50 protein-coding genes, 1 tRNA gene and 1 CRISPR repeat array (1 of these 52 running past the window's edge) are annotated in these 57,671 nt (G+C 49.0%); of the genes, 24 read left to right on the top strand and 27 right to left on the bottom strand.

Annotated elements, in window-relative coordinates; all coding sequences use genetic code 11:
- The 3 genes from N836_RS50580 to N836_RS50570 form a co-directional block, all read left to right on the top strand.
- On the top strand, window positions 1–98 hold the final stretch of the coding sequence (locus tag N836_RS50580) for a glycosyltransferase family 2 protein (protein WP_023072436.1). 1,948 nt of this gene lie to the left of the window's left edge; 98 of the gene's 2,046 nt are visible here — the last part of the coding sequence; its start codon lies beyond the left edge, outside the window; the stop codon is at window positions 96–98.
- Between the two features lie 84 nt (window positions 99–182).
- Window positions 183–1,028, top strand: coding sequence for a DUF547 domain-containing protein (locus N836_RS50575; protein ID WP_023072435.1), 846 nt, complete (start codon window positions 183–185; stop codon window positions 1,026–1,028).
- A 35-nt stretch (window positions 1,029–1,063) separates the two neighbouring features.
- A complete protein-coding gene (locus tag N836_RS50570) occupies window positions 1,064–1,681 on the top strand; it encodes a TIGR04282 family arsenosugar biosynthesis glycosyltransferase (protein WP_235071082.1) in 618 nt (205 codons plus the stop codon).
- An 83-nt stretch (window positions 1,682–1,764) separates the two neighbouring features.
- Here the strand turns inward: N836_RS50570 and N836_RS50565 are convergent, their stop codons facing one another.
- The 4 genes from N836_RS50565 to N836_RS50550 all read right to left on the bottom strand — a co-directional run bounded on the left by N836_RS50565 (window position 1,765) and on the right by N836_RS50550 (window position 6,254).
- Window positions 1,765–2,925 (bottom strand): glycosyltransferase family 4 protein, encoded by a 1,161-nt coding sequence (locus N836_RS50565; protein WP_023072433.1) that lies wholly within the window; start codon window positions 2,923–2,925, stop codon window positions 1,765–1,767.
- 296 nt (window positions 2,926–3,221) lie between these two features.
- Window positions 3,222–4,664, bottom strand: a complete 1,443-nt coding sequence (locus tag N836_RS50560; RefSeq protein ID WP_023072432.1) for an MFS transporter — start codon at window positions 4,662–4,664, stop codon at window positions 3,222–3,224.
- Window positions 4,654–5,505: a DNA repair protein RecO gene (recO, locus tag N836_RS50555; RefSeq protein ID WP_023072431.1), complete on the bottom strand. Its 852-nt coding sequence runs from the start codon at window positions 5,503–5,505 to the stop codon at window positions 4,654–4,656. The genes N836_RS50560 and recO overlap by 11 nt, the downstream gene beginning before the upstream one ends.
- 14 nt (window positions 5,506–5,519) lie before the next feature.
- Entirely contained in the window at window positions 5,520–6,254 is a 735-nt protein-coding gene (locus N836_RS50550; protein ID WP_023072430.1) for a glycosyltransferase, read from the bottom strand.
- Window positions 6,255–6,496: 242 nt separating this feature from the next.
- Here N836_RS50550 and pgl point away from each other — a divergent pair, with 242 nt between their 5' ends.
- The 5 genes from pgl (at window position 6,497) to N836_RS50525 (ending at window position 11,584) form a co-directional block, all read left to right on the top strand.
- A complete protein-coding gene (pgl, locus tag N836_RS50545) occupies window positions 6,497–7,273 on the top strand; it encodes a 6-phosphogluconolactonase (protein WP_023072429.1) in 777 nt (258 codons plus the stop codon).
- Between the two features lie 189 nt (window positions 7,274–7,462).
- Complete coding sequence (locus tag N836_RS50540) at window positions 7,463–8,284, top strand: FHA domain-containing protein (RefSeq protein WP_023072428.1); 822 nt, start codon at window positions 7,463–7,465, stop codon at window positions 8,282–8,284.
- Window positions 8,285–8,383: 99 nt separating this feature from the next.
- A complete protein-coding gene (locus N836_RS50535; protein WP_023072427.1) occupies window positions 8,384–8,869 on the top strand; it encodes an FHA domain-containing protein in 486 nt (161 codons plus the stop codon).
- A gap of 24 nt (window positions 8,870–8,893) precedes the next feature.
- Window positions 8,894–9,589: a lecithin retinol acyltransferase family protein gene (locus N836_RS50530; RefSeq protein ID WP_023072426.1), complete on the top strand. Its 696-nt coding sequence runs from the start codon at window positions 8,894–8,896 to the stop codon at window positions 9,587–9,589.
- A 186-nt stretch (window positions 9,590–9,775) separates the two neighbouring features.
- Window positions 9,776–11,584 (top strand): ABC transporter ATP-binding protein, encoded by a 1,809-nt coding sequence (locus N836_RS50525; protein WP_023072425.1) that lies wholly within the window; start codon window positions 9,776–9,778, stop codon window positions 11,582–11,584.
- A gap of 246 nt (window positions 11,585–11,830) precedes the next feature.
- Here N836_RS50525 and N836_RS50520 read toward each other — a convergent pair whose 3' ends face one another.
- The 4 genes from N836_RS50520 to N836_RS50505 form a co-directional block, all read right to left on the bottom strand.
- Window positions 11,831–12,070, bottom strand: a complete 240-nt coding sequence (locus N836_RS50520; protein WP_023072424.1) for a hypothetical protein — start codon at window positions 12,068–12,070, stop codon at window positions 11,831–11,833.
- A 553-nt stretch (window positions 12,071–12,623) separates the two neighbouring features.
- A CRISPR array of direct repeats spans window positions 12,624–13,644; the repeat unit is 35 nt; unit sequence CTTTCATACCCAAAACCCCTCACGGGGACGGAAAC.
- Window positions 13,645–13,983: 339 nt separating this feature from the next.
- Entirely contained in the window at window positions 13,984–14,304 is a 321-nt protein-coding gene (locus N836_RS50515; RefSeq protein WP_023072423.1) for a hypothetical protein, read from the bottom strand.
- 148 nt (window positions 14,305–14,452) lie between these two features.
- Window positions 14,453–15,067 carry a Uma2 family endonuclease gene (locus N836_RS50510; RefSeq protein WP_023072422.1) on the bottom strand — a complete coding sequence of 205 codons (615 nt, stop codon included), beginning with the start codon at window positions 15,065–15,067 and terminating at the stop codon, window positions 14,453–14,455.
- A gap of 44 nt (window positions 15,068–15,111) precedes the next feature.
- Complete coding sequence (locus tag N836_RS50505) at window positions 15,112–15,927, bottom strand: TlyA family RNA methyltransferase (RefSeq protein ID WP_023072421.1); 816 nt, start codon at window positions 15,925–15,927, stop codon at window positions 15,112–15,114.
- Between the two features lie 461 nt (window positions 15,928–16,388).
- On the opposite strand from N836_RS50505, the gene N836_RS50500 reads away from it, so the two are divergent.
- The 3 genes from N836_RS50500 (at window position 16,389) to N836_RS75280 (ending at window position 19,166) form a co-directional block, all read left to right on the top strand.
- A complete protein-coding gene (locus N836_RS50500) occupies window positions 16,389–17,888 on the top strand; it encodes a SulP family inorganic anion transporter (protein WP_023072420.1) in 1,500 nt (499 codons plus the stop codon).
- Window positions 17,889–17,999: 111 nt separating this feature from the next.
- On the top strand, window positions 18,000–18,866 hold the full coding sequence (locus tag N836_RS50495; RefSeq protein WP_023072419.1) for a universal stress protein: 867 nt from the start codon (window positions 18,000–18,002) through the stop codon (window positions 18,864–18,866).
- 132 nt (window positions 18,867–18,998) lie between these two features.
- On the top strand, window positions 18,999–19,166 hold the full coding sequence (locus N836_RS75280; protein ID WP_200867409.1) for a hypothetical protein: 168 nt from the start codon (window positions 18,999–19,001) through the stop codon (window positions 19,164–19,166).
- Window positions 19,167–19,795: 629 nt separating this feature from the next.
- Here the strand turns inward: N836_RS75280 and N836_RS50485 are convergent.
- The 3 genes from N836_RS50485 to N836_RS50475 form a co-directional block, all read right to left on the bottom strand.
- Window positions 19,796–20,968 carry a pyridoxal phosphate-dependent aminotransferase gene (locus N836_RS50485; protein ID WP_023072416.1) on the bottom strand — a complete coding sequence of 391 codons (1,173 nt, stop codon included), beginning with the start codon at window positions 20,966–20,968 and terminating at the stop codon, window positions 19,796–19,798.
- 477 nt (window positions 20,969–21,445) lie between these two features.
- Window positions 21,446–22,207 carry a hypothetical protein gene (locus N836_RS50480; protein WP_023072415.1) on the bottom strand — a complete coding sequence of 254 codons (762 nt, stop codon included), beginning with the start codon at window positions 22,205–22,207 and terminating at the stop codon, window positions 21,446–21,448.
- A 2-nt stretch (window positions 22,208–22,209) separates the two neighbouring features.
- On the bottom strand, window positions 22,210–22,647 hold the full coding sequence (locus N836_RS50475) for a nuclear transport factor 2 family protein (RefSeq protein ID WP_023072414.1): 438 nt from the start codon (window positions 22,645–22,647) through the stop codon (window positions 22,210–22,212).
- Between the two features lie 288 nt (window positions 22,648–22,935).
- Between N836_RS50475 and N836_RS50470 the strand changes: the two genes are divergently transcribed.
- Window positions 22,936–23,493 carry a tetratricopeptide repeat protein gene (locus N836_RS50470; RefSeq protein WP_023072412.1) on the top strand — a complete coding sequence of 186 codons (558 nt, stop codon included), beginning with the start codon at window positions 22,936–22,938 and terminating at the stop codon, window positions 23,491–23,493.
- 107 nt (window positions 23,494–23,600) lie between these two features.
- Here the strand turns inward: N836_RS50470 and argJ are convergent, their stop codons facing one another.
- The 3 genes from argJ to accC form a co-directional block, all read right to left on the bottom strand.
- On the bottom strand, window positions 23,601–24,950 hold the full coding sequence (gene argJ / locus N836_RS50465) for a bifunctional ornithine acetyltransferase/N-acetylglutamate synthase (RefSeq protein ID WP_023072411.1): 1,350 nt from the start codon (window positions 24,948–24,950) through the stop codon (window positions 23,601–23,603).
- A gap of 96 nt (window positions 24,951–25,046) precedes the next feature.
- Window positions 25,047–25,583 carry a hypothetical protein gene (locus N836_RS0137855; RefSeq protein WP_023072410.1) on the bottom strand — a complete coding sequence of 179 codons (537 nt, stop codon included), beginning with the start codon at window positions 25,581–25,583 and terminating at the stop codon, window positions 25,047–25,049.
- A 23-nt stretch (window positions 25,584–25,606) separates the two neighbouring features.
- Window positions 25,607–26,950 (bottom strand): acetyl-CoA carboxylase biotin carboxylase subunit, encoded by a 1,344-nt coding sequence (gene accC / locus N836_RS50460; protein WP_023072409.1) that lies wholly within the window; start codon window positions 26,948–26,950, stop codon window positions 25,607–25,609.
- 176 nt (window positions 26,951–27,126) lie between these two features.
- On the opposite strand from accC, the gene N836_RS50455 reads away from it, so the two are divergent.
- Both N836_RS50455 and N836_RS50450 read left to right on the top strand, forming a co-directional pair.
- Window positions 27,127–27,208, top strand: a tRNA-Leu gene (locus tag N836_RS50455).
- 226 nt (window positions 27,209–27,434) lie between these two features.
- On the top strand, window positions 27,435–28,058 hold the full coding sequence (locus tag N836_RS50450; RefSeq protein WP_023072408.1) for a chorismate lyase: 624 nt from the start codon (window positions 27,435–27,437) through the stop codon (window positions 28,056–28,058).
- A 44-nt stretch (window positions 28,059–28,102) separates the two neighbouring features.
- Here N836_RS50450 and N836_RS74565 read toward each other — a convergent pair whose 3' ends face one another.
- On the bottom strand, window positions 28,103–28,270 hold the full coding sequence (locus N836_RS74565; protein WP_071789041.1) for a DUF2256 domain-containing protein: 168 nt from the start codon (window positions 28,268–28,270) through the stop codon (window positions 28,103–28,105).
- A gap of 101 nt (window positions 28,271–28,371) precedes the next feature.
- Here N836_RS74565 and N836_RS50445 point away from each other — a divergent pair, with 101 nt between their 5' ends.
- From N836_RS50445 to N836_RS0137845, 4 genes are all read left to right on the top strand, one after another.
- The gene (locus N836_RS50445; RefSeq protein WP_023072407.1) at window positions 28,372–29,139 is read left to right on the top strand and encodes an RNA methyltransferase; all 768 of its coding nucleotides are present in this window, start codon (window positions 28,372–28,374) and stop codon (window positions 29,137–29,139) included.
- Between the two features lie 56 nt (window positions 29,140–29,195).
- Window positions 29,196–30,524 carry a serine hydrolase gene (locus N836_RS50440; RefSeq protein ID WP_081716846.1) on the top strand — a complete coding sequence of 443 codons (1,329 nt, stop codon included), beginning with the start codon at window positions 29,196–29,198 and terminating at the stop codon, window positions 30,522–30,524.
- A 159-nt stretch (window positions 30,525–30,683) separates the two neighbouring features.
- Window positions 30,684–33,359 (top strand): CapA family protein, encoded by a 2,676-nt coding sequence (locus N836_RS73220; protein ID WP_023072405.1) that lies wholly within the window; start codon window positions 30,684–30,686, stop codon window positions 33,357–33,359.
- Window positions 33,360–33,913: 554 nt separating this feature from the next.
- Window positions 33,914–34,159 carry a helix-turn-helix domain-containing protein gene (locus N836_RS0137845; protein ID WP_031292580.1) on the top strand — a complete coding sequence of 82 codons (246 nt, stop codon included), beginning with the start codon at window positions 33,914–33,916 and terminating at the stop codon, window positions 34,157–34,159.
- Between the two features lie 48 nt (window positions 34,160–34,207).
- On the opposite strand, the gene N836_RS50435 is transcribed toward N836_RS0137845, so the two are convergent.
- The 5 genes from N836_RS50435 to dapF form a co-directional block, all read right to left on the bottom strand.
- Window positions 34,208–35,677 (bottom strand): hypothetical protein, encoded by a 1,470-nt coding sequence (locus N836_RS50435; protein ID WP_023072403.1) that lies wholly within the window; start codon window positions 35,675–35,677, stop codon window positions 34,208–34,210.
- 12 nt (window positions 35,678–35,689) lie between these two features.
- Window positions 35,690–36,487 (bottom strand): TIGR03943 family putative permease subunit, encoded by a 798-nt coding sequence (locus N836_RS50430; RefSeq protein ID WP_023072402.1) that lies wholly within the window; start codon window positions 36,485–36,487, stop codon window positions 35,690–35,692.
- A complete protein-coding gene (locus N836_RS50425) occupies window positions 36,477–37,472 on the bottom strand; it encodes a permease (RefSeq protein WP_023072401.1) in 996 nt (331 codons plus the stop codon). Before N836_RS50425 ends, N836_RS50430 begins: the two co-directional genes overlap by 11 nt.
- A 138-nt stretch (window positions 37,473–37,610) precedes the next feature.
- Window positions 37,611–38,315, bottom strand: coding sequence for a 5'/3'-nucleotidase SurE (surE, locus tag N836_RS50420; protein WP_023072400.1), 705 nt, complete (start codon window positions 38,313–38,315; stop codon window positions 37,611–37,613).
- Between the two features lie 119 nt (window positions 38,316–38,434).
- The gene (dapF, locus tag N836_RS50415) at window positions 38,435–39,169 is read right to left on the bottom strand and encodes a diaminopimelate epimerase (protein ID WP_023072399.1); all 735 of its coding nucleotides are present in this window, start codon (window positions 39,167–39,169) and stop codon (window positions 38,435–38,437) included.
- A gap of 96 nt (window positions 39,170–39,265) precedes the next feature.
- On the opposite strand from dapF, the gene N836_RS50410 reads away from it, so the two are divergent.
- Together N836_RS50410 and N836_RS50405 are read left to right on the top strand one after the other, a co-directional pair.
- On the top strand, window positions 39,266–39,478 hold the full coding sequence (locus N836_RS50410) for an Hfq-related RNA-binding protein (protein ID WP_023072398.1): 213 nt from the start codon (window positions 39,266–39,268) through the stop codon (window positions 39,476–39,478).
- A gap of 733 nt (window positions 39,479–40,211) precedes the next feature.
- Window positions 40,212–40,760 (top strand): late competence development ComFB family protein, encoded by a 549-nt coding sequence (locus tag N836_RS50405; protein WP_023072397.1) that lies wholly within the window; start codon window positions 40,212–40,214, stop codon window positions 40,758–40,760.
- Window positions 40,761–40,916: 156 nt separating this feature from the next.
- Here N836_RS50405 and N836_RS50400 read toward each other — a convergent pair whose 3' ends face one another.
- The 3 genes from N836_RS50400 to rlmD all read right to left on the bottom strand — a co-directional run bounded on the left by N836_RS50400 (window position 40,917) and on the right by rlmD (window position 45,388).
- On the bottom strand, window positions 40,917–42,506 hold the full coding sequence (locus tag N836_RS50400; RefSeq protein WP_023072396.1) for a glycoside hydrolase family 57 protein: 1,590 nt from the start codon (window positions 42,504–42,506) through the stop codon (window positions 40,917–40,919).
- Between the two features lie 351 nt (window positions 42,507–42,857).
- Window positions 42,858–43,937 (bottom strand): UDP-3-O-(3-hydroxymyristoyl)glucosamine N-acyltransferase, encoded by a 1,080-nt coding sequence (gene lpxD / locus N836_RS50395; RefSeq protein WP_023072395.1) that lies wholly within the window; start codon window positions 43,935–43,937, stop codon window positions 42,858–42,860.
- 68 nt (window positions 43,938–44,005) lie between these two features.
- Complete coding sequence (gene rlmD / locus N836_RS50390) at window positions 44,006–45,388, bottom strand: 23S rRNA (uracil(1939)-C(5))-methyltransferase RlmD (RefSeq protein WP_023072394.1); 1,383 nt, start codon at window positions 45,386–45,388, stop codon at window positions 44,006–44,008.
- A gap of 271 nt (window positions 45,389–45,659) precedes the next feature.
- On the opposite strand from rlmD, the gene N836_RS50385 reads away from it, so the two are divergent.
- The 4 genes from N836_RS50385 (at window position 45,660) to purF (ending at window position 51,290) form a co-directional block, all read left to right on the top strand.
- A complete protein-coding gene (locus N836_RS50385; protein ID WP_023072393.1) occupies window positions 45,660–46,148 on the top strand; it encodes an allophycocyanin subunit alpha-B in 489 nt (162 codons plus the stop codon).
- 135 nt (window positions 46,149–46,283) lie between these two features.
- A complete protein-coding gene (locus tag N836_RS50380; RefSeq protein WP_023072392.1) occupies window positions 46,284–46,916 on the top strand; it encodes a hypothetical protein in 633 nt (210 codons plus the stop codon).
- Between the two features lie 363 nt (window positions 46,917–47,279).
- Window positions 47,280–49,616, top strand: a complete 2,337-nt coding sequence (gene purL / locus N836_RS50375) for a phosphoribosylformylglycinamidine synthase subunit PurL (RefSeq protein ID WP_023072391.1) — start codon at window positions 47,280–47,282, stop codon at window positions 49,614–49,616.
- A gap of 183 nt (window positions 49,617–49,799) precedes the next feature.
- Window positions 49,800–51,290, top strand: coding sequence for an amidophosphoribosyltransferase (gene purF, locus N836_RS50370; RefSeq protein ID WP_023072390.1), 1,491 nt, complete (start codon window positions 49,800–49,802; stop codon window positions 51,288–51,290).
- A gap of 389 nt (window positions 51,291–51,679) precedes the next feature.
- Here the strand turns inward: purF and N836_RS50360 are convergent, their stop codons facing one another.
- From N836_RS50360 to psbD, 4 genes are all read right to left on the bottom strand, one after another.
- The gene (locus N836_RS50360) at window positions 51,680–53,092 is read right to left on the bottom strand and encodes an iron uptake porin (protein WP_023072388.1); all 1,413 of its coding nucleotides are present in this window, start codon (window positions 53,090–53,092) and stop codon (window positions 51,680–51,682) included.
- 494 nt (window positions 53,093–53,586) lie between these two features.
- Window positions 53,587–54,969 carry an iron uptake porin gene (locus N836_RS50355; protein WP_023072387.1) on the bottom strand — a complete coding sequence of 461 codons (1,383 nt, stop codon included), beginning with the start codon at window positions 54,967–54,969 and terminating at the stop codon, window positions 53,587–53,589.
- A gap of 939 nt (window positions 54,970–55,908) precedes the next feature.
- Complete coding sequence (locus tag N836_RS50350; RefSeq protein WP_023072385.1) at window positions 55,909–56,190, bottom strand: 4a-hydroxytetrahydrobiopterin dehydratase; 282 nt, start codon at window positions 56,188–56,190, stop codon at window positions 55,909–55,911.
- 410 nt (window positions 56,191–56,600) lie between these two features.
- Window positions 56,601–57,659 carry a photosystem II D2 protein (photosystem q(a) protein) gene (gene psbD, locus N836_RS50345; RefSeq protein WP_031292578.1) on the bottom strand — a complete coding sequence of 353 codons (1,059 nt, stop codon included), beginning with the start codon at window positions 57,657–57,659 and terminating at the stop codon, window positions 56,601–56,603.
- Between the last annotated feature and the right edge of the window lie 12 nt (window positions 57,660–57,671).

Raw genomic sequence — 57,671 nt, 5'->3', positions numbered from 1 at the left:
ATATCTTGTGGTGGCCATTTATCCTAGGGATTGCCTGGAGCAGTGCTCGAGTAACTTGGCCTGGGCTAGCAGTAGCACCAAAATTGACCAGAACTTAATGCACTTCTCAGCCTTTGTTCAGTTGGCAGTGAGAAATTACCAGTGAAGGCTGATTGCACTAACTCTTCACCTAGAAACTAATTATGAAACGTAAGTATTTATCTGCTCTTTTTCTGGCTTGCTCCATTGGTTTGGCCGGTTGTTCTACAGCTGCTGTAACCACATCGTCCAACGGATCTTCTGAGCAGATAGCTATTGCATCGGCTGAGGGTGTGGATTATTCAATTTATGACGATGTATTGAGTACCTACGTCGATGACTCTGGCTGGGTTAACTATGCTGACTTACAAGCATCTCGGCAACAGCTAGACACATTCAACAATGGGCTAGCCAGCGTTGATGATGCCACCTTAGGGGGCTGGAGTGAGGAGGAACAGATTGCATTTTGGATTAATGCTTATAACTCCCTGACCTTAAAGTCAATTATTGACCAAACTCCTATCAAGCCCAGCATCAAGGATATTACAGGTGTATGGCGTCTGCGTAAGCATCCGATCAATGAGACAGAAAAGACCTTAAACAACATCGAACACGATGTGCTGCGGGTTGATTTTGATGAACCTCGCCTGCATGCGGCCATTGTCTGTGCGGCCATTAGCTGCCCCCCATTACGCAATGAAGCCTTTAATGGAGAAAATTTAGATGCTCAGCTGGATGAGCAGGTAGTGCAATGGCTGGCCAGACCGGATGGCTTAAAAATCGATAAGGAAGCCGGTGAAGTTAAGGTATCCAAGATTTTTAGCTGGTTTGGTGGCGACTGGATTCCTAGCTATGGTGTGGAATCCGGTTTTACTGGCAGCAAAGAAGAACAGGCTGTGCTGAACTTTATCAGCGAGTATGTCAGTGAAGAAGATCGGGCGTATTTAGAAGCTGGGGAATACAAGCTTAGTTACTTCAACTACGACTGGTCTCTCAACGATCAGAAATAATCTAAATGAAATATTAAGAAACGAGGGGTCACATCGTGGATAGGAATGCTTGTCTGATGTTGTTCACACGGTACCCCGAAGCTGGTAATACCAAAACTCGACTGATTCCCCATTTGGGGGCAGAGCGGGCGGCTGAACTACAGCGATGGATGACGGCATCCATGGCCAGGGAAATGGCTGAGCTATGTCCGGAGATTGATCGGCAAATCCATTTTTCTGGAGGTGGTTTGTCGCAGATGCAGGCCTGGTTAGGACGACAGTTTAACTATTTGCCACAGTTTGCAGGTGGTTTGGGCCATCGCTTGCACCAGGCCTTTATGGCAAATTTTCGGTCGGGAATGGAGGCTGTGGTGGCGATTGGTGCCGATTGCCCTGAGCTGAGTAGTTGTCATTTAGAGCAGGCATTTAAGCAACTGCAGACTCATGATGTGGTGTTGGGACCGGCAGCGGATGGGGGCTACTACTTAATTGGGTTAAGTCGCCCCCAGGCCCAACTGTTTGAAAACATTCCCTGGGGCACTGGGGAAGTGTTTGAGCGAACGGTTGCGATCGCAACCCAGCTCAACTTATCCATCGCCACCCTGGAGCAGCTGCGAGATGTGGATCGGCCAGAAGACCTGGCATTACTCAAGCAAATGCCGATTTGTATTTAATGCCCCTTGGTGGATGGCGAAAGACAGAAAGTATGAGGACAGAGGCATGAAGCAGATGCCTGAGCGGGTTAACCCGCTCAGGCTTAAATTCGGCTGACCTGTTGCGGTAAAGAATACCGAGCTTTACTAGGGACCATGCGAGCATACAGGTTTTCGAGCTGAGTAATGTTTGTGCTCAGAGTGTAGCGGTCTAGCACCCGCTGTCTTGCCTTACTGCTCAAAATTGAAAGCATTTCAGGATGGTTATGCAGCAGCGGCAAGATTGTCTGTAGCTGTTGAGTTACTCGCTGGGTGCCAATGACAATGCCCGCGCCATCTTCCAAGACCTCTCCATCTGCTCCGGCATCAGTTGCGATACAGGCTGTGCCACAGGCCATTGCTTCCAACAATGATAAAGATAGCCCCTCAATCAAGGACGGCAAAATAAACCCATCCGCTCCCTGCAAAATTTCGATGCGGCGACGCTCATCGGCGATAAAACCCAGCCAGATGACTGAATCATCGGCTCCATAGGCTGTCCTTAAAGCCATTTCTAAAGGTCCACTGCCCACGATCAGCAGTTTGTTCTCAGACCCCATATTCGCAAGCTTCCAACCCTTGAGCAGCGACTCTACATTCTTCTCAATGGCTAGCCGACCTTGATAGACATAAATTTGCTTGGCTCGAAATTCCTGTTTAATCCGAGAGGGGCCAGGAGCATATCGATAGACATCAACGCCATTGGGAATCACAGCGACTCGCTCCGCCGGTACGCCAAGCTTAACCAACAGCTCCTGCTGCATGCGGGAAAATACGATTACCTGGTCGTAGTTGGCTAGCCGTGGGGCATAGAGCTGATAGGTAAAATGCTGAGTACCTGATGTCAGGTTACGACGTTTGCGGTCAAAGGCCGGATGGAATGTGGCCACCAGTGGAATGCCTAACTCGTGGCAAATTTCTGGCAGCTTAAAATCCAGCGGTGATAAGGAAAGTGAGGCATGCACTAGATCCGGTTTAAGTTCCGCCAGCACCTCAGCCAGACGTCGCGCCGAGCTAAAGCTGGGGATAATCAGGATCTGAGATTTGAAGATAAAAGGCAGGGAAACCTCTTCATAGCCACCGTGTTCGCCGCCAGACTCTGCATCAGTAGCAAAGTGGAGAAACGTCACTCGATAGCCGCGCTCTAACAGAGCGTTTGTAATCTCTCGGCCGTAGGTGACATTTCCACAAAATGGAGACTTTTTACCAATCCATGCAATGTGCATCTAAAGGTGTCTATAAATCAGACGTTCATTAAAGGGCGTTTTCAAAAGCAGACATGAACGGCTTCACGAATTCAACCGTTTGGCAAGACGCCCCTTAGGAACCCTTGTTTGCTTAAGTAGCATTAAGTAACTTAACTTAATGCTACTTAAGCAACCGTACGAATGCTTTATATGACTTTATCAGGATTTTAGGATTTACTTGGCGATGAGTGCGGAGGGAGATGGAAATTTGCGGGTTAGCGGGTGATTCACCCCATACTGTGTCATTAACGAGGTCGTTAACGAGTAGCTGCACCTTAGTCTTGGCTTTGGGAGGATGGTGCGGTGGTGACGGTAAAGACAGTTTGGGTGAGCAGACCGCCTAAAATCACGATGACGGCCAGACCCAGCAGTACTAGTCGCAGCCCTAAGAAGGCTTCTGCTACGCCTGCCAGGGCCAGGGGCAGACTTAGGGCAATATTGACGACATTATTTTGTAGCCCAAATACCTTGCCGCGCATGTCCTCAGGGGTTTGCTCCTGCACTGTGGTCTGCATGGGGATGCCCACTGTAGCTGCAAAAATTCCCAGAAGGGCAATTAGAGCCAGACTACCCCACAGGCTATGAATGGTCATGGATAAGGTCCCCAGGCTGGCTCCCATGCCAACTAGGCCCAGCAAGCTGAGCCGACGGCGGGCAAACCGATGGCCAAAATGGCCGATCAGGGTGGCTCCTATGCCCATGCCGACACCGCTGGCGGCTAGTAATATGCCAAATTGAGAAGACTTTAGGGTAGGAATGACTTCCGCCAGACGTACGGAGAGAACGGCCAGAGCGGCAAATACTGAAAATAGCAGTACTAGTTGAATGATGGCGTTACGAATCGGGGGCTGCTGTTTGATGTAGCTGAAGCCGTCTTTGATGTCAGTCCACACATGACTATCACGGGTCAGGTTTTCGGGTGATTCGTGGGTGCGCATGAGCATGAGAATCAACCCGGCTAGACAATAGCTGAGCCCTACCAGGATGTCCTTGCCAATGCCGCTACCGTGGTCAAAAGGGGCGAGCAGCTGGTCTGCGATCGCAAGCAAGGGTTCCCCTACTGCAAACCCAATGATCACCGACGCCATCATGGTGGTGGTATATAGGGAATTGGCCGATAGTAAATGCTGATCGTTAACAATTAAGGGAATTGCAGACTGTTCTGCCGGGGCAAAAAACTGAGTCAGTGTGGATACCAGAAAGGTCACCAGCAGCAGCAGGCAAAAGCTCACGGGCACACCTGCCAAATTCCCCAAGTCGTGGCTGAGCCACAGCCCCAAAGGCAGCAGAATAACTAAGACACCTCGCAATACATTGGTCAGCACCAGCACGGGTTGCTTGAGCCAACGATCGACATAGACCCCGGCCAGTGACCCAAACAGAACGGCTGGAATCGTAAATGCAATCATCACGGCTGATACCCAGCCACTAATGGTTTGGCCTGGCACTTCATACTGGCTGGCAATGATGGCAATCATCAGCACCAGATACACTTTATCGGCCAACTGGGAGAATACCTGGCCACCCCATAGAGTCAGAAAATTGCGGTTTTGTAAGACCGGCCAAAAGCCGGTCACTGGCTCAGAATCGGTCACCTGAGAGGGGGGGGTTGTTGCTATGTCATCAGAGAGTTCAACTGTCCCAACCGTTGCAGCTTCTGGCGAGTTACCAAAAGCCTCAGAAATTTTAGATTCACTTGAGTCGGACTCACGAAGCATAAGTAGGTGACGCAAAGCAGCTGTCGATTAGTGCAGCGGATCGAATCGGTCGATCAAAATGAAACTGAGCATAGTTCCTCAGCAGACGTTCTACACGACGCCATAGGCTGTGAGGAGCTGCACTAGCTCCCTCTATAGATGGTAAAGAACTAGCCTGGGTGAATACAAGCTCTGCTTGACCTAATTGTTGCAAAAGCGCTAATTCTGGGGCTCCAATAGTTGTGGTTAAGGAGCCACGGTATCCGGTGGATGTGCGGTTAACATTATTTTCTAGGTTTTCTAGCTGCTCTAGCGTAATCACACCGCCTGCTGGAATGCTAAACCCGATTTGCCACTGGCTGCCGAGCTGGGGTTGAATTGGGGTGCGACTTAAACAGCAGCGGTTCAGCTCTGGGGCGACCCCCGCCAGGGCCAAAATGTGAAACGTGCCATGGGCTAAACAGGCCAGTACGGCTCCACTGGGGGCAGTTTCCAGCCGTTCTAAGTGGGCGACTAGCAGTGCAAATAGGGCTTCCTGGGGTTGCTCACTGGCTTCACACAGGACTAATTCTGCTAAATATTGCCCGGCGGTTAGTCGAGCTAAATCTCGGCTGAGACCTGGAAAAGAGCGCTGGGTTTGAGCCTGAATCATTTTGTCTAGGGATTTGCCTTTAGACAACATGAGTTCATTCACCACAAATAGACCACTGCGGCCCCCCAAACGAGACTTGTGTTTTCGGGCTCCAGGTGCGATCGCACGCAGCAGACCATGTTCTTTGGTCAAAATAGTCACCAGTCGATCGGTTTCTCCCATCGGCGCGGCTTTCAAATTAATACCAGTGGCTTTGTAGGTGCGGGACATTCAGCGCGCAAAACTTATTTTTGGTCGTAGTTTACGTTGATTTGGCTCTTACCTTCATAGAGCCAGTTCATCTTTTTAGGATCTAACCTAGCGTGATACATCAACTTGAGGAGTTGATTGAGGGCCGCATGCTTATAAATACCGCGTTCTTTAAAGCGACGGGCGGAGGTCACAATGGTCCCCGGTGCCAGGTACGGTGGCCCAAACTGACTCAGGGCATTGCTTAGGGCCGTGTCTTCAAAAATGTCCATATCCGGAACTCCACCAATGTCCATCAGTGCCCCTCGGCGGGCAAAAATGCAGTGGTCAAGATAAAGAATCTGGCTTAGGCGGGGCCGTTGGGTAGTCGAATACCAGGAGGTAAACCGCAGCAGCCAGTGGTCCACATCAAAGCTATGGCGAAACCCTCCCCAGGTGACCGTGTCATTAGCCATGAGCGCCCTAATTTGAGAGAGGGCATCCGGTGGCAGCAGCGTAGCTGGATGGTGCAGCAGCACAACGTCGCCCTGGCTGGTTTCAATGCCAACGGTAAGCCGCTGGGCGCGATTGGTGGCATCTGTATAAACGAGCTTAAAATCTGCCGCAGCTGGATGTTGGATAATCACATCGTGGGTGCCGTCAGTGCTCGGGCTGATGACGATGATGATTTGCTTGGCTCCAGACTGTAGGGCTAGATTGTCCAGAATGCGTGGCAAATAGCCATGTCTGATTTCATTAAGGCAAGGCAAAACAACAGAAATTACACTCACTACCTATTGCTCTCCTGGCATGGCTAACGCAGATGTTACGCCCTTAGCGAGCGGTTTGATACAACCGCTCAAATCCCATTGCTCAAATCCCATTGCTCAGATCCCATTGAGGGGTTGTCAACTTTAGGTGCACATCTTGGTTAACGCTACGACTGCTCAGAATAATACAAAGTCTATTAAGAGTCGTGAGCAGTCTGGATTAGCTGAGGTAGCGTTCAGAGAATACGTTTTGATTGTGACCTATGACTGTCGCCCCACCCTCCTCAGAAAAATCTGTACCGTTAGTGCATGTATATGCCGATAAAGCGGCGCTTGTGGCCGCTGCCACCGACCAGGTGATTGAACTGATCCGTGATGCGATCGCAACCCGTGGCCGTTGCTCCATTGCCCTCTCCGGTGGCAGTACCCCCAAGCCGCTCTATCAAGCCTTAGCCCAAACGGAGTTACCCTGGGACCAGCTCTATGTCTATTGGGGAGACGAACGTTACGTGCCTGCCACCCACCCTGACAGCAATGCCAAAATGACCCGTGACGCCTGGCTCGACCACGTTGCTATCCCGGCAGATAATATCTTTGCTGTTCCCACCGACACGGATTCTCCTGAAATTTCAGCCGAGCGTTATCAGCAGAGCCTGATGGGTAGCTTTAACACCTCCTCCAAAGACGAGCTGCCGCAGTTTGACCTGATGTTGCTAGGCATGGGAGATGACGGCCATACTGCCTCCCTATTTCCCCATACCTTGGCCCTCAAAGAATTTGATCGTTGGGTGACTGTCGGCAATAAAGATGGGCAGCCCAGAATTACATTAACCAGTCGAGTGATTAATCAAGCTCGTCATGTCCTGTTTGTAGTGGCAGGTGCCAACAAACAAACAGCCCTTTCCCAGGTATTTGCCCCCACTGCTGATAGTGCAGCATACCCAGCTCGGCTGATTGCACCCGTCGGTGAACTCCGGTGGCTGCTGGATTTAGACGCCAGCCAGGGACTCCCCGCCGCTATTGAACGCACGGTGCATTAACCCGTTAGATCTTGTCCCTCCTGGAGAAAGGGCCGCCTCCGGGGGGGATGCCCCTCTGTCTCCATGTAGCTTATGTAGGCTATGAATACGGACTAAAGTCAAAGATTGCCTATAGTTCTCCCAAACCATCCGCAGAAAATCGTCGAAACCGTGTAGTTTATACATGGCTAGAGCGCAAACCCGACCGCTATGATTATTTGCCCAAACTGTAATTATCAGAATCCAGATGGTGCTTCCCAATGTGAGGCTTGTTACACTCCATTACCTGCTTTAATCACCTGTTCCAACTGTGGTGCAACAGCTCAGGCAGATGCCAGTTTTTGCGGTCAGTGCGGTCATAGCTTAGCCAATCAACCTGCTGCAGCTCCAGTATCCAACTCTTCACTACCGGAGCCACAAGTGCTGGAACCGGAACCCGTAACGGCAGCAGTGCCGCCAGTTCCTGTCTCAGCTGAGTCCTCATCGGCACCAGCTGAGCCTTCAGCGGCACTCGCTGAACCCTCGTCAGAACCGATAGAACTCGACCCTTTAGTCTCACTGGACCCGCTACTCGTGGTGCCACCACCACCACTGCCAGACGATCCGATTCCTGCAAACATTCCTACGGCTGTCGATATTTATACCGAGCCGCCCATTACCCAGCCAGCGGCTAATGCGATCGCCCCCCAGACCCAAATTCAGAGTCTGACGGCCAAGCTACTCCATGTCCAAACCGATACGCCAGTGGAGTTACCTATTGGACTGGACGTAGTCCATATTGGTAAGCCCAATGATCGCATACCGCCAGATATAGACGTTTCTGGCTTTCCAGAGTCAGAAATTGTATCTCGGGTGCATGCCAATATCCGTATTGAGGGCGATGTCTACTATATTGAGGATGTTGGCAGTTCCAACGGTACGTACATCAATAATCTGCCGCTTGCCGCAGGTAATCGACATCGTTTGCGCCCTGGAGATCGTATTGCCCTTGGAAAAGGTGATAAGGTGAGCTTTATTTTTCAACTTGCCTAAAGGTTAACTTGCCTAAAGGCCATCAAAGGTATGGATCTACTAATCTAGCTATCACCTGGAAACTGTCAGTCTTGTTACATTGCCCTTCGATGTATTAACGTGATTACCCTATCGTTACTCCACCCGCTGAATAAAACTCCCATACAAAACTGGTCCTTTGAGGAACAAGACGTCATTAGGATTGGCCGTTCTACTGACAATGATGTTGTTCTTTACAGCGCAGTTGTTTCTCGACACCATTTGGAGATTCATAAAGATGTAGCTGGTTGGGCGATTCAGAGTATAGGTACTAATGGCACCTATCTAGACGGGAAGCGCATAAAGCAGGTTACGGCTGAGGATGGTCTTGTGGTGCGGCTGGCTCGCTCGGGGCCTAACCTACAAATTAGTATTGATCAGCCGGAGAAATCATCGGCGGCTTCGATTAAGGAACTCCTTGCCCGTCGTAAACAGCAATTTGGCCATGGTTCACCAAGACAGCCGGTCAGAACTGATCTTGACGTAGTCAAGACAGATATTCGGGATAGAACGCCGCCTGATAATAGCAATCCAAAATCTAAGGACGATGCTCAAGGGCTGGCGTAGGTACATTTCCTAGGTGCATTTCCTATGGCCAGAGGCGATCAGGTCTATGTGATGCGGGATGTGATGGGTGTTCCCTACAAGCATCATGGTATCGATTGTGGTGACGGCAGCATTATTCACTATCGTAAGGTGGGTACAGCAACCGTGGCTTGCACCAGTTTTGATGGATTTGCTCGCGGCAATCCGGTATATACGCTAACTCAGCCGGTCTCCTTTATTCCGGATGTGGTGCTCAGCCGGGCTGAAAGCCGTTTGGGAGAGCAGCGCTATAACTTGTTTTTTAATAACTGTGAGCATTTTGCCAATTGGTGTAAAACGGGAAAAAATGTGAGTCCACAGCTGAATGAGTTTGGGCTGCGGGCAGATCAAATCAAGCTGCCTAGAGGGGTAACACGGCAAGCGGCTCAACAACAAAGTCCTCAGGCAATTTTGGATTTATTTACCAGGGCGTTGGAGAATATTGCGATCGCAACCAACACCGTTCTACCAGAATACGAGCAAGCCCAGGCTGATAGTGAGCAGTGGAAAAAGGTGGCCCAAGCCGCCCTCAATCGTGGTCGTGACGATCTTGCTCGGGCAGCATTATACAAACGTCGTGATGCCAAGAAAAAAGCAGAAGCGCTGCAGCAGCAGCTCCAGGACCTGTCGGATCTACAGATCTCCATCCAAACCGATCAAACGCTAGCATTAAAACGCCTGAGTCAAAGCGAGATCATGTAAGTCGTAGGCGACTGCTTAAACCGCTACCAAAGCGCACATGAACTACAGGGGTTTCCCTGGTAAAACCCAATGTAGGTGGTCACCACTGCCTAACCACCTTGTCGATCCATAGTTTGCGAATTACGATATGTAGTCTGTGTGTAATACAAAAAACGTCATGAGTGAAATGACATCAGGAGGTATCCCGTGGCTAAGCTGTTCAAGATTCTCCAATACTATCGGCAATACTGGCTGATTACGCTGCTGAATGCCACTGCTATGGGTCTATTTGAGATTCTGGATCTCTTCGTTCCCTATGCCATCGGTCAAATTCTTAATGTGCTCTCACAACAGCCATTAGATCGGCCATTAGAGAACGTGATTGCGCTTGTAGCCCGAATCTTGCAACAGCCCATCACCTCTACGTTTTCCCTGTTAGTGTTATTAGGATTAGTGGGGATACTCTCCATTGGTCGAGCTCCCCTACAGCCATGGATTGGTCCCTGGTTTAATTGGGATACGGCGTTGCGGGCACGGCGAGATAAATCACGGCGTTCGCTAGAGAAAATTTTGACGCTACCGTTAGAGTTTTATGATGAAAACAATCCTGGGCGTATTGCTGCTAGAGTTGCCAAGGGGCTGGCAAATTACACCTGGACCTATCCAGAAATTGTCGGCCAGTTTATCCCCAAGCTGATCCGCGTATTTGGCATTTTCGTCGTGATTGCCTGCATGGACTGGCCGATTGCTCTGGTGGTGCTGTGTTCATTTTTAGTCATTATTGGCTACAGTTTCACCCGCCTAATGCACTTATCCTTTCAAGAAGAAAAGCTTGATAAGTACATGGAAAACACCGAGAGTCGCACCTCGGAAATTATCACCAATATCAAAACGGTCAAGGCTTTTGCGACAGAAATGCGTGAGCTAAAACGCCAACAACAGCGTTTAGATCGAGAATTTAAGGTGGTTGATTATCGCATTCACCTGGGCTACATCAAACTGAGTACCTGGCAACGTACATTTGTGCAAAGCTGTACCTTTGCGGTGTTGGCCCTAACTCTCTGGGCCACCCTACAAGGCAGTATTTCCCTCGGTCACTTTGTGACTATTCTGACGCTGTCCAGTATGGCCTATGCCGAGGTTGACCCCATCTGTGACCTGGCGGAAATGTTTGTGCGCCGCTATGGGGCGATGGTTCGGTTTCAGGAGTTTGTGTCGTTACCGCCTGGGATGGACGCGGGGCAGCTGAGTGACGATATCCCTGGCTATCGATTTACTGGCAAGGTCCACTTTAACCAGGTAACCTTTGGCTATGTGTCCAACAAACCTGTTCTCAAGGATATTGAGCTGCTGATTCAGCCCCGACAGACGGTGGCGTTAGTGGGGCGTTCGGGGTCGGGTAAATCGACGTTGGTGAAGCTGTTGTTTCGTTATTTTGAGCCCCAATCTGGTGCCATTTTAATGGATGGTCAAGATCTACGGCGTTTAGACATTACTGGCTATCGACGGCGGTTGGCCATTGTTCATCAGGAGGTGGATATTTTTAATGGCACGCTGATGGAAAACCTACTCTACGGTAATCCAGAGGCGACGGTGGAGCAGGTGCAGGCGGCTTGTAAAATCGCCCAGGCCCATGACTTTATTCAGCAAATGCCCCATGGTTATCTGACAACGGTGGGTGAGCGGGGTGTGCGGCTGTCGGGCGGTCAGCGGCAGCGGGTTGGCATTGCTCGGGCCTTGATTATGAATCCAGATGTGCTGGTATTTGACGAGGCAACTTCGAGTTTAGACTATGAATCGGAGCGGGCAATTCAGGTGGCGATGCGATCGCTCTTCGGTACTCGCACCCTGATCATCATTGCCCACCGCCTGAGCACCGTTCGTGAAGCCGATCAGATTGTTGTACTCGACCAGGGCCGCATCAGCGAAGTGGGCAGTCATGGTGAGCTATTGACCCAAGGCGGTCTTTATCAGCGGTTACATCAGCTCCAAGAAACCGGCGAGCTATTGGAGTAGGTTGGGTTAAACCCACTCCTGTATCTTTCGCACCCTGCAACATTCCTCGTAACCCAACAAATCAATATGTTTCACCAATGAGGAGATTCACGCTCCCATAGGGTTATCCATTGAGGGGCGGAGTGTGAGCAATGTTGGGTTTCGGGAAGCAAAAAGGTTGATAGTTTGTAGGGTGAGTAACACCCCTTCCGGCACACCTTTAACAATGCACCAAACCCTTTGTTACCCACCATTCTCAAGCAGCGATTAATCCACCCGCACCCGTTTGATCAAAATCGCCATCACCTCGTTGGGTTGCCCTGTCGGCAACGGACAGCTCCAGTCGTTAGGCTCGGCATAGTGCAGCTTATGCAACAGCTTAATGTTTGCCTGAACAAAGCTGAGACTGCCAAACAGCAGATGCCGTCCGGATTCGTAGGCATACTCTGGCAACGGTGCAGGCTGATTTGTCGACGCGGCTGCGCCGGAAGTTGGGTCTTGAAACATGGGTCTGGTTCTCCATTGAAGTGGAAGGAAAGCCAGAACCTAAACCCTAGCCCCCCACAAAAAGACATGGCAAATCGCAGGGGGTAGGGCATAATAACCCAATCCCATGGATTGCTTGCGAATCCGTGGGTAGCCGTCGGCCAGGTGGTGCGAACACCTGCCGACGGTGCCAAGATATTAGGTTCTAGTCGGTTTGTCTGTAAGGACATGCAATGCCCCTACTGGCATTGGGTAACTGTAGACCGGGTTTTAGGGTTTAGTCAAGCCAAAAAATGCTGACCCTGAGCAATTGTATTAATGAAGGTTAAAATATAGGCTGGCGCGGTAATTTCTGAGGTATTTTTACCTATAGAAGTGGGGTTTCTACGCACTCCCCTTGAACCTTGAAAACCTTATAATTTCGTCGATGTGCGTCGATGCCTTGTTATACCTGGCGTTCAGCTGCTGAACGGAGGGCAAGCAGGGCGATTTTGTAGAATGTTCCGTTGTCAAAATTGACATGCGTCGATTTGTCCGCCAGGATTCCTACCAGGCAAGGGCTCTTCAGGGAAGCCTTTCATACCCAAAACCCCTCACGGGGACGGAAACAAAAGATTTATTTGAGCCTCCAAGGGCAAAAGGTTTTTACTTTCATACCCAAAACCCCTCACGGGGACGGAAACGGTAGTCTTTTTCAACTACCTCATTACGAAGATATCTTTCATACCCAAAACCCCTCACGGAGACGGAAACAGTCGTATGAAACGATATCATCATCTCCCGGCATATCCCCTTTCATACCCAAAACCCCTCACGGGGACGGAAACACTAATAGCGCTTGTGGTTGTTTCTTTGTACCGCTTTATACTTTCATACCCAAAACCCCTCACGGGGACGGAAACCTAGAGCCCTCTGAGCCAACGTTAAGCTCAGGTGCTTTCATACCCAAAACCCCTCACGGGGACGGAAACCCACATTGCAGCACGTTCCTTAGCTAACCGTTGTTTCTCTTTCATACCCAAAACCCCTCACGGGGACGGAAACTTGCAGCGACTTCTGATGCCATTGTGGCCACTTCACTGGGGGTTACACGGCCATCTTCAAGACTTTCATACCCAAAACCCCTCACGGGGACGGAAGCTCTGGGTTGTCCACCCACTTTGGTTGCCAATCAATATCTTTCATACCCAAAACCCCTCACGGGGACGGAAACGCAAGATCCCCTAACTGATCGTATTGCTCGACATCGCAATGCTTTCATACCCAAAACCCCTCACGGGGACGGAAACATCTTACTCCCTTTCATTTCACTAAACGGTTGTATTGGATGGACTTTCATACCCAAAACCCCTCACGGGGACGGAAACTTCTGGTGGCATTAGACTATATACCCCTTACTTCTAAGTTCACTTTCATACTCAAAACCCCTCACGGGGACGGAAACCCGCTTTGGCGTAGCTAAAGGATCAGTTTAGAATTGCGTCTTTCATACCCAAAACCCCTCACGGGGATGGAAACCCCTCAAAACGGCTGATCTTCGATATCTCAATTAGCGAGATACTTTCATACCCAAAACCCCTCACGGGGACGGAAACGACCGCATATTGGCTCTCAAAAATTACCTCGTAGGTTGGGTTAACACCTCTCCCAAATTTTGTGCTCTTCCGCAAAAGCTTCTATTAACCCAACAACTCCAATATCATTGCCCATAATGAGAGCGCACCTTTTTATCCAAATCACGAGTGGTTTTTTCCCTTGTCAGAATGTTGGGTTTTGGGGTGGTGATCAGGGTTGGATGTGATTCAAGAGATATTTCAACCCAACCTACGGTGTTTCGGTAATTTTTTACTCACAACGCAATGCCTCCAACCATTAACGCACCTCTGCTAATCGTAATTCTGGTGCAGGCTGAAACAAGACGCTAAAACCTTTTCTCAATCAATTTGAACCAATACTATGTCTTGAAAGTCGCTAGTTTCTAAAGTATTACCCTCAGAACGAACTATCAGCTTGTTGCCCTGATTCAAACCCCAAACTAGATCCCGAAGAGCCTTATAACTTTTTAGAGTGTAAGCAACTAAATAACTAGTTCTTTCTAAGATATTCGATTCTGAAGGAATGATAGTGATCGTTCCATTTTTATTGAGAGAATTGATGATTTCTGAAATTCCTATCGAGTTGCTGCTTTTAGCCAGAGCAACTTGATAATTAGAATAGCTTGATTCTATGCCGAAGCGATTGTCAAGTGATGACATCTATTGCTCCAAGCCCAGATAGCGCAGCCAAGGTGTGCATTGCTAACATTACACACTACATATAAACATTCGGATCCTCGCTTACCTGTATTGGCCCACTATCCATGGTAGTCAGCCTCCTTGGCGATAAGGTGTGTTGCAACGCATCTTACTCGAATATGTCGTATTCTATTCGCACCTCATCAGGAATTTCAGTAGGCTCCAAAACAGCATCTTCGTATAGCTCAGCAAAGGTGCCCATGAAATCAACTGTCTTTAATTCAAAAGTCTCATTCTCTGCACTATAAACCTGTAATACCCACAGGCCAGACTCATTGCGACGAAAAATTTCTAGCCGCTGGTGTCGAGTGTTGATCACCACATATTCTTGCAAACTCTCTAATGCTTGATACGCTAAAAACTTATCTCCTCGATCAAACGCTTCTGTTGACTTAGACAACACCTCAACAATCAGCTTTGGAAACCGCTTGTAAGTGGACGTTTCCTGATCCTGGGGGTCGCAAGTCACCATTACATCCGGATAAAAAAAGCGATTACGCATGTCAACCCGAGCCTTCATGTCAGAAATATACACACGACAGCCAGTCCCTCGTATGTGTGATCGAAGCAATGCAAATAGATTGCCTGCAATCGTCACATGGCTATCGCTTGCCCCGGCCATGGCATAGATCTGACCATCAATATACTCATGTTTGATGGGGCTTTCGGCCTCAAGTCGCAGATACTCATCGACGCTTATATACTGCTCGGGTAAGGCAACCATAGCAATTAGATTGAGCTTCTACACATGCTTGATTGTAGCGTCAGTTAACTAGTCAATGACTCGCAGGCGGTCTGGGTTAGCTCCATAACTGCATCCTCACTTAACTCTATCGTTCCTCCATTAGCTACCAGCCATAGCAAATACTCAATATTACCGGCTGGTCCACGAATCGGTGACCAGGTCAGTCCTTTGGCCTGCCAGCCCAGTTGCTGCGCTGCCTCATATACCTGCCAGATCGCCTCTCCATGGGCCTTGCGATCGCGTACTACACCTTTCTTGCCAATTTTCTCTCTTCCCACTTCAAACTGGGGTTTCACTAACAAAACACATTCTCTTACGCCTGTCATCAGGTGCCAAAAGGCAGGGAGAACTTTTGTCAGCGAGATAAACGATACATCCATCACCCCCAGGTCTGGTCGCTGAGCGGTGTTGTCATATAACTCCTCCGGTGTGAGATGCCGTAGATTAGTACGTTCTCGTAGGATAACTCGCGGGTCCTGGCGAATTTTCCAGGCGACTTGACCATAGCCTACGTCAATGCCATAAACCTGTTGGGCTCCGTTTTGTAGTAGACAGTCAGTAAAGCCGCCGGTGGAAATACCGCCGTCTAAGCAAATGCGTCCTTCCACCTCCACGCCAAATTGCTCTATTGCCTTTACCAGCTTCTCCCCACCCCGTGATACATAGGGTGACTTTTGCTTGAGGACCACGACGGCTCCCTCTTTAATGGGGGTGCCCGGTTTATCAATTACCACCTCATTCACCTTGACCTCACCCGCCCGAATACAGCGCTGAGCCTGCTGCCGCGACTCGCACAGCCCGTGCTCTACCAAATACATATCCAAGCGTTGTTTGGCCATTGCGGGTGGGATGTTTATCAGGAATAGTGGGCAATGCTCACCCTACCATTTTGCTCAAACCTGCATCCCGTTCCCTGAGCAGAGCCGAAGCCAACACGACCGGCGTTCCCTGAGCGGAGTCGTTCCCTTCGACTCTACTCAGGGAACGCTTCTCTTGCTTCTTTCCCCCTAGACACTGCTGCCAATTTGCCTTTAGATATAAATAGGCAAAGAAATGTTAAGTAAATGTACTCATGAGCAACGGTGCTCTCTTGGCTGTTTTAGTCGAGATCAAGAATTGAGGTCGCAACTTCCTGTCTTACCGCTACAACGTTTCAGCTGATGCTAGGTCCCATGGGCTGTGCGTTGCGATCGCTACCAAGACTCAAACCTACCGTTTGAGGTTTTAACGTGTCTGGCTTGCGGGCAGACAGCTTTCATTATCCACCCAGATTTTATTTTTTCAGGCTGAAGGAGAACCCTTGAATATTTCCAATCTCAACGTTCGGTCCCTAAATTTGCGTGCCCTTAAACGGGAGTGGTTGCTTAATCCCAAGGATGACCTTCTGGCCGGGGCTCTGGTGGGTTTGGCGCTGATTCCGGAGGCCATCTCCTTTTCGATCATTGCTGGGGTTGACCCCAAGGTGGGTCTATATGCTTCCTTCATTATTGCGGTGATTACCGCTTTCCTCGGTGGACGACCGGCGTCTATCTCAGCGGCGACTGGGGCCATGGCCCTACTGATGGTGGATTTGGTTAAGGAGCACGGACTGCAATATTTGCTAGCGGCTACTTTTTTGACCGGCGTTTTCCAGGTGATATTTGGGCTGCTCAAACTAGGGCGTCAGATGAAGTTTGTGCCCCGAGCGGTGATGATTGGCTATATCAATGCTCTGGCAGTGCTGCTGTTTCTGGCGCAGCTGCCTCAGCTGACAAATGTGCCCCCGATGGTCTATGTGCTTACGGTGTTGTCCCTGGGGATTATCTATATTCTGCCGCGCTTTACGAAGGTAGTGCCTTCCCCACTGGTGGCGCTGGCGGTCATGACGATTGCTGCGATCGCGCTGCGTTTAGACGTACCCACCGTAGGCGATATGGGTGAGCTGCCCACCGCACCGCCTGTGTTTGCCCTGCCCCAGATTCCCTTCACCCTGGAAACTCTGGAAATTATCCTGCCTTATTCTCTAACTTTGGCGGTTGTGGGGCTGCTAGCTTCGTTTCTTACCGCCTCGCTGGTGGATGATTTTACCGATACCCCCAGTGACAAAAACCAGGAAGCAAAGGGACAGGGTGTCGCCAATATAGTCACTGCTTTCTTTGGCGGTATGGCCGGATGCGGCATGATTGGTCAGTCGGTAATTAACGTGCAGTCCGGCGGTCGCGGTCGTCTTTCCACCCTATCGGCTGGGGTGTTTTTGCTAATTGCCATTTTGTTCTTGCAAGATTGGGTGCGACAGATGCCGATGGCGGCTCTAGTGGCGGTCATGATCATGGTGTCCATCGGTACCTTTCGCTGGTCGTCGTTTACCAATATGCGCCGCGTTCCCCGCAGTGAAGTGGCTGTGATGTTGACGACGATGTTTGTGATCATTTTTACCCGCAACTTTGCCCTGGGGGTGGCGACGGGCATTGTTATGAGTACGGTGTTTTTCTCCCGTAAAGTGGCCAAGCTGGTATTTGTCGATAAGGTACTGAGCGAAGACGGAACCCACCGCATTTACAAAGTATCTGGACAAATTTTCTTTTTGTCTCGCGATGAATTTTCGGCATCCTTCAACTTTGCTGAATTTGTTGAGCAGGTCACCATTGACCTAAGCAGTGCCCAACTCTGGGACCAGGGAGCTGTGGAAGTTCTAGACAAAACAGTACAAAAATTTCGCCGTAAAGGGGTAGATGTGACTGTGGTGGGGCTCAATCAAGCCAGTGCTACTCTGCTGAACCGCCTCGCGACTGATGAGGAACTTGTTGCCACCCCTCGGTAGGGGCATTCCATGGAATGCCCCTACCGAGGGGTAGTCCGAACCATAAAAACGTCCTGATAAACTACTAGCATCGCTGCGCTAGACCGCATTCTTTCAAGAAAACATCCCCCTATGAAAACGATTCTGCTGTGCTCCGACGGGTCTGCCTTTGCAGAGGGCATTTACCGCTATGGAGCCTGGTTTGCTCAAAAATTCCAGGCTCAAACCAAGGTTCTGTACGTTACCGATATTCGTAGCCAAAAGGTCGTTTCTACTGGTAATTTCAGTGGCAGCATTGGTCTGGGAGCATCAGATCAGCTACTGAATGATTTGGTCAACCTGGAGCATGAAAAAGCCAAACTCAATAACCAACGAGCGCGGCTAATTTTGCAAAACGCTGACCAGATACTCAAAGCGGAAGGGCTAAGCGATATAGAACTACTCAACCCCACTGGTTTCTTGGTGGACTGCTTCCATGACTTTGAGGCGGACGCTGACATGGTGGTGCTGGGTAAGCGGGGCGAGGCCGCAGACTTTGCCTCAGGGCACCTGGGGGCCAACATCGATCGCATTGTGCGTAGTAGTACCAAGCCTTGCCTGGTCACACCTCAGAAATTTATGCCGATTGAGCGACTGCTGCTGGCCTATGACGGTAGCCCAACGAGCAAACGGGTGTTGAACTTTATGGTGGATAGTGCCGCAGGGTTCAAGGATGTCGAGATTCATTTGTTAACGGTAGCTAAGTCCGACTCGGATACTGTGAAATCCCAGGAGCTAGCGGCTGCCCAAACTACACTGCAACAGGCGGGACTTAGCTCAACTACTCAACTGATCAGCGGCGATCCTGAAAAAGTCATCGGTAACTATATCGAGCAGCATCAGATCAGCCTGTTGTTGATGGGTGCCTATGGCCACAATCGCATACGCCATCTGGTGATCGGCAGCACTACGGTTCAGCTCCTAAGAAGTGTTCAGGTGCCGGTATTATTGTTCCGTTAGTATTAGTAGCTTGAGTGACGCTGCTGTTGCTTCAGTTGGAAAAGGCATCTTCAGCATCTGTGTTTGTTTGCGATACTGTTCTGACCGAGGCGATGCTGGTTTTTCTGGGGTTGGGCTTTCCTTCCGTCCAATGTGACAACCTGGGGGCGGATGCTCTATCCCGCTCAAGATTATTTAGACAGCGCTCCCCACATGGCTGTTTTTCCAGGAGCTGCAATTTTTCTGACTGTTTGGAGTAGTAATTTTTTGAATATTAATTGTATCGGTGACGGTCTGCAGGACAACCTGGATGCAAATTAGATGGCTGTGTTAGTGCTCTTTGATCAGGGTCAAGCTCTGAATTTACCTGAAATATCCTTGTTGTCCGGAATTTCTGGATTAAATTCTTCTAAGAATTTTCAGGCTAACAACATTTATCTATTTAAACTCAACAATTTTCAAAGGCTTGAAAAAGCTTATGGCTTCAGTAGGAGCATGTAATACCTCAACAATTTTGAGAATGCCCTGTGTGAAACCTGGAGGCAAACTAACAACAATTCTCCGGGAACACCTCAAAACTTCTGTAGAACGTTCATAGTAGCATGGAGATGAGTGACACACGTTGACTCATTGTTGTGCTCTAATCACTGTTATGGATATCACGGTATCAGCATCCTTTAGATGATTAAACCCATTGATATATGCTTACTTGCAGCCTGTTATGGCTGTTGTTGCATTAGCAATATCAAGGGATATGCCTAGGTTCATTCTCTACTTTTTCATAGCGCTAATGTCTAGCTAACGTCTCCATGCTCAGCTCTTGGATTCTCCTGCGAAGGAGAGGATAGGCGCTTAGTTAGTTATGGTCTGACAGGCTAGATGTTAGCCCTCATTCACTACTCATTTGCAATGTTTATTCGTCCAATTCAGAATTCAGATCTGATGCCCGTTTAAGCAATCTGTTGTACAAAATCATTGAGACGTTCTATGCCTTTCTCAATGGTGGCCATGTCAGTGGCATAGGAAATGCGAATGCCGCTGTCAGCGCCGAAGGCGACGCCTGGAACCGCTGCTACATATCTCTCGTTCAGTAGTCGAGTGCAAAAGTCCAGGGATGTTAAACCGGTTTTGCTGATGTTTATAAATAAATAAAATGCGCCCTCGGGGATGGTGCAGTTGAGACCAGGAATAGCATTGACCAGGTCGATAATGGCGGTACGGCGTTTGGCAAATGCCTGGCGCATGGTTTCAACGCAGTCCTGGGAGGATTCTAAAGCTGCGATCGCACCATACTGAGCAAAGGTACATACGTTCGATGTACTCTGACTTTGCAATGTATTGGCGGCCTTAATCAGTTCAACCGGACCCGCCAAATAACCTAGTCGCCAGCCGGTCATGGCATAAGCTTTGGCAAAGCCATTGCTGACAATGGTGCGCTCAAACATGGCCTCACTCACTGCGCCAATGCTGAGGTGCTGAGCCCCGTCGTATAGAATTTTCTCGTAAATTTCGTCGGCGACGACCCAAATATTATTAGCCAAAACTACGGCGGCCAAGGCGCGAACTTCGTCAGGGCTATAGACCATGCCCGTTGGGTTAGACGGGGAATTAAAGACCAGTAGCTTGGTTTTAGGGGTGATGGCCTGCTGGAGCTGCTCAGGGGTGATTTTATAATCGTTTTCAGCTGTAGTTGGCATAATGATTGGGGTACCGCCAGCCAGCTTGACCATTTCTGGATAACTTACCCAGTAGGGGGCTGGGATCAGAACCTCGTCCCCGGTTTCAATGGTGGTCATCATCAAGGCATACAAGGAGTGCTTGCCGCCGTTGGTAACGATGATATTTTCGGCGTTATAGGGTAGCTGGTTTTCAGTGCGTAGTTTGTTTGCGATCGCGCTTCTCAGCCGAGGTTCCCCCGCTGCTGGACCATAGCGTGTTTTTCCCTCGTCCAAGGCTTGCTTAGCGGCGGCCCGAATATGCTCCGGAGTATCAAAATCAGGTTCACCAGCACTAAAGCTGCAAACATCTATTCCTTCGGCCTGCATAGCCTTAGCCTTGGCAGAAATTGCTAACGTCATCGAAGGTGTGACTTGCTGCACCCTAGCAGCTAACTTGATACTCATTAGAACGCTGTTGGCCTCCAGCTCAAAACCCTATTCTGACTAGCTTAGATCGATTTGTAGTGGAGATTGCAAATCTTTATGATTTGCATGAATCATGACTAAAAAAAACTCCCCTGACGTTGTCAGAGGAGCATTTGTTCTTGATCTGTGTGAAGGAAACGATGTGAGGAGAGTTTGTCAAGGGCATAGCCCAGGCAAGATCCCAATGCAAGGAAGACAGCTCGCACGGCAAATTCGCAGAAATTACTGTGTGTCGCTTTTCAGGAACTCCAATTTTTGGATTGAATCCGTTGATTGGATTAATCTAATAATCACTCAGATACGCCGTCTCCGATGTGATTTCTATGGTTGAAAACCGGTGATATTACCGATTGATCTAGGTGATATGGATGGTGACCCCTTGTGATGTTAAAACTGCTGAACAGTGAGGGAAATCACTGGGGGCATTAAGCGGTATGTATCCAAAAGTAGTTTTGATCAGGCCAATAACCAGATCGCTAATCCCCAAAATGGCACCAGTCGTAAGGTTCGCACCCGTTGGCCTATGGGGATAATCGCCCCCATGAGCCAGATCTGAAATATCCAAAACAAAGCTATGTCGACCGTAAACGCCAGGGTAACCCGATCGTGAGTTATCTGCTGCCCCAGATAGATAACTCGACTGGCCACATCCCCTAACTCAGGTCGGTTCAAGCAAAACCAAACGATCGCCAAGTTACCCACGGTCAGCCCCAATGCCCCAAACAAACGAGCAAGTAATCCTTTGCTAACCATAGTTTGCGGCTCAGGTACCTCCTGCTTTAGCCGTAACGCCATATAGGGCATTAAAAATACATTGGTGAGAAACATCGCTAGCCCCCAGACCATCATCTTGGGTAGGTGCCGACTACGCTTGTCCATGAGCATGAGGGGGAGAAACATAAAAATCCAGGCTTCTGCCAGATTAAAAAATGCTTGGGCTGCTGGATTCACCATCGGTGCTGGTAAATAGCTAAAACCCAAAATATTTAAAAATGGCAGAATGAAGAAGAAATTGAGAGATTCATTGAGAATCTCATCGATTGTTTCTGGTTGAATGGCCCATAATGGTTCCCCTGGTAACCAGCTGGGAGGTGATAGCAGCAGCAGTCCTACATAGCCTACAGTCGCTGTCCAAAGCAGCACAGATAGTCCTGTATGGGCTGATGGCGGTAAAGATTCAGGTGAAGCAGGCCCAGGAGGTATAGTCGGGTCTTTCATGGCTAACTATTCTTTTGACGTCCCAACCAATACCGTACTAGAGGGGTAACCAGGCGGATAATCGCAAATGCAGATTTACCGGGCTTAATAGCGGGTTCTACGCAGTCACGGGCAAATGTTAGTTTACCGCTTGGGGAAAAGCGATAAAAGCTAACTCCACGGCCGTTAGGAAAAGCGATGCCATTGAGTTCAACATGCCAGGTAACACCGGCAGCTAAATCGTCACCCGCAATGTCATCAATGACAAATTTGAGCTCCTCTGGCACAGACTGACATGACTTCGTAAACAAGCCCTGGACGGCAGTTCTACCTATAAACGTGGCAGTAAAGTTGAGGTCTTCGTAACAGCATTGCTCATCAATAAGAGCCACGGCCTGATCGATATCACGGCGATTAATGGCTGCATAGATAGCCTGGATTTGACTGACTGCTTGACTCATATCGATTTATTTGTCCTGGTTTCATTTCTTTGCATTTAGACAAGATGAATCTTCTAAAAAATCTTCCTGATGCAACACTGTGATTGTTGTCACAACCATTTGTGATTGTTGTCAGATGTTCTGTGCGTATTTGAAAACCTTATTGTATTTAGGGTTTAGCCCCTTAGGAAGAACTTTAATCTTCTTGAAGCTATCCTGAAATCTTCTGATGATTCTTACTTTTTTATATAAGAAGTTAAGTGTTTTTGCCAGAATAGGCTTAATCAACAATGATGAGCTTGTCACCAGATGTTCCCGCCTTTTAATAAAAACTCCAACAGACGACATGCTCGTCGTAGTTCTAGGGTTTCCACTGATGTTGTAACGGCTGCCCAAACGCCTGATCAGCTTGTAGATGCCGGTTTAGCACTTGCAAAACAGCAAGTCCACTCAGAAGCGTTAGCTTATTTCACTGGAGCGCTTGATCTTGAGCCTAACCATCAGCGAGCGCTGAAGCATCGTGCTTTGACCTATGTACACTTGGGACAAACCCGAGAAGCCCTAGTTGATCTGGATCGATTAATTGATTTAGATCCTAAAAATATTTGGGCCTATGCTAATCGGGCGATTATCTTTCGTGATTTGGGTCACTATGGTAATGCGGTCAGTGACTTTAGCTATTTGGTCAAACATGATCGACCCAAGCGTTGGCAGTGGCTAATTTCCCGTGGTACTACGTTTAAACTCATGGGTCATTATGATGAGGCTCTGCAAGACTTTAATCTCTCTCTAAAAATAAAACCTAACAATAGCTGGGCAATTAGTGCGCGTGATGAAATGGTTCTCCATGCGCGACATTACTCTTAATGAGTTGTTGTTTTGAGCTATTGGGGGTCTGGGTGACGACAAAGTTGCGTGGCTGATCTGTGTAATCAGGCAGTAGCAGGTGAAAAGAGCTGATTCTGCCAAGTCTCCTACGTTGTATACTCTGCATTAATCTTGACGTAGTCGTAGCTGAGATCACAGCCCCAGGCTTTACCCATACCCGTGCCACTACCGATGCTGACGGCAATGTGCACTGGGTGTGCTAGGGCTTCAGGCTCAATCGGCTGTCGCTCGATTGTCTGACCTCCGTCAGCGGCAACGATATCATTGGCTTGCTCTAAGCCTTGGAATTGGGTAAAGGCTTGTGAGCTTAAGTCCGCACAGCGCTTGAGATAGGTGTGGGCAGCCATGTGATCAAAGGGTTGTGGCTGGCCATGTTTAAGTAGGGTAAAATCCCCCAGCATAATCGTTAATTCTGTTTGCTCTAAGGTGACACCGGCTCGACCGGCGGCTCCTGCAATTCTTCCCCAGTTGGGGTCCCGGCCATAAATGGCTGATTTTACCAGGGATGAACCGGCAATGGTCCGGGCAATTTGTCGAGCATCGTGGTTGTTGGCGGCTCCTGATACGGACACTTCGAGCAGACAGGTGGCTCCTTCTCCATCACGGGCAATGCTTTTGGCTAGGTAGGTGCATAGTTCTGTCAGCATTGCTTCTAGCCGATCGGCGTCTGGCCCTGGGGCGGTGATGGCTGGGGTTCGTGATTGGCCATTGGCCAGTGCCATGACGGTATCGTTGGTGCTGGTGTCACCATCGACGGTGATTTGGTTAAAGCTTTGATCGACGGCACGGGCTAACATGGCCTGCCATAAACTGGGTGAAATGGCGGCATCACAGGTGATAAACGAGAGCATGGTGGCCATATTGGGATGGATCATGCCCGATCCTTTGGCGATGCCCCCCATCCGCACAGTGCGATCGCCAAGGGTGGTTTCCAAGGCATAGGTTTTGGTGACCAGATCGGTGGTGACAATGGCTTGGGCGACGGCGTCATTACCTTGGTCAGAGAGCTTGTCGACCAACTGTGGCATGTGGGCTAACAATGGCTCCATTTTGATGCGCTGACCGATGACCCCGGTGGAGGCGATGAGGATTTGATCGGCGGTGGTGTTGAGAGTATTAGCTGCAGCGGTGGCCATGGCCACGGCATCTTCCCAACCTTGTGGACCAGTGCAAGCATTAGCCTGGCCTGAATTGCAGAGAATGGCTCGGGCGGAAGGTTGGGTTTCTAGCTGTTGCTGGCAATAGTCTATACAGGCGGCGCGCACTTGAGATTGGGTGTAAACGGCGGCGGCGATCGCATCATTTTCTGACACAATCAGCCCTAAATCAGCGGCTCCCGATGCTTTTAAGCCAGCACTAATGCCAGCGGCAGTAAATCCTTTGGGAGCGGTTACTCCTCCTGTAATTACCTGCCACTGATTGTCCCCCTGTTCCATAGTTATTCCCTATCTAGTTGTGGTTCTGTGTTGTTTGTGCGATCGCAACTTGAGGTTATCGTAATCCCCAACGACTCACCATCAAAGCTTTAGCAGCTATTCTTCTGAACTACTGATATCTGATGCAGTCGTTTCCTCTACCAGTAAATCTCCCAGCACATCAGCATGCCTCTCAATGGCCGTACTCAGAGAGTTTCCCCGAACGGCTAACATTGTTAGCATGGCCTCAGGATTCTGGTCAGACAAGATACAGAAGTGATCGACAACAAATTTCAGCGTCTGGCCCAACTGAATGTTCTCACCTGCAACCGGTGATAGAGCCTGGGGGCGCATTTGAATCTGTTCTCCGCTGCGCGATTGTTCCCTAACCCACCAGGCAAGAAACTCAAGGGTTAGCCAGCCTGCCCGATCATAGGACAAGATCACATCTGTATTTGCCCAGGCTTCATTAGCTAATCCCCCTTGAGTGCGATACAGAAGCGCATGGGGAAGATCTCCCATCTTGCCGGGTAGTGCGTAGTCTTTTACGGGAATCTTATCTAACGGCTTTAACCCTGTATTCACCTCCATGACGCCGCGAAAACGATAGAGCGCCTGGTGGAATACTTTGACCTGGTCCGGATAGTCCGCCATAAAACTCTCTCTTGCTCACCAACTTAGCCCATCATTTGGTTGACAAAGTTAGTGTAGATCTCTCCTTTGAGAAACTCGGGTCGTTCTAATACTTGTTGGTGAAATCCAATGGTGGTCGGTAATCCAGTGATGGCACATTCTCTTAATGCTCGTTTCATCCGCTGGATAGCCGTTGTGCGGTTAGGTCCCCACACAATTAATTTGCCAATGAGAGAATCATAATAGGGGGGGATCTCATAGTCGGTGTACACATGAGAGTCCATACGCACCCCCAATCCGCCTGGTGCTAGATAGCCACTAATCCGACCTGGATTCGGGCGAAAATTATGGTCAGGATCTTCGGCATTGATGCGACACTCAATCGAATGTCCTTTGAGGGTGATCTCACTTTGGGTAAATGAAAGCCGCTCTCCTTGAGCGACCTGGATTTGTTCTCTAATGAGATCAATGCCTGTCACCATTTCAGTCACTGGATGTTCTACTTGGATACGGGTGTTCATCTCCATAAAGTAGTAATTTCCGTGGCTATCAACCAAGAACTCGACGGTGCCTGCCCCGACATAGTTGATGGCTTTGGCGGCTCGCACAGCGGCTTCTCCCATTTTCTGACGTAGCTCTGGAGTCAGGGCGGGGCTGGGGGCTTCTTCTAGCAGCTTTTGGTGACGACGCTGAATCGAGCAGTCCCGTTCACCCAGGTGTACCACATTGCCATAGCTGTCGGCCAAAATCTGAAACTCGATGTGGCGTGGATTCTCGACAAACTTTTCTAAATAAATGCCGCCGTTACCAAAAGCGGCCTCGGCTTCGCCCTGAGCCGAAAGAAACAGCTTTGTCATATCGCTTGCTTCCCGCACTAGGCGCATACCGCGGCCACCACCGCCCGCCGTGGCTTTAATCATGACTGGATAACCAATATCAGCAGCCAGAGCCATGGCCTCATCGGGTGTATCTAGCAGACCTTTGCTACCGGGAACTGTCGGCACGTTGACCCGCTGCATGGTGGACTTAGCTGTGGATTTGTCCCCCATAGCCCGCATGGCTGCAGCCGATGGCCCAATAAAAACGATTTTATGGTCAGCGCAAATTTCGACAAAGCGATCGTTCTCAGCCAGAAAACCATAGCCAGGATGAATGGCGCTGGCTCCGGTGGTCATGGCCGCTGCAATAATATTGGGAACGTTGAGGTAGCTACGACTGCTGGGGGCTTCACCAATGCAGATGGCTTCGTCCGCTAGCTGCACGTGGAGGGCATGGCGATCAATAGTGGAATGGACGGCCACTGTCGCGATTCCCATTTCCTCACAGGTGCGTAAAATCCGCAGCGCGATTTCACCTCGGTTCGCAATCAAGATTTTCGAAAAGCGCATCAGCCAGTCATTACCTTAAGGAAACTTTTTATCTATGTGCATCATATGACGGAAGCTGATCGTACCACGCAGGCTTACCTGGGATAATTCCCCTCAAATTTAGATGCACAAAATCTCTTAATTGAAGCGACTGTTTGTGGTTTACTATTATATGCTGTTGTTCTTAACGGCATCCTGCGGATGTGGTGGAATTGGTAGACACGCACGCTTGAGGGGCGTGTGGCTTATGCCATGCGAGTTCGATTCTCGCCATCCGCATTTATTAGTTTTATAGTTGCTTGCCTGTAGCTGCTCAGCTTGGTCATGTGCTTTTGCCGTGATTGTCCAGAGCAGGGTGAGTAGGATGTTTTTGCGATCGCACTGCTCAATATCGATCAAAGCCCATCAAATAAAGCCCATCAAATTAAGAAAGCTCCTGGTCTGATCTGCAGAGCTTGAGGCAAGCGTCTATCATGAAAACAGTCATGAATTTTTGTAAATAGCTTTGACTTCAACGCTTGGACCGTTACCAAAGGCTCAGGAAACCACGGGATGGCATTCTCTGGATGTTCTCTGGCAAGGAGATGAAACCGTTGTCAAACAAGGGCTTCCCCACGACCAGCTATCACCGGCATGGCAAATTCTTATGCTGGGTGACGGCTCTCCCACGCGTCATCTACAGTTGCTGACGCGCGAGCCCACCGAGGTTGATGTCATTGAAATGTCTCTAGTGGGTATGGCCAATGATGGTGCTCCTGATCTGATTAGCTATGTACCCGGCCCACGTCTGAGACGACAGGTGTGGTTACGCACAGCCTCAGGGCAGCGTTTAGCCTATGCCACATCCTGGTGGGAGGCTAGCCATGTGGACGAATATCTCAAAAATCGCTCGTTGCCAATTTGGGCTAGCCTGGCTAACCTGCGTACTGAGCTTTATCGGGATATTCAGGGTATCTACTACGGTTGGAGCCCACCGTTAGAAGCCGCCTTTGGCCAAAAAGGACCCTTTTGGGGCCGCCATTATTTGTTTTGGCACCATGGTAAACCCCTGACTCTGATTTACGAGGTATTTTCGCCTTACCTGATGCGTTATTTAGGGCCGATGCGCTCCGAAACTAGCTATCGATAGGCAAAACCATTTAGGAGCGTTGCATGCAACGCTCCTAAATGGCGTTATTGGGGCTTGGGGTTGGTGCTTTGATTACGTCGTTTCCGGCATCGCTCAGAGCAGTATTTAACGTCATCCCAACAGTCGGCCCATTTTTTACGCCAGGTGAAAGGACGTTGGCAAACAGCGCATGTTTTGGTGGGTAAATCAGACTTTCGACGTTGACGGGCCATTATTTTGTTAGGTAGTTATTCAGGGCTCACGGTATGCTCAAAACCTAGCTTAAAGGCCAGCTCGTGATGCTGTCTGTCTAGGTTTAAACGTTTGCGATCGCATGCACTCTGACACTTCCTTAGCCCAACTCCGGATTGTTTTAGTCGAGCCAGCAGGACCGTTGAATATTGGTTCAGCGGCTCGGGTGATGAAAAATTTTGGCCTATCTCAGCTGATGTTGGTCAATCCTCAATGTGACCCCTATAGTGACGATGCCAGACAAATGGCTGTCCATGCCTACGATCTGATTGAGTCGTCGCAAATAGTAGCCACTCTGCCGGAAGCCCTGGTAGGGTGTCAGCGTGCGATCGCGACCACTGCCCGTAGTCGCGATTTGCAAACCCCGCTGGAATCTCCTGAGGTAGCCTTGCCTTGGGTGCTTGAGTCATCCCCTACAGCGGTAATCTTTGGGCCTGAAGATCGGGGCCTAAATAACGATGAAATGCTTCAGGCTCAACGCTTTATTAAAATTCCGACCCGTCCCCCGTATGAGTCTCTAAACTTAGCTCAAGCGGTTGCGATCTGCTGTTATGAGTTGGCTCGGGTAGGGCAGCGTCCTCAAGGCATCGAGCATGTTCCGCTGACTTCCCCTCCAACTACTAGTGCAGCGGCTACCCTGGATCAACTAGATGGGTACTATCACCATCTGGAGTCGATTTTATTAAAAATCGGCTATCTTTATCCCCATACGGCTTCCAGTCGAATGCGTAAATTTCGACAGCTGGGACATCGTGCTGCCCTGTCTAATCAGGATGTTGCCATGCTACGCGGTATCCTACGACAAATAGACTGGGCTATCCATCAGGGAATTGATTCTAAAGCCCCCTAGTTGAGTCCTACTGATCGATCACGCTTGGGGCAACGATTAGCAATGTATTCAGACCTATGACGGATTCACAGCAGCCTAATCCTAAATCACGCCGGTCTGGTCGACCGCGACGGTCACGGCGCTCTGCATCGATGGGTCGGTCAGGAGAGCGTCCCCGTGCGGTCCGGTTATCTCAGCGATCAACACCGTCGAATCCCAAGACCGGTATGTTTGGTGACATGGTCGATCCATCTCGCCATGTGCGTCGCACTCGTCGTAGTTCTCGGTCTGCCTGGCCTCCCCAGCCCCGAGCGTCCTTACTACCCAAGCTACCCCTACCCCTGGTGTATGGCATTCGTTTGTTGATTATTGGTCTGGGAGTAGCGGCTATTGCCGGTACGGTGTTGTCGGTGTTGACACCGGCTGACGATCAGGTGACCAATAGCAGCAGCACGGCGGCTGAGACCCAATCGGCGGTTACGGCAACGGCGACAGCTAACGATGATGTGCTGACGCCTACACAAGAATTAGAGTCTATCAAGAACAGCTTGGTGGAACTGCAAGAGCTGATTCCTGAACTCACCCCCACGATCTATATGTTTGATTTAGACACGGGCAACTATGTGGATGTTGCTGGTAATGCCGAGGTGGCGGCGGCCAGTACGATTAAACTTCCTATTCTGGTGGCCTTTTTTAAGGCTGTAGATGATGGGCGGATCACGGTTGACCAAACCCTGGCCATGCAATCAAGTCAAATTGCTGGCGGTTCGGGTGATATGCAGGTACAGCCTCCAGGCACCCGCTATACCGCTTTAGAAGTGGCGACTCAAATGATTATCAACAGTGATAATACGGCCACTAATATGATGATTGACCTGTTGGGGGGAGCACCAGAACTCAACCAGCAGTTTGCAAGCTGGGGCTTGACGATGACGGTTCTGCGCAATCCGCTACCGGATTTGGAGGGAACTAATACCACCAGTGCTCAAGACCTAGTACGGATGTTGGCTCATCTACACAAAGGGGAGATTTTAAGTCTGCGCTCCCGTGATCGGGTGATGAATATTTTGCAGCGTACCTATAACAAAAAACTATTGCCTGCCGGAGTGAGTGAGACAACGGTTAGCTACAACAAAACTGGCGATATTGGCTCAGTGCTAGGAGATGTGGCGTTGATGGATTTGGCCAATGGTAAACGCTATGCGATCGCAGCCCTGGTACAGCGTCCTGAAAATGATGGACGTGCCCGAGAGCTAATTCGGCGGATTTCCCAGACCGTATACCAGACGATGAGCAAAGCCCCTACCCTAAAGCCCAGTGATGCCTCGACTGAAACCAATACCCAATCTATGCCACAGTCCGACAATACATTACCTGAACCAACATTTCCTGAATCTCAGGAGTAGTTCAGAAGTAAGACGCAAATGCCCCTTCACCCTCAAATACTTGCTAAAAACAGTACAAACACAGTTGACAAGATTGACATCTTTGATAGACCCTTTCAAACAAGTTTCGGGGGTTTAGTAGTCCATCTACACTCTGATACCTGTCAGCGCTAGAGGAATATGGTCAATACACCTGTCGATATCAACCAGGTAAAACAATCAGCTGCCACCGGACATTTTCGTTCCATCGCCCTGTGGCTAAATCATCTGCTAGTCCCCCAGTCTATCTATGCTCAAGTTCAAACCGATCAATACCCAGGCTACTTACAGGTTTTAGTTGAGTTTGAACGACCTCCTAAAAAGGACGTTTTAATCCGGCTAGTTTGCAATCGTCTGTGCCGGTTAGAATCCAACATCATTCGTGGCGTTTATTTGGTAGGGCGTTTAATTGGTACCAGTCAACCCCTATGGCAGCAGCGTGTCCGGTTGACTCAGCGTCAACAGCCAGCCCAAAAGCCGGTAGACAATAATGAGCCAGCGTCGTCAGTAACGACAACTACCCCGGTGGCTGAAAGTTCAACGCCTGCTGTTAGTGCTCAGCCCACCACTCCCCAGACCGACACCATTACGGCGGCTACCTATCGCAGCGAGGTGCTTAAAGCAGTTCCGTCGTATTTGATTCCACGAGAAACCAATGCGCAAGAGCGCCGCCGCCGCCAAAACCGGGCTGTTGCTCCCTTTCCAATCGTCCAAATTCGCCCGGCCAATATTGATAAAAATCAAACGTCGAAGCAGCGACGTCTCAATCGTCGTCGGCTGGCACCCAAGGAAACGATTGAGCAGCAATTCAAGTACATGAGAGCCTTCGTTGTTACCGGCTCTGCTGCAGCTGCCTTTATCTTGGGCTGTGTGACTGAGGCCGTTTTATCGCAACGAGGTCAAGTTGCCCGTAAAGAAGCATCACCTTCTTTACCGACCTTCACAAATAATGGCGGGTGGCGTACCCTGAGCGATGTGGAAACCCAAGAAATTGACTATCGATCAGCTAGACGTGGCTCAGCGGTGCCTGCTGCCCTTGAATCGGTGGCAGTGATGCCCCACCAGCCGAGTAGCGATCCTCAAGACCCCACCGTCACTCTGCTGTTTGGTGGAGAAGTTCCAGTCGGGGATGTGCCATTACAGACCCCCGATGCTGTTGAGCAAGTATTGGGGGGCTTAGAGGTATTTCAAGCAGCGGATATTGCCATGATTGGCCTGGGCAATTCTCTGGCGACTGCCGATACCTCCCTACAAGAAAATTACTTTGATCGGTCTCGCCCTGATGCGGCTGATGCTCTGCTGAGAGGTGGTATTGACATTGTGGGGCTGACTGGAGACCAAACGATGGCCTTTGGCCGTCAAGGTCTGATCGAAACTCTAGAAACCTTAGATAGTGCAGGTATTTACCGTGTAGGCGCTGGTCGTAATCGTCAAGAAGCTCGTCGTCCAGAGGTTTTAGAGGTTAAGGGGCAGCGCATCGCATACTTAAGCTATGCGCCGGATAGTGATGACGTAGCTACGTTAGGGCGAGCCGGTCTAAATATTCAGGAGCGAGACGGCATTATTGAGGATATTGCTGCTTTGCGGGAGGGTGTGGATTGGATTGTTGTTAACTATCGGTGGTACGGCGACTTAGAAGCCGAGCCTAGCGATCAGCAAGTTAAGCTGTCTCGATCTGCCATTGATGCCGGAGCCGATTTGGTGGTCGGTTATCATCCTCGGCAGCTGCAAGGAGCAGAACTCTATAAATCACGCCCAATTGTGTATTCCTTAGGGGATTTTATCTTTGAGGATGCGCCCCTGGATGATCACGATACGGCGGCACTACGAGTGTCCTTGCGAGATCAACAGATGAAGGTTGAGTTTCTGCCTGTGAGCGTCAGGGAAGCTCGACCAAAAGCGGCTAATGGGGAAACTGCTAAAGCTATTCTTAAGCAAATTCGCCAGGCCTCTGCATCATTATCCTCGCCGCTACATTTTCCAACCATCCTAGATGCGACTTCTCCGCGAGACCCTCTCCTCAAACCCGAAAAGCCAGCAACTCCTCTAAGAACCTTGGGTGAGCTAGAGCCAGCTCCCTTAAATGTGCCTACCTATGAAACTCCGGCTATTCCTAATGAGGGCTTTGTTCCTAACCCGGCAGGATTGGACTCAGGTACCTTTGACAACTTTACCCCTGAGTCAGAAAGCCTTGAGTTAGACACTTTTGAAGATTTTATTCCCGAATCAGAAGGTCTTGAATTAGCTCCCCTAGAGGCAGCTCCCTCTGCATCAGAAGAGTCTGAGTTTGACCCTCAAGGCACGTTTGACCCCCGTGGTTTTGAGGCAGAGAGTTGGAATGATGCCCTCCCAGCAGCACCTGCAGACAGTCAACTTCCAGAGCAGTTTGGCGGTTCTCTGGACAGCTTTAATACACAACCTGATCTACCCAACATAGATGGGAGTAGTCCTCAAGATGGTTGGGGGACATTTGAGCCCGAGAAACCAATGTCTGCCCCAAAGCTTGATGGTAATCGCCTTGATGACGAGACGGGGTTAGAGGCTTGGCCAGAGCCAAGTGATGACATCCTGGTGCCTACGGAGCAGCCTTTAGACGGGTATGACACATTAGAGGACTGGGGCCAAAAGTCGTCTCCTCACAAAGAATTTAACCCTATTCAAGAGCGTCTCAATAGTCTGGATGCACTACCTTTAGAACCATCAATTGGTTTGCCTACGGCTGTTCCTGATGCTGATAGTGAAACGGCTGAGGATAGTCGCTCAGAGGATGGCGCTATTTCTCCCCATGATGAGCCGCTAGTGGGCCCCCTGGGTTGATGTCTGTCAACTCTGAGGTTGTTGAATAGCTGAAATGAGTTCCTGTGTGGCAGCTGATGTCAGGGTGATTAAAAAGCTACCTGTTCTCATTTCTAGGCTCGGTGGCTGACTCAAGTTTTTATTGAGTTTTGTATATATTGTTCATGGTCATTTCACTGGGCTCCGATGTATCGGTAGAGCCTGTGGTCGTGCTAAATAAAATTTTTTCTTGGCAGCAAAGGTTGAATTGATTACTCTTGAAAGCCTTTCCTAAATGGGTTTTAAGCTCTGAGATTTTGTTCTCGATAGTACGTAAGAACTCCGTATTATCCCTGTTTTTGATACAAGGGGTTTACCACTTCGTTAAAGATTCAGGTATACTTTTATTTTCCAGCTGGATCCTTGTAGAAATCTTAAAAACTAGGGTAACCGCGTAGCTTTTTGAGACAAAAGACACATTCTAGAGCCGTTTTATACTGAAACCTTTCAGAGGCTTGGAAGAAAGAACGTAGGCAGGTCAATAAATCTATGGACCTGCCGTTGATGTTGTAATCTTTGTGAGATTTATAACCACTATGGGAAGGGCAGGAAAAGCACTAAAGCATGTACTTACTCAGTACGGAATTAGTCAAAATCGTTTAGCTGTAACAATGGGCGTTGCCCGTTCAACGGTAAATCAATGGGTAAATGAAGTTAGCGATCCACTGGCAGATTCTGTGCCAGAAATTATCGTTGCTCTAGAAACCTTAGAGCCATCAGCGGCTAGCATCTTTCTCAGCATGTATCTGGAACGTGGTGCTGAGGCGACAATTGATCGTTAATTCTCTTCTTTGTTATGGCGTTAGCTGACCAAAACTATTGCTAACGCGCTACGGGATCCAGATAGGATTAATGCCAGTAAAGGGAAATGTCTGAGGTTCAATTGGCTGCGGTCTTTTATTAAGTCGATCATCTGTAGTTTGGTAGAGCGGTAGCAATCTGAGTTTTGAGCTTGCGATCGCAATCCCATCAGCCAAAACCACCGAGTTGTCTCCACCCGGTGTTGTTTCATCAAATAGCAGAGCCAAACCATCAGGGGCGAGGCTCATGTGAACCGACGGCTGTGGTGGTAATGTCCAAAGTGTTTCTAGATCACCAGTTTCCAGGTTCACTGCTGAGATTGAGGGTTGAACTTGATAGGTATCACTCTCAATTAGTTCACTTGTTAGGCAGAATAACAGTTCACTCGTAGGGTCAAACTGAGCATCTAAAATTGACCCCGTAACATCAAGGAGGGGTTTTTCGTCCCCCTGGCTCGATACCCAAAATAAGGTTTGAGTGTACCGTTTTTCCGGGTCATCTTGATTAAAGCTGACCATGGCAGCTGCAGAGCCATTGTCAGCTACATCCATTACTAATCCATATTGGGGTAAAAAATCTAATGTTTCCCCACTCTGTTCGTCCTGAGCATCATTTAAGGCAATAATCGCTGTTCCTTCTCCCTGCTGTAGCAGTAGCGATTGGCTATCGGGAGCAACCATGAAATCCCCGCCAGGTTCAGTTTCCAATCGACGGGGCTCTTGCTCTTGGCTAACGACCCAAGGCCCAAAATCACCAGGATTATTACGATTAACCCGCTGTACCACGATGGTTTCTCCATCGGGTGATAGGTCAAACTTGAGGTTTTGATAATCGTCGCTGTCTAAGATAGTCTCAATCTGACCGCTTTCCGCGCTTGAGCTGTCTCCTATGCCAGTAGTGACAGTATAGAGACGCTGGTCTTGCTGATTGGTTTGCCCCGTTTCTATGGCGGCAAATAGGATGCGATTGCCTTGCGAATAGGGCCTGTAGTCCATGACAGTCCAGCCCTCTGGTGTGAGAGCCGTTTTTGACTGATCACTGAGGCTATAGAGCATCAGTCGTCCTTGGTTTTCTCCTTCCATACCGATGTAGGCAAAGGCCCGCTCACGGGTCTGGAAGGTTTCCTCAAAGGGCACAAATGTACCTGTCGGCCCACTAAAACGGTCTCTGGCTTGGGTGAGGTTGACCGTGAACTCATTGCCGTAGGGGGCTGGTAAATCAAGGGTATAGGCCATCCGCCGTCCAGCCCAGCTAAATCGGCCTGGCAGTGGTGGGTCGATGGTCAGATTTTGCTCAACGCTAGCTTGATCCATGGGGCGGCTAAACGTTAGCAGAAAAGCGGTATCGGTCGCTCCAATCTGCCGATCTTTCCACGTAAAGTTCCGGACCCTGACAGCGGCGGGACCCCCTAGCAAAACCATAGCGCTAATTACGATCGCAAGCAGCACCATCAAGGCTTGCGCTAAGCGATCAAGGGGTTGACGATGAGAGGTAGTCATTGGAAAACCTAGCTAGTACTCGTAGGGGTTACGGGGTTCAGGAATCGTTTCAATCCGTTTGGGTTCAATGGTGAGCTGACGTTGACCATCAATGGTCGCTGTTACTACTTCCCCTTCAATTTCCAACCAACTGTCTGGGGCATAAGCCTGGCGTGAGACGGCTAGCTGTACTGGCAAGCCCACTGGATAAGCATCTGCAGCGCAGCAAGTTAAGACAAAGCGCGATATCATCAAGTACTCTTCAGGCCACTCCTGGGGATGAATGACAAACCCTGATACTTTAACTGCTTGGCCGGTGTAAGCATCGGGCTCTGGATAAACATTGAGGGTGCGAATCCAGTCGATGATAGTGCGCTCATCTGATGCAGCCTGTCTGACAAAACGCTGAGGTTGCGATCGCGTCATCGTCAACGTATCAGCCACACCACGCTGGATAGCGGTCTCACTGGCAAATGCTCGGGGCGTATAGATAAACCCCAGTACAGCTACCCCCAGTAGAATCAGGCTGCTGAGCTGAGGTGGCAGGAGGGTGGTGTGGCTAGGAGGCGGTTGCACCCGCTTTGGTCGTCGTCCCTGAACCAGCTTAAAGATGGCCATACCAAGCAGTACGATAGCAGCGCTATTCGCCAGCCACATATAGTCTGGATGCAGCAGCAAAAATATCTTGCCAGTAATCCAATACCTAAACAGCGTCAGACTCCAGGCACCGAGTACCAAAACATCTAACCAATTGGTGCGAAACCAAGGGATCTTGGGAGAACGACTTTGGCGATTCGCCCTACCTGACTTTTTAGCCGATCTAGCTGACATAAAGATTCATAAATAAGGTCAGAATAAAGCACATCTGTGCAGCCAGAGCAAAAATATAAATAATTGCCCTGGGCTTAAATAGCGTCATCAGCAAGCCAATGTTCTTCAGATCAATCATTGGCCCAAATACAAGGAAGGCTAACTGGGCTCCTGTTGTAAACGTAGAGGCAAATGAAAGAGCAAAAAATGAATCCACCGTTGAACAAATCGAGACGACGGCTGCCAACAGCATCATCGCCAAAATAGAGGTAATAAAGTTTTGCCCCAGCGTTAAGATCCAATCCCTGGGTATAGCTACCTGTACAAACGCGGCAATAGCACTACCCAGAATCAAAACTGCTCCGAGTTCCTTCAGCTCTTGAATCATATTTTCAACCACGAGCTGCAGCTTCACTGATACAGGCTGCTCGGGAGTCTGGCTGAGGATGGCAGTTGGATCATCTAGCTGTAGAGCTGCTCCGTCGGTTTGCAATAGAAATGTACCTGAGCGTAGCAATGGATTCACCGGCTCAACTCGACGTACTTTTGGCATTTGTCTTGCCACTGACGATTGCAAAATGGGTCGCATGTCTGGCTGACGACTAAAAACCCAAGCAATGGTGACGGCAATGATCAACGTAAAGATGACCCGCAAAAAAACAATTTCTGGCTGATCGCGAAAGGCTACCCAGGTCGCCCAAAAAACAACGGGATTAATGGTTGGTGCTGCCAGTAAAAAACCTACAGCCACTGAGGAGGGAGCCCCTTGAACAATCAGTCGCCGGGCCACAGGCACATTTCCACATTCACATACCGGAAAAAAGACACCCATGAGGCTGCCTGCTATGGCTCCTAACAGAGGGGTCTTTGGCAACAGCTTAATCAGGGTCCGCTCATCGACAAAAAACAGAAGCAAGCTTGAGAACGCTACACCAATGAGCAGAAATGGAATAGCCTCTACCAGCAGACTAAAGAAAAGCGTGAGGCCGTTGCTCAGTTGTTCCATAGATATGCAAACGTTAGACGTCTATCGCTGACCAGCTATTCTACAGGAAATGAATTAGCTGCCACGGTTTTGTTAGAAAGCCATGGGCTATTGTTTTCAATTCTGTTGATATATGGCATAAAAACTGGGGCAACATATTTACCATAGAGACACTTTGCTAACGCTGATATTTCCGGAAAAACAGACATCTACGTCAGATCCGGGGTCACGCTGTCGGTCTTGGTATGCGCCAGTATAGCGAAATTGACCCGCTTCCAGGCTGGATTGGGTAGGTAGAGGCTGAGTACAAACCGCACAAAAAACAATTTCAGGCTCAGGGGCAGACGGTGCTACGGACGGTAAATTAACGTTCCAAAACTGTCCTGGTTCAAGAGGTTTATCCATTAAAATAGCGAGCACTCGCGCTGTACGGTGAGCGGCAATCTGCCAGTCAATAGACATATGTCTGGACTTGTAATGGGAAATTGCTATGGCCGGTACCCTGAGCAGGGTTGCTTCTCGTACAGCGGCCACGGTCCCAGAAACATACGTATCAGCCCCAAGATTACCGCCATCATTGATGCCGGAGATGACCCAATTTAGCTGGGGATAGAGGTGATGGGCGACCCGAGTGCAGTCGGCGGGGGTACCGCTAATGGCATAGCGTTGCTCTGTCTGCTGTTTGACTGAGATCGCGCCGCCCCGATTAATCTGATGGCTGCAGCCGGAAAGGTGTTGATCGGGGGCAACAATACCGATGCTGGTTCTCCCAGTCGGAAGCTGGGTAGTGGCATCATATAAGGCTTGAATGCCAGGCGCATCAATGCCGTCATCGTTGGTAAGGACAATAGTAGAAGTAGTCACAAAATCGCTTCGCCTGAAAACACCAGGACAGCAGGACCTGTCATATAAATATGATTATCCGATGCAGACCATTCAATGTGTAAAGGTCCGCCGGGTAGTTCAACGGTGGCAGCGCGATCTCACTTGCCATTGAGGACTGCTGCCACCAAAGACGCACAAGCCCCTGTGCCACAAGCTAGTGTCGGTCCGGCCCCCCGTTCCCACACCAGCATTTTGAGATAATCGGAGCGGACTACCTGAATAAATTCGGCATTAATCCGCTGGGGAAACACCTGATGCTGTTCAAACAGTGGTCCAATTTCCGCTAGCGGAACGTTTGCCGTATCGTCCACAAATGTAATGCAGTGGGGATTGCCCATACTGACACAGGTAACCCGATAGGCTTTGTCGGCCACCGTCAGGGGGGAATCAATGATTTTTTGGTCAGCAACGGCTAGGGTGCTAGGAATTTCCCCTGCTAACAGCCTTGGCTCTCCCATATCCACCGTGATTTGGCCATCGGGCTGCAGTGTCGGCACAATCAGCCCTGCCAGGGTGTGGATTTTGTAGCTATGGGGAGCTTGGGGCGGTTGGCTAGCCTCAGTCTCTAGGGCCTCTAGATATTTCGCCATACAGCGAATGCCGTTACCGCACATCTCCGGTTCTGAGCCATCGGAGTTAAAGATGCGCATGGTGTAGTCGGCATCCTGTTCGCCGGGTAAGGCAAAGATCACGCCGTCGGCACCAATGCCAAAGTTGCGATCGCACAGCTCAATGGCTTGGGCAGGGGTCAGCAACGGCAACGTCTGCTGCCGATTGTCTACCAAAATAAAATCGTTACCGAGTCCGTGATACTTGCTAAAGGAAAGCCCCATGGTGTGCAGGAATCAGAAAAGAGTTGAAATAATGCGTCAATAGCTTACCGAAAGTAGTATACCGGGTACGTTATTACTGTTTTATCCGAGACCGCTATGGCTACTGAATTTGACACAGGTTTACCCAGCACCCGTCAACTACAAATGCTCATCCGTGACCAACAAACCCTTGAAATCAAACTACTGACGGGAGACGTATTTAGCGGCGTCATTGTTTGGCAGGATGCTCAAGCAATTTGTCTGAGCGTTGATGGCCAGACAGTACTCACTATGCGAGCGGCTCTGGCGTATATCAAAATCACGGGCTAGTGTCAGCCTATCAGGATTAATACCATATACCTGTGATACAACGGGGTCTCTCGATTGAGAGGCCTCATCTTTGCAGTGTAATTTGGTTTTTCCCTTCAAGATTTTCGTGAGATTGAATCGTCTCAAATGATCACCCTTGTAGGTTTCTGCAGTAAGTATTTTATAGAGAGCTATATCAAGGAATTTAATCAAATAATTTTGTTATTTGTTTTTATGTTTTTTGGTTTTTACTGCGTAGTAATTTGTATCTTAATTGCTGACTCTTTAGAGTTTTTTGCTGCAAGTTAACCCAAATTAAATTTCTCTGATTTGGAACTCTCTTTAAGGCTTTTATTGGCAGGTTTGATAGCTTTTTCATCTATTTTTGTTGGTAGGTTGCTTGAGGTTTTAAGCAGTTAATGTGTTTGCTAAGTGACGCTCGGGCACAATAAAGCCGAAGTGGTTTCTGGGGATAATTTCTCAATTTCTAACCAGGACTGCTAGTTGCTGATAACGCAAACAACCTAATTAATTAGGTTGTTTGTATGTTCCATTGTCGCCATCTTTCATGGCTTTTGGAACGCTCCTGAATCAAGGTGATGGGGCTATAATGTCAGACTGTTTTTAGGACTTTTAATATAGTTATTTCACTATATTGTTAAGTCAAAAACGGTCGACCGGTGCTCATGTGCATTTAGCATTCAGCAACATCTAAAACTGTTTACAGAGATATGCAACGGAGCCATTTGACAGGATGAGCAGTATTGAAAAAATTGTTGAACAAGCGTTGCAGGATGGTTATTTAACCCCTGCGATGGAAGCGGAAGTGGGTCGCATTTGCGACACGGCATCTGAGCTTTCCATTGAGGAATATATGGCCCTTGATCGCCTCATGGGATCACTCCTGACTGGCGAGGTTGTTGCTGTTCCGCGCAAGCAGTTTATTAATGTAATGGAGGAACTAGTCCTCACAGAAGCCATTGCACGGGTTGCGGAAATTGAGGCCAGTAACGACTGTAGTCTCGATTTAGGGGATATTGCGGCATATGCACTTAATCGGCTGCCTCCCCTGTATGCCACTACTGAAGAAGGCGCTGCGTATCAGCGAGATAAAGCCCGTGAAGAGCTGTCTGGCATGATTGCTGATCAGGTGAAGGATGCCATCTCGAATAGCTTGAATCGTCCTGACTTCTTCCCTGAGCGTGAAGGGATTAAGCGTTCTAGTGATGGCTTCCTGGGTCAAATGAATGATCTGCTGAAAGACTACGCCCATAAATTTGAGCCTGTTGCTCAAGCTGCCTAAAGGCTCGGATTGGGGTTGCAGGTTGGGCTTTAGAGATTGCTAAGGGATACAAAGACGCAAAGCAAAGGCGTTGCTAAATTTAGCAACGCCTTTTTTGACTGAGCTAGGGACACATAGATGTAGGTGCCCACGGCCACTGCACTGACGGCAGCAATACTATAAGGGTCGATATGTTCGATAGTTGATACTGGGGAAGATATTGTCGATCTTCTCAACTTTTTCCAGCCAGCCAGAGTCGATTTTGCCGGCTAAGATGTCTTCTCGCAGTTTGTCAAACCGCAATAGATGGGAGCGGGTTCGGCGTACTGCATAAGGCACCATCGTTCCAGTACGCATGATGAAGGCCCAGTCTGAGGATTGGGCGAGTAGTAACTCCCGTGCTGCCTGGTTGAGAGCCCGCCACTCTAGCTCATCAACCGGCTCACGACGGGCCAAATCAATCATCCGCTCTGCGGCTTTGTGCAAATGAGGATAAATCCAGGCATTGGTTTCATTTAACCAATACTCATGAAACCCTTTATAGCCCCAACTGGACTGAGATGGACGACAGACCTGCTGGGTAGGATTGTTCCGTAGATAATCGGCCAGGTGAGTCATCTCATAGGTGTCTTGGTCGTACCAGGTTTTGCGGAATAGATAGTCGATAAACCAGGGACCTTCATACCACCAGTGACCAAACAGCTCGGCGTCATACGGGGAAATGACGATGGGCTTGCGCTGCATCATGCCGTTAAGGTTAGCAATCTGCTGACCCCGGTTATACATAAAATTACCGGCATGTTCGGCCGCCTTTTCCCGAGCCCAGTAGGGGTCGTACCATTCCTTGTCAGATAACCCCAGGTTTTTGCCAGTAATTTTGTGATACTTGATGCCTACGTTTTTGCGCTGGCCGTTAGGCATCACATAGGGCTTGATGTAGTCATACTCTGCATCCCAACCCAGGTCACGATAAAATTCGCGATATTCTGATGCGCCTGGATATCCTACCTTTGAAGACCATACTTGTTGAGAGGACTCGTGGTCACGGCCAAAGGCGGCAACCCCCGTTTCTGTATAAATCGGGGCATAGGCTCCAAACCGGGGACGGGGACGAGCATAGAGAATACCATGACCGTCAGTGAGGAAGTATCGTAGCCCCACATCGGCCACCATGCGCTCAAGACCTTCGTAGTAGGCACATTCCGGTAGCCAAATACCGGTGGGCGGGCGACCAAAGTTTTCCTCATGGCTTTCTACGGCTACCTTGAGCTGTGCCCACACTGCTTCAGGGTACATTTTCATCAGCGGCAGATAGCCATGGGTTGCACCGCAGGTGATGATATCTAGATTATTACTATCGACATACTGCTTAAAGGCGGCGACTAAATCCCCTTTATTGTCTTCCCAGACCTGACGGGTGTGATTAAATTCGTTGGCATAATATCCCGCCAGGTACTTCAGGTGGCCGGTATGCTCGTTCCGCTCAATTTCCTTTTCGGTTAGTTCCTCTAGGTTGGTCAGGTGTTCGTCGTAGCGTTCCTGCAGCAGTGGGTCCTTGAGCATCGACACTAGTGGGGGTGTCATACTCATGGTCATTTTAAAGTCGATGCCATCCCGCTTGAGACCATCAAACATGGTCAACAAAGGAATATAAGTTTCGGTAATTGCCTCAAACAGCCACTCTTCTTCTAAAACAAAATCACTCTCTGGGTGCCGAACGAAGGGTAGGTGGGCGTGAAGCACCAGAGCAAGATATCCGAGAGACATAGGGCAACCTTTTATTGGAAAGTGAGCATCTTATGGAAACTTCTAGGCTGGTCTGAACCCTTTGAACGTAAGCTTCGAAAATTAAGGCTTTGAAAACGTTACTTAGGTCAAGGCGTCGGACCATCGTCAAGAAAACCCGAATAAGAACCAACCGTGACGATACAGCGATCGCAAATCAAATCTTTACACTAATTTAAGCATCTCCTGAGCCGGGTAGAGCAAATGAAATCAGCCTGAGTGGGAATCCTTTCCCCCCTATAGCTGAGCTCTACTGTAAGTCTGAGAAGTAAACCGCTGCAGTAGCGATTATGTCTTTTTGTAAATGCACTACTTGACTGTTTATGCTAACAGCTACTGGTCGGTTTGTTGTACTTGGCTCAGCTGCTCTTCTAGCTGAGCCACTTGTTTCTGTAGCTGCTTTAGGGTGCGATGCATCTCGGGCAGACGGTTGTAAATGGCTGATGATTTTAGATAGGTGCGATAGGGGCTAGCTGGAATACCCATCATGATGCTGCCGGGGGAGACACTACTGTGTAATCCTGCTTTAGACCCGGCTTGAGCGCCTTTGCCAATTTTGGTATTGTTGGCCACGCCAACCTGGCCGCCCAAAACCACTAAAGATTCTAGCTCTACACCCCCTGCTAAGCCGACCTGGGCGGCCAGGATGCAATTATCAGCAAGTTCACAGTTGTGGGCAACATGGACTAGATTATCTAGCTTGCTATTACGACCAATCCGGGTTTCACCTACGGCGGGTCGATCGATGGCTGTATTACAGCCGATTTCGACGTGCTCTTCTAATATGACAATGCCAGACTGATGCATCTTTTCCCATCCCTGGGCAGTGGGGACAAAACCAAATCCCTCGGAGCCAATGACGGCACCCGCGTGGATCACACAGTGGGCTCCTATTTGTGCCCGTTCATGAATGACACAGCTGGCATGGAGGGTAGTGCTGTTGCCAATGTGGGCTTGAGGATAGACCACTACCTGGGGATGAATGCAAACGTCATTACCGATGGTGGCTCCGGCGTGAATCACAGCGTAGGGGCCAATGGCGACGTTTTTACCAATAGTGGCTGTGGGGTCAATAATGGCGCTGGGGTGAATGCCTGGTGGCAGCTGGAAAGGTTGGTAGAAAAGTGCGATCGCACGGGCAAACCCTAATCTGGGTTCTGGAGTGCTCACCCAGGCGATGCCCCGCTCTGTGGCTTGAGTCTGCAGCGACTCATCCATGGGCAAAATGAGGGCTGTATTAGCGGTTTGCTCAATGTAGGGGGCAAACTTTTGGCCCTCAACATAGCTGAGGGTGCCAGGCTGTGAGTCTTGGACTGCGGTTACCCCGACAATGTCGGGATTCAGGTCTGGCTGAGACTCTAAGCTAGATGCCTCAGCAATGCCTAACTGCTCTACGATCTCGCTAAATCTCATGGATGCCTCGTTTGCTCACTGACGTCTCAGTTTGTCATTGTCCCAGGTGGTGGGCACTGCCTGTCTGATTAGACTTTTTCCAGAAAAGCTACGCATTCAACATGAGCGGTTTGGGGGAAGAAATCGGCAGGCTGAACCCTGTTGAGAGTGTATCCTCTGCTACATAGAATCTTGAGGTCACGGGCCAGGGTCGCTGGGTTACAGCTCATGTAGACGATACGGCCAGGGGTAATCTTGACTAAAGCTTCTAATACGTTGCGATCGCAGCCCTTACGGGGTGGATCTAATACAGCAACGTCAATGGGAGCAGATTGCTGAGTGCTCACCTCCAGCAACAAGTGCTCGACCGCCCCAGCAAAAAAATCGGTATTGTGTAATCCGTTTAGTGCTGCATTTTGCCGAGCCTGAGCCACCGCCTCAGCCTGAACCTCGATACCGATACAACGTTGCGATCGCTGGGCCAGGGGCAATGACAAAGTACCGATACCGCAGTAGGCATCAATCACAGTTTCGTTACCTTGCAAGTCTAGCTGAGCCAAAATCGACTTTACCAGCTTTTCTGCTTGCACCGTATTCACCTGAAAAAACGTGGTGGACTGAATGTGTAACCTCAGCCCAAGAAAGACTTCTTCCAAATATGGTTGACCTGCCAAACAACGAGTCTCATCACCAAATACCCGATTTGTCCGCTCTGGGTTGATGTTAAGACACACACCTACCAAATCCGTATGTTCAGATAGCCACTGGTCAGCTTGCTCTTTAATATCCGGTAGATAGCCTGTGGTCACCAATGTTAACAATGCTTGTCCCGTATGCTGTCCTATCCGTAGCCCAAGGTGTCGTAACCGCCCCTGGTGCTTTTTCTCGTTATAAAGACTCCACCCCCGTTCCTGAATTGCCACTTTAGCGCTCACCAGCAGCGGATTGAGCGTCTCATGCTGGATTGGACACTGATTTAAGTTCACAATCTGATGAGTGCCCTGACGGTAGTACCCCGCCTTGACTGTACCTTCGCTCCCACGCGCCAGTGGATAGGTCACCTTATTGCGATATCCCAGAGGCTGTGTCGTCCCTAAAATTGGCTGCATGGGAATGCTCTCAAAGCCCCCAATGCGTTGTAGCGCCGACTCAATTTGCAATTCTTTAGCCTGCAACTGTCTCGGGTAAGCAACTGCTTGCCAATGGCAGCCCCCACACTTGTCAGCCACGATGCAGGCAGGGCGTATCCGATCCGGAGATGCCTCCAGAAGATTCAGCTGTTTGCCATAGCCATAAGTAGGCTTAACTCGCGTTAGACGTACTTGCAGCTTGTCTCCTGGCACTGTATTAGCGACAAATACAACTCGATCTTGCCAGCGCCCCACGCCATCACCGCTATTACTCAAGTCATCAATTGTCAGGTCGATCACCTGTCCCTGTTGCCACTGATGCACATTTACTGATGGAGTCATGGGGCTACTTGCTCAAGCGATCAAATGACATTTGCTACGAATAGGCTTCTAAATTCTATGGCAAGCACCTAAGAACGTGATAACCATCACCGGGGCCAATTAATGGACTTAAGCTTTGTAAACTCTCTTAACATGGCTCTCAGGCAAGGTCACATGACCAGTTATTATTCAAAGGACAAATAATCCTTTTGACAGGGAAAACTAAATACTTCCTTGTGTGCCCTAGAGTCGTTACACTGTAGTTATTACGAGTCACCGCATTCAATAAGCTATGTCTGTTGTCAGCCAAGTAATCCTCAATGCAGATGATGAGCTGCGCTATCCTACCAGCGGCGAGCTCAAGGGTATTCAAGATTTTTTGCAAACAGGTCCTCAGCGTCTCACAATCGCTCAAAAACTGGCCGAAAATGAGAAGAAGGTTGTAGACCAGGCCAGTAAGGCTCTATGGCGTCGGCGTCCTGACTTCATTGCACCAGGAGGGAATGCCTATGGCCAGAAACAGAGAGCCCTTTGCCTGCGTGACTATGGTTGGTACTTACGCTTGATAACCTATGGCATCATTGCAGGTGATAAAGACCCAATTGAAAGCATTGGTCTGGTAGGTGTCCGTGAAATGTACAATGCCCTTGATGTGCCAGTACCTGGCATGGTTGCTGCTATTGAATGCCTTAAAGATGCATCTCTGGCATTACTAACTGAAGCTGAGGCCGCTGAGGCCGCTCCTTATTTTGATTACATCATTCAAGCTATGGCTGGGTAGTCATTACCTTTAGGTAGGTGGCTCAGTCACTAGTTGGGTGGTCTTAAAATGGAATTGTAGAGCGGGAAGTACATTTGATCGTGCTCTCCGCTTTATTTTAGGTATGCTAAGGGCGCTGTCGAAAATAGTGTCCACATGGTGTCTGTCAAGCAGAATGGTCAAGACTGCAAGTTAGGCACAGTGGTGAAGTCAAATTCTCACTGTGACTATGTTGTGCAGCTACATACAGATAGGGATGTGATAGAACCACCAAAAGTTAGTGATTATGGCTTTGGACAGTTTGTCACATTAGAGACAGAGAAACAGCATTGGGCTGTGGGCATTGTCTATAACTCACAGCTATTTAACCCTGCTTTTTTAAACAGTGGCCCTCAGCTGACAGGAGTGCCTGATCCGTTGTTTACTCCCGACCTCATTCAAGAGACAAAAACTCTGCTCAATGTAGTGCTGGTCGGCAGCTTAGTGCACAAAGGCAAACAAACCTATGGCCAACATGGAATTCCGCGTCATGTGGTGCCTGTGAATACACCGGTTTATCGGATGGATGCCAAACGCCGCCATCAGTTTCACCTCAGCGCTGACAACCGGCCTCAGTTCAAATATTACGGACATCTTCTCAACTGTGGTGGCACCTTTGCCAATCAGCTGACTCAGCAGGTATTGACTGAATTGGGAGACTCAGGACTCTTCTCGGATGCCGATCAGCGAGCCTTGCAAGTCTTATGCAAAGAGCTGACTTGGAAAAATACGCTAGGAGCTATGGGATAGGGTTTTAAGACCGTTTAATGTCAAGACTTGCAGACATTTGTGATCCAAATCAAGAAAAATGTGATCAAATGTGATCAAAATCACAGGTCAACGATGACTCAGATCGCCATCAGCCTCCGGTAAATTCAGCATACTAAGGATGACTCAACTCTAGCCGAGTCATCTACAGGGAACACACAACCAGCCGATAGGACTCGCGGGAGTTCTGTCGGTTTTTTTTTAATGTGAGTAAGCATTAGGCACTGGCCGTGCCTGCCTGATAGCTAGGGGAATAACTGTATCTGTTCTGACTAGGACACGCTAGATTCACCAAAGACGGTTTAAAATCAACCCTTGTCCACCCCTGTCAACTCCTCCCTATTAATGTCTACGACCGTACCCACCTCAATTCCGTGTTCTGCCGAAGAAATTGCCTCTGAAGGCTTAAAAACGGGCGAATATGATGAAATTGTCCAACGTTTAGGACGGCATCCCAATCGGGCTGAGCTGGGTATGTTCGGGGTGATGTGGTCAGAGCACTGTTGTTATAAGAACTCTCGGCCCCTGCTTAAGCAGTTTCCGACGGAAGGACCAAGAATCCTAGTGGGGCCTGGGGAAAACGCTGGTGTTGTAGATGTCGGCCACGGTCAGCGCTTGGTATTTAAAATTGAGTCCCACAACCATCCGTCGGCGGTAGAACCGTTTCAGGGGGCTGCTACAGGGGTGGGTGGCATTTTACGCGACATCTTCACCATGGGAGCCCGTCCCATAGCCGCGCTCAATGCTCTGCGTTTTGGTGCCCTAGATGATCCGAACACACGGCGGATCTTTGCTGGGGTGGTTTCAGGGATTTCCCACTATGGCAACTGTTTTGGTGTTCCCACAGTTGGTGGAGAAATCTACTTTGATCCGGCCTATGCTGGCAATCCCCTGGTTAATGCCATGGCTATCGGTCTGATGGAAACCGAGGAGATTGTGAAATCTGGGGCATCGGGCATCGGTAATCCAGTGCTTTATGTGGGGTCTACCACCGGACGCGACGGCATGGGTGGGGCAAGCTTTGCTAGTGCCGAGCTAACAGACGAGTCAGAGGCTGATCGCCCAGCCGTACAGGTAGGCGATCCATTTTTAGAAAAGTCTTTGGTTGAAGCGTGTCTAGAGGCATTTAAAACCGGCGCTGTTGTGGCTGCTCAGGATATGGGCGCTGCCGGTATTACCTGCTCCACGTCTGAGATGGCAGTGAATGGCGGTGTTGGCATTGAATTAGACCTGGATAAAATCCCCGTGCGGGAGACGGGCATGGTGCCCTATGAGTATCTGCTCTCCGAGTCCCAAGAGCGTATGTTATTTGTGGGTGAAAAAGGCCGTGAACAGGAGCTGATCGAGATTTTTGAGCGTTGGGGGCTCCATGCTGTGGTTGCCGGTGAGGTAATCGAAGAACCCATTGTGCGGATTTTATTTCAAGGTGGGGTGGCAGCTGAGGTGCCGGCATCTGCCCTGGCGGATAATACGCCGCTGTATGAGCGCGAGATTCTATCAGAGCCCCCAGCCTATGCTCAAACTGCCTGGAGCTGGCAAGAGAGCGATTTGCCGGATGATTCCTTAGTTGGTGTCAACGGTCAATCTTGGAATAATGTCATGCTGGCGCTGCTGGGTACGCCCACCATTGCTTCAAAACAGTGGGTATATCACCAATATGATCATCAGGTACAAAACAACACGGTAATGCTGCCAGGTGGTGCCGACGCAGCGATTTTACGATTACGCCCCCTAGAGGGAGATGACGGTAGCAGTAGTAACTCGGGTGTGGCGGCCACTACGGATTGTAATCCTCGCTATGTCTATCTCAACCCCTATGAGGGAGGCTTGGCGGCAGTGGCAGAGGCGGCTCGTAACCTGAGCTGTGTCGGTGCTGAACCGATTGCGGTAACTGATAACTTGAACTTTGGTAGTCCTGAGAAGCCTGTGGGCTATTGGCAGCTGGCTGAGGCTTGTCGGGGGCTAGCGGATGGCTGTCGTGCCTTTGATACGCCAGTCACGGGTGGGAATGTGTCGCTTTATAACGAAACTGTTGATGGTGAAGGGCAGCCTCAGCCTATCTATCCCACGCCAGTAGTTGGCATGGTCGGTGTAATCGATGATTTGGATCAGATTTGTGGTCAAAGCTGGCAAAATCCTGGAGACCAGATTTATTTGCTGGGAACGCCTCTAGGGGAGAGTGCTGCCGGTGAGGTGACTCTGGGGGCATCAGAATATCTAAAAGTAGTTCATAACCAAGTCGCAGGCCGCCCTCCAAAGGTGAATATTGACTTGGAGTTAAAGGTTCAGGCTGCTTGCCGCTATGGTATTCGCCAGGGATGGATTACAGCAGCTCATGATTGTGCTGAAGGGGGAGTTGCGATCGCACTTGCCGAATCTTCTATTGGTGGTAACCTAGGCGCAATCATTACATTGCTAAAGACTACCCAACGTTACGATACCCTCTTATTTGGCGAAGGTGGTGCCCGTATTCTCGTTACTGTAATGCCGACCCACCAAGCCCAGTGGGAAAACTACCTGCGCGACCAGCTACAGGACCAATGGGCCAATATTGGTACAGTCACTAAGGCTGATACGCCGTTGACAATCCAGGGGCCTGAGCAACAGCCCTTGATCAATCTAGACGTTGCCACTATGGCCGATAGCTGGCGCTACGCCATAGAAAAAGCTCTCAATGCTTAACAACATAGATTGATCTAGCGAATCAGCCCTCGCAAATAACTTCGAGTGCTAGGATCAGGGTGATTAAGAAAGTATTAAGCTCACTCCCCTCAAGCATCGACCCGGTTTGCTAGCCGACAGTGTCTTGAGTTGTAAGTATTCAGTTGCTTCTTTTTGCTGTCATTACCCCTAAGTGGACTCAAGATGCCTGTTCCCACTAAGACTTTTGCTCACACTTCTACCGTGGATGTTCACCCTGACAAACCAGAAGAAGCCTGTGGTGTATTTGCCGTTTTTTCACCCAAAGACGATGTTGCGACACTAACGTATTTTGGTCTGTATGCTTTGCAGCATCGTGGGCAAGAATCAGCTGGTATAGCTACATTTGATCATGGTAGCCTCAATGTTCACAAAGATATGGGGCTAGTCTCTCAGGTCTTTGATGAAGAGGTACTGCAGCGTCTCCCTGGACAATGGGCTGTTGGGCATACTCGTTATTCCACTACGGGTTCAAGTCGTGTCGCCAATGCCCAACCCGCCGTATTATCTACCCGATTGGGAGATATGGCCCTCGCCCACAATGGCAATGTAGTCAATGCTGCTGAGCTACGCGAAAAATTGCTCAAGCGTAACCATACACTGCTTACCACCACTGATACTGAACTCATAGCATTGTTGATGGCTGATGCCGTTAATGACGGCAAAGACTGGATTGAGGCAGCGATTGACGCCTGTAAGCAGTGTGAAGGAGCATTTAGTCTGACTATTGCCACCCCTGAAGGTATTCTGGCGATTCGAGATCCTAACGGTATTCGTCCGTTAGTGCTGGGATACTTTGGTGGCGATGACCCTAAAAATGGACCTGGTCAATATGCCGTTGCGTCTGAAACCTGTGGTTTAGATATTGTTAACGCCCACCATATTCGTGATGTACAACCGGGCGAACTGATCTGGATTAGTGAAGCAGGTATCAAGTCCTTGCAGTGGGCTCAACCGCAACGCCGTCTATGCATTTTCGAGATGGTCTACTTTGCCAGACCTGATAGCGTATACCATGGCGAGAGTTTATACAGCTATCGTAAACGTCTGGGTAATATTTTGGCTCAAGAATCCCCAGCCGATGTGGACCTGATTATGCCAGTTCCTGATTCTGGAATTCCTGCTGCAATTGGATTTGCTGAAGCGTCTGGCATCCCCTATGCAGAAGGATTAATCAAAAATCGCTATGTTGGGCGCACATTTATTCAGCCAACCCAGTTGATGCGCGAAGCGGGCATCCGCATTAAGTTAAACCCCTTGAGAGATGTATTGGAAGGGAAGCGAATTTTGTTAGTGGACGACTCAATTGTCAGGGGAACCACTAGTCGAAAAATTGTTAAAGCTTTGCGAGATGCAGGGGCTACCGAAGTTCATATGCGGATTTCATCGCCACCGGTCACCCACCCCTGCTTTTATGGCATTGATACAGACAGCCAGTCGCAACTCATTGCCGCAACAAAATCTGTAGAAGAAATCGAAGCTCAAATTGGTGTAGATACGCTGGCATATCTAAGCTGGCAAGGCATGCTACAGGCTACCCAGCAAGATACTGAAACATTCTGCTCCGCCTGCTTTACAGGAGATTACCCTGTCGAGATTCCTGAAATGTTCAAGCGCTCTAAACTCATGCTAGAGAAAACTCCGGTCAAGGCTTGAGCCACCAGCATTCAAATATTGACATAGCTCAGCCACTTGGCAGCAAGATAGTCATCTTGAATTTTGGATAATTATTGTCAATAACCTCAAGGACTTCAAAACTAGTCGAATAGTGTTCTGAGACAGCATGTACAGACATCTATATCCATAGTGATACAACCAGGCGATAGAGTTCAAATTCTATATCCCGAGTATGCCGTTGGTGAAACTGGTGTTGTTTTGGAGCAAGAAACGCTTCAAGATGGCTCGAAAACAGGTTACTGGCTTGTTCGCACTGATGACAAGGATATGATTTTGGCTCTATTACCTCAGGAAATGAAGGTTTTGAGTTCATAAAAAAGGCCCCGCAACTGCGGGGCCTTTTTTGTTAGAGTACTAGACTCTCAAACTTAGAAGCTGAAGGTGGAACGAATTACACCAAAGATATTCTCATCACCGTCGTCAGGATCAGAGAAGAGAACTGCAGGAGTTAAGCTCCAGAACTCGTTAACTTCGATGCTGTAGTAACCTTCAACGGCGAGGTTATCGTCAAAGTCTTCACCAATGTAGGCACCAGCGGAGCTACCAGTCCCAAGGAAGTCAGTGAAGGCAACACCACCCATCCAGCTCTCATCGCCGTCTTGGTCAGCAAAATAACCACCAACTTCGAAGCCACCGAAGTCAAGATTTAGTAGACCAGCAATAATGCCATCAGTACCATTGCCATCACCTTCTTCACCATCCATATAAGTGACAGCAGCGTCAATCAAACCATCGCTTAAATAGTTCAACTGAACGATGTACTCATATTCGTCAAAGATACCTTTAGTTGAATCTTGACCTCTGCCAGTCGCGTAACCAGCGTCCAGAATGATGTTGTCAGTGAAGGCAACGTTGAAGCCAACGCCCAGCGATTCACCACCAATATTGAGCTGATCGTAGAAGATGGGGCCACCGAAGTCACCAACGCTAGGACCATCAAAGGGAACGATAGTGCTAGTTACGAAGTCGTCGGAAACGGTGCTGTTAGCAGAAATGATCGCAGAAATGCGACTACCGATGGGGAAGGAGTAGTAAACGTCGTCAAGACCAAGGTTGTCCTCGGAACCATCCTGAGGACCACTTTGGCTAGCTAGACCACCAGGGAAACCAGCATTGACCGCGCTGTTATCATTGCGATCGCTAGCCTGTAGACGAATACGCAAACGGTCTTCACCAGTGAAACTGGTATCAAAGTTCAAACGAGCACGATACTCAAAGGTAGGTTCGTCTGTATCTTCTAGATCATTACCATCTAGATCATCACCAGTTTCAAAAGGAACTACCAAGTGGGCATCCAATTGACCTTTCAACTTGGTAGTTGTGGAGAACTGGTTAGCTTCAAGCTCAGCTACATCAGCTTCTAGAGTGTCAACACGACCACGGATAGTTGCTAGCTCAGCAGCAAACTCTTCCTGCAAACGACGAATAGTCTCTAGATCGTCAGGGCTACCACCATCAATCAGCTGAACGATTACGTCCAAACAAGCATTCAAACCAGCGGCAAACTCATAACGAGTCATGGCGCGATTACCGCGGAAGGAACGATCGGGGTATCCTTCAATACAGCCATATTCTTCTACCAGGCGCTGCAGTGCAGTGTAGGCCCAGTCAGAAGGCAGAACGTCAGACAGCTCAGAAACGCTAGTAACCTGAGCTAGCTGAATGGAGTCAGAGTTGCTTAGAGCATCAACGCTGACAGTTTCAGCGGCAATACCAGTGCTGGACAGGACAGTACCAACTACAAAAGGGCTAGCCAATAAGGCATTCCACAGATTAGACATTATTCAGTTATCCTCACACCTTAGAAAACAGACTGAAAACCAGCAAAACTGCTGAAAAACTCAGACCATTAAACACATAGAAAGAGCAAAAATGCATATAAAAATACGCAAGAATTACTCTTGATGACATGCTAGCAGATCCTTTCAGGAAGAACCAGTAGGCACAAGAATATTCAATTGACTAATCATAGGTCAATTGAATGGGCCTGGTTCAGGCTGCCACCATGGCATATGGTCCTCTACTCAATTAAACTTTTTCTCTGAATTGTGACAGTTACTTTGCTGACCCAGTGTGAATAGATGGGTTTTCAGAGGAGAGTTTTAAGATATTTAGCTTTCTAAGGCATGAAATTCTGCATAGAGAGTAAACGAGTGCTCATCTACATCTCTACACAGAAGTTGATCGTCTATGTGTGTTTCTAAGGCGTTATGAGAATTAGGCATGGGTTCTGATGATAATTTAGAGCCCCATGCACAACATCTAAGAAGATGTCCTAGAACTTGAATCTGGAACGGATAGCGCCATACCAAGACTCATCACCAGTGGCATCAAACTGGCCGTAGATGACAGCAGGAGTCAGAGTCCAGTACTCGTTGATCTGCATGGAGTAGTATGCTTCTGCAGTCTCATCATCATTGAAGTCCTCAACGTAATAGACACCAGCAGCGTTACCAGTACCTAACAGGTTGGACACAGCTACACCGGCCTGCCAGCTTTCATCGCCATCTTGGTCAGCGTAGTAACCACCAATCTGGAAGCCTCCGAAGTCAAGGCTTAGTAAACCAGCAATGATGCCGTCAGCGCCGTTACCATCGCCACTTTCGCCATCCATGTAGGTTACAGCAGCGTCGATCAGGCCATCGCTTAAGTAATTTAATTGAACGAGGTACTCATACTCGTCAAAAATACCCTTGTCTGCATCCTGACCCTGGCTAGTTGCATAACCAGCGTCCAGAATCAGGCTGTCAGTTAGAGCAATGTTGAAACCAGCTGCAAAAGACTGTCCACCAAGGCCTAGCTGATCGTAGAACATGGGACCACCGTAATCAGCAACGGAAGGGCCGTCAAAAGGCACAATAGTGCTAGTTACAAAGTCATCCGAAACAATGCTGTTGGCGGCAATAATAGCGGAAACACGGCTACCGATGGGAAAGCTGTAGTACACATCATCGATCCTAACATCGTCGACGAAACCACCAGAACCAGCTGCAGCGAACCCACCGGGAGCTCCACTCAGAGCATTATTAGCATCACCAAACTGAAGACGAGTACGCAAGCGGTCCTCACCTGTAAAGCTAGTATCCAAGTTCAAACGAGTTCGATACTGGAAGGTGGGTTCATCTAGATCCCCAGGTCCATCAAAAGGAACGACCAGGTGAGCATCCAACTGCCCCTTCAACTTAGTTGTTGTAGAGAACTGGTTAGCTTCTAACTCAGCAACATCAGCTTCTAGAGTGTCAACGCGACCACGGATAGTTGCCAACTCAGCAGCAAACTCTTCCTGCAGACGACGAATAGTATCTAGATCGTCAGGGGAAGCATCAATCAGCTGAACAACTACATCCAAGCAAGCATTCAAACCAGCGGCAAACTCATAACGAGTCATGGCGCGATTACCGCGGAAAGAACGATCGGGGTAACCCTCGATACAACCATACTCTTCTACCAGGCGCTGCAGTGCAGTGTAAGCCCAGTCAGAAGGTAGAACGTCAGACAGCTCAGAAACGCTTGTAACCTGAGCTAGCTGAATGGAGTCAGAGTTGCTTAGAGCATCAACGCTGACAGTCTCGGCAGCTTCTGCAGCAATATTGGAACTAGAAAAAACTGCACCTAAAAGCAGTGGGCCAGCCATTACGGCTTTCCAAAGATTGGTCATTATTTATTATTCCTCACACCTAATTGATGAGATAAACAGCAATTCTTTGAAAAGAAAGGCTATTAATTAAAAAATCTCAAAAACAAGCTATCAGAGGATTCTGAGAGCTTTCCGTGTGTTTTTATACAAAATTTAATTCTATTTTAATCTGCATTTAATGTGATTTTAATGTGTTTAAATGAATACTATTTTTTCGGAGAAAATCTATTTATTCATGATTTCTATGTAGGTTTTGCATCATTTCTGAATGCACATTTTGTGTTTCTATTTGGTGCCTTAATTTTTGTTTTTTGGTCCTTGTTCTGTTTTTTGAATGATTTTTATGTAGATTTTGCATAATTTGAAAATGCATTTTATATGTATTTAGTTGGTATGAAGAGCTACGTTGTTGTTATTTGAGATTTTCTGTGTTTTTGTCTGAGTGAATCGTTGATGGATGAATGTGAGAGACGATAAATGAATGTGCTGATTAGCTGAAACCTTTATTTGGGTTTCAATAGAGGGTTGCTTGTTGTTAAAAATGGTCATTCATTTACTAGGGGTGGATAGAGTTTTTTTAAGGCCACAGAAAATTTTGATCAATCACATTGCGTGATTGATCAATGATGCTGAGTTGCAAAGATGTTGTTAGGAAACCTGGTTGGCTTCTGACTTCTATTTGGGGATAGATCTTCGTAACGGCAAGAAATCGCTACTGAAGATTAACCCTGTATCATCTTGGAGATACCCAGACGTCGGGATATGGTTTGTTCGAACCAAGGTGACCCGCTATATTTATGAGTCCGTTATGTTGAGAGGACTTCTTCCAGGTACTTAGGTGGTTAAGTTTGGGTTTATTGCCATGCTGGCAAGAGTGCCCCGTACTAAATATGTCAAAGGTCCTCCCCTATTCATAGGGGAGGACCTTTGACATAAAAATCTTGAGTCGGTATGCAGCCGTTATGACAAGGCTGATAGCGTTTTTGCCATGGCAAAGTCTTGCTGAGTAAGGCCTCCTGCATCGTGGGTAGTAAGGCTTATGGTTACTCGATTGTAGGAAATGGAAATATCAGGATGGTGGCCAGCCGTTTCAGCCGGTTCTACTACTTTATTAATGTAGGCAATTGCTTCAATAAAGTCTTTAAAGGTCAAGATCATTTGAATTGATTTACCTTCAAGGGTCCAGTCGGGCAATGTGTCGAGGCGAGCCTGGATTTCGTTAGGGCTGAGAAGTGTTGGCATCTGTAGGTAGCGATGGTTGCGCTGTCAGAAATAATATTAATAATATTAAGTGCCTTTTAAAAAACTATCCGCTCCTATCAGGGAGGTGCCGCAGCAGCCTGAGGATAGGAGCGGTCTAGTGGGGTCTTAGGTTGAAACTAGACTGCCGGAAGGAACTCTAGCTCGTCAGTTTCAAAATATTGAAGCTGGTTCTAAAGAACAGCCCCGGCACACAGCCAGCTCACGTCAACCTGAAGACCCATGCGTATACAGCTACTTTCACTCATGGGCATCACCTCCTTATCCCTAAACGGTTTTTTAATACCAGGAGCACTTAGTGCTGATTGGACTATAGCACAAGTGTAAAAGTCAGTGCATAAAAAAGCCCTCAGTCATGACTGAGAGCTTTTTCTTATACTTCGTGTAATTCCTTACAGGGCGTTACCACGTGGCAGTACCTCTTCGGGGAATACAAACTTCTCGTGGGGCTGGTCCTGAGGAGCCATCCACGCACGAATACCTTCGTTAAGCAGAATGTTCTTGGTGTAGAACGTTTCGAATTCAGGGTCTTCCGCAGCGCGGGTTTCCTGAGAGACAAAGTCGTAAGCTCGCAGGTTGAGTGCGAGACCGACAATGCCAATGGCACTCATCCATAGCCCGGTCACGGGGACGAAGAGCATGAAGAAATGCAACCACCGCTTGTTGGAGAAGGCGATACCAAAAATCTGAGACCAGAAGCGGTTTGCCGTCACCATGGAGTAGGTTTCTTCGGCCTGAGTGGGTTCGAAGGCACGGAAGGTGTTAGCCCCTTCGCCATCTTCAAACAGTGTGTTTTCCACGGTAGCTCCGTGGATGGCACACAAGAGTGCGCCGCCCAGGACACCGGCAACGCCCATCATGTGGAAGGGGTTGAGGGTCCAGTTGTGGAAGCCCTGCAAAAAGAGCAGGAATCGGAAGATGGCGGCCACACCGAAGCTGGGTGCAAAGAACCAGCTGGATTGGCCCAAGGGGTACATCAAGAACACCGACACGAACACGGCGATGGGTGCCGAGAAAGCGATGGCGTTGTAAGGACGCAGGCCGACGAGCCGAGCGACCTCGAACTGCCGGAGCATGAATCCAATCAAGGCGAAGGCACCATGGAGTGCGACAAACGCCCAGAGGCCGCCGATTTGACACCAGCGAACGAAGTCACCTTGAGCCTCAGGCCCCCAGAGCAGGAGCAGGGAGTGGCCCATGCTGTCAGCGGGAGAGGAGACAGCAACTGTCAGAAAGTTAGCGCCTTCGAGATAGGAAGACGCGAGTCCATGGGTATACCAGGACGTAACGAAGGTGGTGCCAGTGAGCCAGCCGCCAATGGCCAAGAAGGCGCAGGGGAACAGCAGCAAACCGGACCAGCCGACGAAGACAAATCTATCGCGCTTGAGCCAGTCATCGACGACGTCGAAGACGCCTCGATTAGCTCCAGCACGGCCCATTGCAATGGTCATCTCAAATCCTCT

The sequence above is a fragment of the Leptolyngbya sp. Heron Island J genome (assembly GCF_000482245.1).
Taxonomy (GTDB): Bacteria; Cyanobacteriota; Cyanobacteriia; order Phormidesmidales; family Phormidesmidaceae; genus Leptothoe.
The sequence above is the reverse complement of the archived record's forward strand: the minus strand, read 5'-3'. Positions and strand labels throughout refer to the sequence as shown.

What these genes read in the sequence shown, in the direction of transcription:
- N836_RS50575 (WP_023072435.1), top strand. Translation starts at nt 183, where the DNA reads ATGAAACGTAAGTATTTATCTGCTCTTTTTCTGGCTTGCTCCATTGGT.
- N836_RS50565 (WP_023072433.1), bottom strand. Translation starts at nt 2,925, where the DNA reads ATGCACATTGCATGGATTGGTAAAAAGTCTCCATTTTGTGGAAATGTC.
- N836_RS50560 (WP_023072432.1), bottom strand. Translation starts at nt 4,664, where the DNA reads ATGCTTCGTGAGTCCGACTCAAGTGAATCTAAAATTTCTGAGGCTTTT.
- recO (WP_023072431.1), bottom strand. Translation starts at nt 5,505, where the DNA reads ATGTCCCGCACCTACAAAGCCACTGGTATTAATTTGAAAGCCGCGCCG.
- pgl (WP_023072429.1), top strand. Translation starts at nt 6,497, where the DNA reads ATGACTGTCGCCCCACCCTCCTCAGAAAAATCTGTACCGTTAGTGCAT.
- N836_RS50540 (WP_023072428.1), top strand. Translation starts at nt 7,463, where the DNA reads ATGATTATTTGCCCAAACTGTAATTATCAGAATCCAGATGGTGCTTCC.
- N836_RS50530 (WP_023072426.1), top strand. Translation starts at nt 8,894, where the DNA reads ATGGCCAGAGGCGATCAGGTCTATGTGATGCGGGATGTGATGGGTGTT.
- N836_RS50520 (WP_023072424.1), bottom strand. Translation starts at nt 12,070, where the DNA reads ATGTTTCAAGACCCAACTTCCGGCGCAGCCGCGTCGACAAATCAGCCT.
- N836_RS50515 (WP_023072423.1), bottom strand. Translation starts at nt 14,304, where the DNA reads ATGTCATCACTTGACAATCGCTTCGGCATAGAATCAAGCTATTCTAAT.
- N836_RS50510 (WP_023072422.1), bottom strand. Translation starts at nt 15,067, where the DNA reads ATGGTTGCCTTACCCGAGCAGTATATAAGCGTCGATGAGTATCTGCGA.
- N836_RS50505 (WP_023072421.1), bottom strand. Translation starts at nt 15,927, where the DNA reads ATGGCCAAACAACGCTTGGATATGTATTTGGTAGAGCACGGGCTGTGC.
- N836_RS50495 (WP_023072419.1), top strand. Translation starts at nt 18,000, where the DNA reads ATGAAAACGATTCTGCTGTGCTCCGACGGGTCTGCCTTTGCAGAGGGC.
- N836_RS50485 (WP_023072416.1), bottom strand. Translation starts at nt 20,968, where the DNA reads ATGAGTATCAAGTTAGCTGCTAGGGTGCAGCAAGTCACACCTTCGATG.
- N836_RS50480 (WP_023072415.1), bottom strand. Translation starts at nt 22,207, where the DNA reads ATGAAAGACCCGACTATACCTCCTGGGCCTGCTTCACCTGAATCTTTA.
- N836_RS50475 (WP_023072414.1), bottom strand. Translation starts at nt 22,647, where the DNA reads ATGAGTCAAGCAGTCAGTCAAATCCAGGCTATCTATGCAGCCATTAAT.
- N836_RS50470 (WP_023072412.1), top strand. Translation starts at nt 22,936, where the DNA reads ATGTTCCCGCCTTTTAATAAAAACTCCAACAGACGACATGCTCGTCGT.
- argJ (WP_023072411.1), bottom strand. Translation starts at nt 24,950, where the DNA reads ATGGAACAGGGGGACAATCAGTGGCAGGTAATTACAGGAGGAGTAACC.
- N836_RS0137855 (WP_023072410.1), bottom strand. Translation starts at nt 25,583, where the DNA reads ATGGCGGACTATCCGGACCAGGTCAAAGTATTCCACCAGGCGCTCTAT.
- accC (WP_023072409.1), bottom strand. Translation starts at nt 26,950, where the DNA reads ATGCGCTTTTCGAAAATCTTGATTGCGAACCGAGGTGAAATCGCGCTG.
- N836_RS74565 (WP_071789041.1), bottom strand. Translation starts at nt 28,270, where the DNA reads ATGGCCCGTCAACGTCGAAAGTCTGATTTACCCACCAAAACATGCGCT.
- N836_RS50445 (WP_023072407.1), top strand. Translation starts at nt 28,372, where the DNA reads ATGCACTCTGACACTTCCTTAGCCCAACTCCGGATTGTTTTAGTCGAG.
- N836_RS50440 (WP_081716846.1), top strand. Translation starts at nt 29,196, where the DNA reads ATGACGGATTCACAGCAGCCTAATCCTAAATCACGCCGGTCTGGTCGA.
- N836_RS73220 (WP_023072405.1), top strand. Translation starts at nt 30,684, where the DNA reads ATGGTCAATACACCTGTCGATATCAACCAGGTAAAACAATCAGCTGCC.
- N836_RS0137845 (WP_031292580.1), top strand. Translation starts at nt 33,914, where the DNA reads ATGGGAAGGGCAGGAAAAGCACTAAAGCATGTACTTACTCAGTACGGA.
- N836_RS50435 (WP_023072403.1), bottom strand. Translation starts at nt 35,677, where the DNA reads ATGACTACCTCTCATCGTCAACCCCTTGATCGCTTAGCGCAAGCCTTG.
- N836_RS50430 (WP_023072402.1), bottom strand. Translation starts at nt 36,487, where the DNA reads ATGTCAGCTAGATCGGCTAAAAAGTCAGGTAGGGCGAATCGCCAAAGT.
- N836_RS50425 (WP_023072401.1), bottom strand. Translation starts at nt 37,472, where the DNA reads ATGGAACAACTGAGCAACGGCCTCACGCTTTTCTTTAGTCTGCTGGTA.
- dapF (WP_023072399.1), bottom strand. Translation starts at nt 39,169, where the DNA reads ATGGGGCTTTCCTTTAGCAAGTATCACGGACTCGGTAACGATTTTATT.
- N836_RS50410 (WP_023072398.1), top strand. Translation starts at nt 39,266, where the DNA reads ATGGCTACTGAATTTGACACAGGTTTACCCAGCACCCGTCAACTACAA.
- N836_RS50405 (WP_023072397.1), top strand. Translation starts at nt 40,212, where the DNA reads ATGAGCAGTATTGAAAAAATTGTTGAACAAGCGTTGCAGGATGGTTAT.
- N836_RS50400 (WP_023072396.1), bottom strand. Translation starts at nt 42,506, where the DNA reads ATGTCTCTCGGATATCTTGCTCTGGTGCTTCACGCCCACCTACCCTTC.
- lpxD (WP_023072395.1), bottom strand. Translation starts at nt 43,937, where the DNA reads ATGAGATTTAGCGAGATCGTAGAGCAGTTAGGCATTGCTGAGGCATCT.
- rlmD (WP_023072394.1), bottom strand. Translation starts at nt 45,388, where the DNA reads ATGACTCCATCAGTAAATGTGCATCAGTGGCAACAGGGACAGGTGATC.
- N836_RS50385 (WP_023072393.1), top strand. Translation starts at nt 45,660, where the DNA reads ATGTCTGTTGTCAGCCAAGTAATCCTCAATGCAGATGATGAGCTGCGC.
- N836_RS50380 (WP_023072392.1), top strand. Translation starts at nt 46,284, where the DNA reads ATGGTGTCTGTCAAGCAGAATGGTCAAGACTGCAAGTTAGGCACAGTG.
- purL (WP_023072391.1), top strand. Translation starts at nt 47,280, where the DNA reads ATGTCTACGACCGTACCCACCTCAATTCCGTGTTCTGCCGAAGAAATT.
- purF (WP_023072390.1), top strand. Translation starts at nt 49,800, where the DNA reads ATGCCTGTTCCCACTAAGACTTTTGCTCACACTTCTACCGTGGATGTT.
- N836_RS50360 (WP_023072388.1), bottom strand. Translation starts at nt 53,092, where the DNA reads ATGTCTAATCTGTGGAATGCCTTATTGGCTAGCCCTTTTGTAGTTGGT.
- N836_RS50355 (WP_023072387.1), bottom strand. Translation starts at nt 54,969, where the DNA reads ATGACCAATCTTTGGAAAGCCGTAATGGCTGGCCCACTGCTTTTAGGT.
- N836_RS50350 (WP_023072385.1), bottom strand. Translation starts at nt 56,190, where the DNA reads ATGCCAACACTTCTCAGCCCTAACGAAATCCAGGCTCGCCTCGACACA.
- psbD (WP_031292578.1), bottom strand. Translation starts at nt 57,659, where the DNA reads ATGACCATTGCAATGGGCCGTGCTGGAGCTAATCGAGGCGTCTTCGAC.